The 57671-nt window shown below is 65.3% G+C and carries 49 protein-coding genes (1 of these 49 running past the window's edge); 18 read left to right on the plus strand and 31 right to left on the minus strand.

Translation table 11 applies throughout. The features are described 5' to 3' along the window. Positions 1-29: 29 nt before the first annotated feature. The 7 genes from QDT69_RS18520 to QDT69_RS18550 form a co-directional block, all read right to left on the minus strand. Positions 30-2354, minus strand: a complete 2325-nt coding sequence (locus QDT69_RS18520; protein ID WP_279707918.1) for a xanthine dehydrogenase family protein molybdopterin-binding subunit — start codon at positions 2352-2354, stop codon at positions 30-32. A 139-nt stretch (positions 2355-2493) separates the two neighbouring features. Continuing rightward, a complete protein-coding gene (locus QDT69_RS18525) occupies positions 2494-3582 on the minus strand; it encodes a trypsin-like peptidase domain-containing protein (protein ID WP_279707919.1) in 1089 nt (362 codons plus the stop codon). A 97-nt stretch (positions 3583-3679) separates the two neighbouring features. Then, positions 3680-4555, minus strand: a complete 876-nt coding sequence (locus QDT69_RS18530) for a dihydrodipicolinate synthase family protein (protein ID WP_279707920.1) — start codon at positions 4553-4555, stop codon at positions 3680-3682. After that, positions 4548-5504, minus strand: a complete 957-nt coding sequence (locus tag QDT69_RS18535; RefSeq protein ID WP_279707921.1) for an NAD(P)-dependent oxidoreductase — start codon at positions 5502-5504, stop codon at positions 4548-4550. The genes QDT69_RS18530 and QDT69_RS18535 overlap by 8 nt, the downstream gene beginning before the upstream one ends. A 23-nt stretch (positions 5505-5527) precedes the next feature. Continuing rightward, positions 5528-7168 carry a phosphoglucomutase (alpha-D-glucose-1,6-bisphosphate-dependent) gene (gene pgm / locus QDT69_RS18540; RefSeq protein ID WP_279707922.1) on the minus strand — a complete coding sequence of 547 codons (1641 nt, stop codon included), beginning with the start codon at positions 7166-7168 and terminating at the stop codon, positions 5528-5530. 137 nt (positions 7169-7305) lie between these two features. After that, positions 7306-8958: an acetolactate synthase large subunit gene (locus QDT69_RS18545; RefSeq protein ID WP_279707923.1), complete on the minus strand. Its 1653-nt coding sequence runs from the start codon at positions 8956-8958 to the stop codon at positions 7306-7308. A gap of 78 nt (positions 8959-9036) precedes the next feature. Next, positions 9037-11700: a M1 family metallopeptidase gene (locus QDT69_RS18550; RefSeq protein ID WP_279707924.1), complete on the minus strand. Its 2664-nt coding sequence runs from the start codon at positions 11698-11700 to the stop codon at positions 9037-9039. Positions 11701-11939: 239 nt separating this feature from the next. On the opposite strand from QDT69_RS18550, the gene QDT69_RS18555 reads away from it, so the two are divergent. Next, positions 11940-13394, plus strand: coding sequence for a GH1 family beta-glucosidase (locus QDT69_RS18555; protein ID WP_279707925.1), 1455 nt, complete (start codon positions 11940-11942; stop codon positions 13392-13394). Here QDT69_RS18555 and QDT69_RS18560 read toward each other — a convergent pair whose 3' ends face one another. Both QDT69_RS18560 and QDT69_RS18565 read right to left on the minus strand, forming a co-directional pair. After that, entirely contained in the window at positions 13395-14462 is a 1068-nt protein-coding gene (locus tag QDT69_RS18560; protein WP_279707926.1) for a maleylacetate reductase, read from the minus strand. It abuts the gene before it with no gap. Positions 14463-14482: 20 nt separating this feature from the next. Further along, positions 14483-15460, minus strand: coding sequence for a helix-turn-helix domain-containing protein (locus QDT69_RS18565; protein WP_279707927.1), 978 nt, complete (start codon positions 15458-15460; stop codon positions 14483-14485). A gap of 159 nt (positions 15461-15619) precedes the next feature. Between QDT69_RS18565 and QDT69_RS18570 the strand changes: the two genes are divergently transcribed. Further along, positions 15620-16345: an alpha/beta hydrolase gene (locus QDT69_RS18570; protein ID WP_279707928.1), complete on the plus strand. Its 726-nt coding sequence runs from the start codon at positions 15620-15622 to the stop codon at positions 16343-16345. Here the strand turns inward: QDT69_RS18570 and QDT69_RS18575 are convergent. Further along, the gene (locus QDT69_RS18575) at positions 16342-17835 is read right to left on the minus strand and encodes an NAD(P)/FAD-dependent oxidoreductase (RefSeq protein WP_279707929.1); all 1494 of its coding nucleotides are present in this window, start codon (positions 17833-17835) and stop codon (positions 16342-16344) included. The two genes, QDT69_RS18570 and QDT69_RS18575, sit on opposite strands and share 4 nt — an antisense overlap. A gap of 121 nt (positions 17836-17956) precedes the next feature. After that, the gene (locus QDT69_RS18580; protein WP_050424788.1) at positions 17957-18406 is read right to left on the minus strand and encodes a cupin domain-containing protein; all 450 of its coding nucleotides are present in this window, start codon (positions 18404-18406) and stop codon (positions 17957-17959) included. A 252-nt stretch (positions 18407-18658) separates the two neighbouring features. Here QDT69_RS18580 and QDT69_RS18585 point away from each other — a divergent pair, with 252 nt between their 5' ends. After that, a complete protein-coding gene (locus QDT69_RS18585; protein WP_279707930.1) occupies positions 18659-19681 on the plus strand; it encodes an AraC family transcriptional regulator in 1023 nt (340 codons plus the stop codon). 5 nt (positions 19682-19686) lie between these two features. Here QDT69_RS18585 and QDT69_RS18590 read toward each other — a convergent pair whose 3' ends face one another. From QDT69_RS18590 to QDT69_RS18610, 5 genes are all read right to left on the minus strand, one after another. Continuing rightward, positions 19687-19902 (minus strand): hypothetical protein, encoded by a 216-nt coding sequence (locus QDT69_RS18590; protein WP_279707931.1) that lies wholly within the window; start codon positions 19900-19902, stop codon positions 19687-19689. A gap of 375 nt (positions 19903-20277) precedes the next feature. Beyond that, entirely contained in the window at positions 20278-20796 is a 519-nt protein-coding gene (locus QDT69_RS18595; protein ID WP_279707932.1) for an enoyl-CoA hydratase/isomerase family protein, read from the minus strand. A 4-nt stretch (positions 20797-20800) separates the two neighbouring features. Beyond that, the gene (locus QDT69_RS18600) at positions 20801-20977 is read right to left on the minus strand and encodes a hypothetical protein (protein ID WP_279707933.1); all 177 of its coding nucleotides are present in this window, start codon (positions 20975-20977) and stop codon (positions 20801-20803) included. A gap of 29 nt (positions 20978-21006) precedes the next feature. Continuing rightward, positions 21007-21750: an outer membrane beta-barrel protein gene (locus QDT69_RS18605; protein ID WP_279707934.1), complete on the minus strand. Its 744-nt coding sequence runs from the start codon at positions 21748-21750 to the stop codon at positions 21007-21009. A gap of 64 nt (positions 21751-21814) precedes the next feature. After that, the gene (locus QDT69_RS18610; protein WP_279707935.1) at positions 21815-23449 is read right to left on the minus strand and encodes an outer membrane beta-barrel protein; all 1635 of its coding nucleotides are present in this window, start codon (positions 23447-23449) and stop codon (positions 21815-21817) included. A 428-nt stretch (positions 23450-23877) separates the two neighbouring features. Here QDT69_RS18610 and QDT69_RS18615 point away from each other — a divergent pair, with 428 nt between their 5' ends. The 7 genes from QDT69_RS18615 (at position 23878) to QDT69_RS18645 (ending at position 29283) form a co-directional block, all read left to right on the plus strand. After that, the gene (locus QDT69_RS18615; protein ID WP_279707936.1) at positions 23878-24468 is read left to right on the plus strand and encodes a hypothetical protein; all 591 of its coding nucleotides are present in this window, start codon (positions 23878-23880) and stop codon (positions 24466-24468) included. Positions 24469-24800: 332 nt separating this feature from the next. Beyond that, complete coding sequence (locus QDT69_RS18620) at positions 24801-26429, plus strand: DUF4118 domain-containing protein (RefSeq protein WP_279707937.1); 1629 nt, start codon at positions 24801-24803, stop codon at positions 26427-26429. After that, positions 26422-27135, plus strand: coding sequence for a response regulator (locus QDT69_RS18625; RefSeq protein WP_279707938.1), 714 nt, complete (start codon positions 26422-26424; stop codon positions 27133-27135). Before QDT69_RS18620 ends, QDT69_RS18625 begins: the two co-directional genes overlap by 8 nt. 89 nt (positions 27136-27224) lie before the next feature. Continuing rightward, positions 27225-27347 (plus strand): hypothetical protein, encoded by a 123-nt coding sequence (locus QDT69_RS18630; RefSeq protein WP_279707939.1) that lies wholly within the window; start codon positions 27225-27227, stop codon positions 27345-27347. Positions 27348-27444: 97 nt separating this feature from the next. Further along, positions 27445-28311 carry a S1C family serine protease gene (locus QDT69_RS18635; RefSeq protein ID WP_279707940.1) on the plus strand — a complete coding sequence of 289 codons (867 nt, stop codon included), beginning with the start codon at positions 27445-27447 and terminating at the stop codon, positions 28309-28311. After that, complete coding sequence (locus tag QDT69_RS18640; protein ID WP_279707941.1) at positions 28308-28679, plus strand: LuxR C-terminal-related transcriptional regulator; 372 nt, start codon at positions 28308-28310, stop codon at positions 28677-28679. The genes QDT69_RS18635 and QDT69_RS18640 overlap by 4 nt, the downstream gene beginning before the upstream one ends. A gap of 391 nt (positions 28680-29070) precedes the next feature. Further along, entirely contained in the window at positions 29071-29283 is a 213-nt protein-coding gene (locus QDT69_RS18645) for a hypothetical protein (protein WP_279707942.1), read from the plus strand. A gap of 38 nt (positions 29284-29321) precedes the next feature. On the opposite strand, the gene QDT69_RS18650 is transcribed toward QDT69_RS18645, so the two are convergent. Further along, positions 29322-30683, minus strand: coding sequence for a metallophosphoesterase (locus QDT69_RS18650; protein ID WP_279707943.1), 1362 nt, complete (start codon positions 30681-30683; stop codon positions 29322-29324). Positions 30684-30932: 249 nt separating this feature from the next. Here QDT69_RS18650 and QDT69_RS18655 point away from each other — a divergent pair, with 249 nt between their 5' ends. The 6 genes from QDT69_RS18655 (at position 30933) to QDT69_RS18680 (ending at position 38497) form a co-directional block, all read left to right on the plus strand. Next, a complete protein-coding gene (locus tag QDT69_RS18655; protein ID WP_279707944.1) occupies positions 30933-32351 on the plus strand; it encodes a M20 family metallopeptidase in 1419 nt (472 codons plus the stop codon). A 332-nt stretch (positions 32352-32683) separates the two neighbouring features. Further along, complete coding sequence (locus QDT69_RS18660) at positions 32684-34474, plus strand: peptide ABC transporter substrate-binding protein (RefSeq protein ID WP_279707945.1); 1791 nt, start codon at positions 32684-32686, stop codon at positions 34472-34474. 241 nt (positions 34475-34715) lie between these two features. Beyond that, positions 34716-35672, plus strand: a complete 957-nt coding sequence (locus tag QDT69_RS18665; protein WP_279707946.1) for an ABC transporter permease — start codon at positions 34716-34718, stop codon at positions 35670-35672. After that, a complete protein-coding gene (locus QDT69_RS18670; RefSeq protein ID WP_279707947.1) occupies positions 35638-36555 on the plus strand; it encodes an ABC transporter permease in 918 nt (305 codons plus the stop codon). The genes QDT69_RS18665 and QDT69_RS18670 overlap by 35 nt, the downstream gene beginning before the upstream one ends. Then, on the plus strand, positions 36552-37532 hold the full coding sequence (locus QDT69_RS18675; RefSeq protein ID WP_279708220.1) for an ABC transporter ATP-binding protein: 981 nt from the start codon (positions 36552-36554) through the stop codon (positions 37530-37532). Before QDT69_RS18670 ends, QDT69_RS18675 begins: the two co-directional genes overlap by 4 nt. Next, positions 37529-38497 (plus strand): dipeptide ABC transporter ATP-binding protein, encoded by a 969-nt coding sequence (locus tag QDT69_RS18680; RefSeq protein WP_279707948.1) that lies wholly within the window; start codon positions 37529-37531, stop codon positions 38495-38497. The genes QDT69_RS18675 and QDT69_RS18680 overlap by 4 nt, the downstream gene beginning before the upstream one ends. Positions 38498-38822: 325 nt before the next feature. On the opposite strand, the gene QDT69_RS18685 is transcribed toward QDT69_RS18680, so the two are convergent. Next, positions 38823-39791 (minus strand): LysR family transcriptional regulator, encoded by a 969-nt coding sequence (locus tag QDT69_RS18685; RefSeq protein ID WP_279707949.1) that lies wholly within the window; start codon positions 39789-39791, stop codon positions 38823-38825. Between the two features lie 100 nt (positions 39792-39891). Between QDT69_RS18685 and bla the strand changes: the two genes are divergently transcribed. Beyond that, positions 39892-40812, plus strand: a complete 921-nt coding sequence (gene bla, locus QDT69_RS18690; protein WP_279707950.1) for a class A beta-lactamase — start codon at positions 39892-39894, stop codon at positions 40810-40812. Between the two features lie 281 nt (positions 40813-41093). Then, entirely contained in the window at positions 41094-42008 is a 915-nt protein-coding gene (locus tag QDT69_RS18695) for an ankyrin repeat domain-containing protein (RefSeq protein WP_279707951.1), read from the plus strand. A gap of 166 nt (positions 42009-42174) precedes the next feature. On the opposite strand, the gene QDT69_RS18700 is transcribed toward QDT69_RS18695, so the two are convergent. From QDT69_RS18700 to QDT69_RS18760, 13 genes are all read right to left on the minus strand, one after another. After that, positions 42175-42510, minus strand: a complete 336-nt coding sequence (locus tag QDT69_RS18700) for a hypothetical protein (RefSeq protein ID WP_279707952.1) — start codon at positions 42508-42510, stop codon at positions 42175-42177. 686 nt (positions 42511-43196) lie between these two features. Next, a complete protein-coding gene (locus QDT69_RS18705) occupies positions 43197-43763 on the minus strand; it encodes a c-type cytochrome (protein WP_279707954.1) in 567 nt (188 codons plus the stop codon). Positions 43764-44004: 241 nt separating this feature from the next. Then, a complete protein-coding gene (locus QDT69_RS18710) occupies positions 44005-45714 on the minus strand; it encodes a PQQ-binding-like beta-propeller repeat protein (RefSeq protein ID WP_279707955.1) in 1710 nt (569 codons plus the stop codon). Between the two features lie 394 nt (positions 45715-46108). Continuing rightward, a complete protein-coding gene (locus QDT69_RS18715) occupies positions 46109-47599 on the minus strand; it encodes an ABC transporter substrate-binding protein (RefSeq protein WP_279707956.1) in 1491 nt (496 codons plus the stop codon). A 56-nt stretch (positions 47600-47655) separates the two neighbouring features. Continuing rightward, on the minus strand, positions 47656-48684 hold the full coding sequence (locus tag QDT69_RS18720) for an oligopeptide/dipeptide ABC transporter ATP-binding protein (protein WP_279707958.1): 1029 nt from the start codon (positions 48682-48684) through the stop codon (positions 47656-47658). Continuing rightward, entirely contained in the window at positions 48681-49679 is a 999-nt protein-coding gene (locus QDT69_RS18725; RefSeq protein ID WP_279707959.1) for an ABC transporter ATP-binding protein, read from the minus strand. Before QDT69_RS18725 ends, QDT69_RS18720 begins: the two co-directional genes overlap by 4 nt. Positions 49680-49681: 2 nt before the next feature. Then, complete coding sequence (locus tag QDT69_RS18730; protein WP_279708221.1) at positions 49682-50539, minus strand: ABC transporter permease; 858 nt, start codon at positions 50537-50539, stop codon at positions 49682-49684. Positions 50540-50574: 35 nt separating this feature from the next. Further along, complete coding sequence (locus QDT69_RS18735) at positions 50575-51525, minus strand: ABC transporter permease (RefSeq protein WP_279707960.1); 951 nt, start codon at positions 51523-51525, stop codon at positions 50575-50577. Between the two features lie 289 nt (positions 51526-51814). Then, the gene (locus tag QDT69_RS18740; protein ID WP_279707961.1) at positions 51815-53242 is read right to left on the minus strand and encodes an amidase; all 1428 of its coding nucleotides are present in this window, start codon (positions 53240-53242) and stop codon (positions 51815-51817) included. A gap of 82 nt (positions 53243-53324) precedes the next feature. Beyond that, positions 53325-54263 (minus strand): carbohydrate kinase, encoded by a 939-nt coding sequence (locus QDT69_RS18745; protein WP_279707962.1) that lies wholly within the window; start codon positions 54261-54263, stop codon positions 53325-53327. Between the two features lie 9 nt (positions 54264-54272). Next, entirely contained in the window at positions 54273-55925 is a 1653-nt protein-coding gene (locus QDT69_RS18750; RefSeq protein ID WP_279707963.1) for an FGGY-family carbohydrate kinase, read from the minus strand. A gap of 138 nt (positions 55926-56063) precedes the next feature. Beyond that, on the minus strand, positions 56064-56837 hold the full coding sequence (locus QDT69_RS18755; RefSeq protein ID WP_279707964.1) for an SDR family oxidoreductase: 774 nt from the start codon (positions 56835-56837) through the stop codon (positions 56064-56066). Positions 56838-56997: 160 nt separating this feature from the next. After that, a protein-coding gene (locus QDT69_RS18760) for an ABC transporter ATP-binding protein (protein ID WP_146987008.1) crosses the window boundary here: on the minus strand, positions 56998-57671 show its 3' portion. It continues 334 nt past the right edge of the window; only the last 674 of its 1008 coding nucleotides appear in the window; its start codon lies off the right edge, out of view; the stop codon is at positions 56998-57000.

A 57671-nucleotide genomic window follows, 5' to 3' on the forward strand; every position in this document is an offset into this window, starting at 1 on the left:
TCCAGGGGAGGGTGACGGCGTGGCAGCCCTTACGCCCCCGCCTTGGCGTCCTGGATCGCCTGCCAGATCTTCACCGGCGTCAGCGGCGTGTTGAGCTGGGTGATGCCGACCTCGCTCAAGGCATCCATCACGCCATTGGTGATGCAGGGCGGCCCGCCGATCGCCCCGGACTCGCCGCAGCCCTTGGCGCCCAGCGGATTGGTCTTGCAGGGCGCGGAGGGATCGAGCGTCACTGACATCGGCGGAATGTCCGAGGCGCGCGGGATGCAATAGTCCTGATAGCTTGCGGTCAGCAGCTGGCCTTCCTCGCTGTAGGCGACGCCTTCGTACAGGGCCTGGCCGATGCCCTGGACAACGCCGCCATGCACCTGCCCCGTCACCAGCATCGGGTTGACCGCGACGCCGACGTCGTCGACCGTGGTGTAGCGCACCACGCGCGTGACGCCGGTCTCGGGATCGATCTCGACCTCGCAGATATGCGTGCCGTTCGGCCAGCTCGGGCCGTCGACATTGCCCTCGCTCTCGACCGAGAGCTTGGCGCCGTTTTCCTTCTTCGCGATCTCGAACAGGCTGATGCGCCTGTCGGTGCCGACCACGGTGAGGAAGCCGTCGCGATACTCGATGTCCCCGACGGAGGCTTCCAGCAGGTTTGAGGCCTTGTCGCGCGCCTTGTTGATCATGTCGTTGGCGGAGACCGCAACCGCGGTGCCGCCGACGAACAGCGAGCGCGAGCCGACGCTGCCGAAGCCGGTGGCAAGATCCGTGTCGCCCTGGATGACGTCGATCTTGTCCATGGCGATGCCGAGCGTATCGGCGATCATCTGGGTGTAGGTGGTGGCAAGGCCCTGCCCCATCGCCATGGTGCCGGAATGCAGGACGATGCGGCCTTCCGCGGTCGCATGCAGCGAGACGTTTTCGGTGTGGGCGCGGCCGCCGGTCCATTCGATGTAGCTGGTCAGGCCGCGGCCGTAGAGCAGGCCCTTCTTCTTGGCCGCCTTCTTGCGCGCGGCAAAGCCGTTCCAATCGGCGAGATCGGACGCGCGCTCCAGCATGTGGGCGAACGCGCCGGAGTCATACACCTGCCCGACCGCGTTGGTGTAGGGCAGCTGCGCCGGCTTGATGTAGTTGGCCTTGCGGATGGTGCGCGGGTCCATGCCGATCTGGCGCGCGGCGGCGTCGAACAGGCGCTCGACGATGAACACCGCCTCCGGCCTGCCGGCGCCGCGATAGGCGCCGACTGGCGCGGTGTGGGTCATCACCGACTTCACCTCGAAATGCACCAGCGGAAGATCGTACACGCCGGTCTGCACGAACGGGCCGAGCACCAGCGGAATGATGTTGGCGGTGCCTGACGAATAGGCGCCGGTGCCGCCGATCGAGCGCACGCGATAGGCCAGCACGCGGCCCTTGGCGTCGAGCGCGAACTCGCCGGTCGAGGTGAGGTCGCGGCCGTGGGTGCCGCCGACGAACTCGTCGGTGCGGTCGCCGCGCCAGCGGATCTTCTCGTTCAGCTTGGTCGCGGCATAGGCGACCATGCCGTCCTCCGGATAGAGGCTGGTCTTCTGGCCGAAGCCCCCGCCGATGTCGCCGACCAGCACGCGCACACTGTCCTTCGGCCGCTTCAGGATCGATTCCGCGAGGAGATCGCGCGTCGAGCCCGGGGTCTGCGACTGCACATGGAGAATGAGCCGTCCGGTCTTCTTCTCGATCTCGGCAATGGTCGAGCGCGGCTCCATCGCCGACGGCACCAGGCGCTGGCTGACCAGGTCGAGTGACACCTTATGCGCGGCGCTGGCGAAGGCTTGCTCGACCTTGGCGGCATCGCCATAGCTCATCGCGGCGACGATGTTGTCAGGCGCATCCGGCCAGACCGCCGGCGCGCCCGGCTTGATCGCCTCGACCGGATCGACCACCGAGGGCAGCACCTCGTAGTCGACCTCGATCGCCTCCGCCGCGGTCTGCGCCAGCACGCGCGAGGTCGCGACCACGGCCGCGACACCCTCGCCGGCATAGCGCACCACCTCATGCGCCAGCAGGCGCCGCGGCGGCACCGTCATCGGCGAGCCGTCGGGCCGCTTGAAGATCGCGAGCGTCGGCAGCGTGCCGATATCGTCCTTGACGAGGTCGGCGCCGGTATAGACCGCCTTGACGCCGGGCATCTCCAGCGCCGCCTTGGCGTCGATCGACTTGATGTTGGCATGGGCATGCGGCGAGCGCAGCACGTGCAGCCAGAGCGCACCGTCCTGCGGCTTGTCGTCGATGAAATGCCCCTTCCCGGTGACCAGCCGCTGGTCTTCCAGACGCTTGACTGGCTGGCCCGCACCAAAACGCATATTGCCGGGAAGAATGTTCATCAGAGGGTCCTTCGAGCTTCCAAATATTTGGCGGGGGTTTTAGCGGATTTTGGCGGCCTGACAACCGCGCGCCGAGCGCGTCCACCCTGCGGCGCGTGCGAGCGCGCTGCCCGTGGCACGCGACCGGCCAATCGCACCATCATTGCGTTCGGCCGATATCGGCGACGGCGACCTCGACATCGCGCGCAGAGCCGTCGCGGCTCACGGTAAGGCGCACCTTCTTGCCGACCCCGATCTGCTCGAGCTGATCGGCCAGGTCGGAGAGCCGACGGACCGGCTTGCCATCGACCGCGGTGATCACATCGCCGAGCTCACCGGTCGACATATCGACGCCGCGGAGCCCGGCGCGCTCGGCGGGCGAGCCCTGGGTAGTGCGCACGATGATCAATCCCTCGGCGCCGATGCGCGTGGCGACCGCCTCGTTCGCGGTCACGATGCCGATCCCCGGCGTCGGCACACGGCCGTTGCGGATCAGCTCGGGGACGACACGATTGACGATGTCGACCGGGATCGCAAAGCCGATGCCGGCATACGAGCCCGACGGCGACAGGATCGCCGTGGTCACACCGATCAGGCGGCCGGCTGAATCCAGCAACGGGCCGCCCGAATTACCGGGATTGATCGCGGTATCGGTCTGGATCACGTTGGAGATCTCGCGGCCGCTGGAGGTCGGCAGCCTGCGCTTGAGGGCGCTGATGATGCCGCTCGACATCGATTGATCGAGCCCGAACGGATTGCCGATCGCATAGGCAAACTGCCCGACCTTGAGGTCGGCCGAGCTGCCGAGCGCCAATGGCGGCGGCAGCTTGCGTGCGTTGCGGATGCGCAGCACCGCAAGGTCGTAGTTCGGCGCCGTGCCGACGATCTCGGCGCGCACCGCCTCGCCGGACGCAAAGCGGATCGCGACCTGGCTTGCGTTCTGCACCACATGGTTGTTGGTGACGACGTGGCCGTCATTGTCCCAGACAATGCCGGTGCCGGACGCCGAGCCGCTCTCCTGGTCCTCGCTCAGCGGATTGGCGGCAGTCTGCGTCACCACCTGCACGACCGACGGCGACGCCTTCTCGAATATCTCGACATTGGACTTTTCGGCATCCGACAATGCGCTCCGTTCGGCGACCGCCCGGGCAGCCGGGCCCGTCCACGGTGCCTGACGGATGCTGCCGGCCGCGACGATCAACAAGATGGCCGCGATGACGGCCACGATAACGGCGGTGCGCCGGTTCATGAGTATGCTCCAAGCAACAAACGCCTGGGATCAACAGAGGTTTCTGGCGCGGCCAAGGTGGAATACCCGGCATTTTGCCGCGCGGGCGGACGCGCGTTCAGGCCAGATCCCGCAGGGCCGCCTCGACCACCTTGCGTTGTTCGGCGGTGAGCGGCGCCTGCGGCGGCACGGGGTCGCCGACATCGTAGCCCTGGATCGCGAGCCCGGCCTTGATGCAGGCGGCGAGGTTGAAGCGGGCGAACGCCTCGTTGATGCGCCAGAGCTTGCGCTGCACGGTCATCGCCTCGTCCCAGCGGGCGCGGCGGCAGAGATTGTAGAGTTCGACGCTCTGACGCGGGATGATGCAGGCCGGGCCCGCCATCCAGCCATGGCCGCCGATCAGCATCACCGCGGCCGGAATATGCGCGGACGCCGAGAACACTTTCAGGCTGTCGCCGCAGCGGTTCATGATCGACAGCAGCCGGCCGGTGTTGGTCGAGGCGTCCTTGATGTAGCCGATGCGGGGGTGCTGGGCGAGGCGCGCGATGACGTCGAGCGTGAGGTCAGAGCGCTGGAAATTCGGATTGGTGTAGATCACGACGGGAATATCGACCGCGTCGGCGATGGCGCGGAAATAGGCTTCCACCTGCGCGTCACTGAGCGGAAAATACGCCTCCAGGATCGCGAGAATGCCGGCAGCGCCCCGCTTCTGGTAAGCCTTGGCCTGCGCCACCGCATCAGCCGTCGAGGTCGAGGCGACGCCGGCCACGACAGGCACGCGGCCCTGCGCGGCCTCGATCGTGGTCGCCACCACCTGCATGCGCTGCGCATTGTTGAGATAGGCGAACTCGCCGGTCGAGCCGAGCGGCGTCAAGCCGTGGACGCCCGCCTTGATCAAATCGTCACACAGCCGCCCCAGCACCTCGGTGCGGACATGGCCGGCTGGATCGACCGGGGACACCAGATACGGAAAGACGCCGTGGAAGTCAGCCATTTGCGAGCCTCGTTGACGGCGAGACATAATCGGGATCGTGCGCAAAGGGAAGCGGCTCGCCGCTGCGCAGGGCGCCGAGCACCGCTGCAAAGTCGGTTGCCGCGCGGAAACCGAGCAGGCGTTCCGCCTTGCTCGCGTCATAGATCCGGCCGATCGATTCAGGCAGCCGCCAGCCGCGCTTTGCAAATAGCGCCGGCGCGTCGGGGAAATAGCCCGCGATCACGTCGGCCGCATCCGTCTTCAAATCAGCGACATCGCTGCGCGCAAACGGCGTCGGCGCGCTGATCACGAAAACCTCGAAGCCGCGGATATTCTGCAGCGCCACGACATGAGCATCGGCGGCGTCCTCCACCGTGAGGCGGCGGTACAGAAGCTCGGTCGCCTTCAGGTTCTCGCCATGGATGTCGCGGATCGTGTCGTCATCCTCGGGGAAGAAGCGGCTGGTGCGCAGCACCGCGCAGTTCAGCCCGTGCTCGCGGCTGTACAGCCGGCACAGCGCTTCGGCGGCGAGTTTTGTAATGCCGTAGATGTTGCGCGGCTCGAGCGGCCCCGAGGTCTCGTCGAGCCAGACCGCCGCATGGCCTTCCTCGTCGCGGATCGCCTGCGAGATCATCAACGACGTAGTCGAAGTAAAGACAAAGCGGTCGTGGCCGGCGGCCGCGGCGGCCTGCAGCAGGTTGAGCGTGCCTGACACGTTGACGTCGACAAAGGCCTGCGGCCCGAACCGCGCGATATCAGGCTTGTGCAGCGCGCCGCCATGGATCACGGTCTCGATGCCGTGATCGCCGAACACCCGATCGACCACCGATCGCTCGGCCACCGAGCCTATGACATCGGTCGCCTCGCCTGCGACGACGTCGAGGCCGGTCACGTGATGACCGGCCTGTCGAAGCCGCGGCGCAAGGAACCGGCCGAGCCAGCCGGAGGAGCCGGTCAATAAGACGCGCATGAATTCCGCCCCGCCTCGCGCCTTCAGAACACCTTGGCGATCGCGGCCTGCGCGTCGCTTTGGATCTGCTTCAGATGATCCGGCCCGCGGAAGCTTTCGGCGTAGATCTTGTAGACATCCTCGGTGCCGGAGGGACGCGCGGCGAACCAGCCCGCCTCGCTCTCGACCTTGATGCCGCCGAACGGCTGATCGTTGCCCGGCGCCTTGGTCCTGACCGCGCGCACGGCATCGCCGGCGAGCTCGGTCATGTTGAGCTGGTCGGGCCCGAGCGCCTTCAGCGCGTTCTTCTGCTTCGGTGTCGCCGCGACGTCGATGCGCTCGTAGTAGGGCACACCGAGCTCGGCGGTCAGCTCCTTGAACAGTTCGCTGGGATCGCGGCCGGTCTTGGCGATGATCTCCGCCGCCAAGAGGCCGAGGATGATGCCGTCCTTGTCGGTGGTCCAGGCCGAGCCGTCGCGCTTCAGGAACGACGCGCCGGCGCTTTCCTCTCCGGCAAAACCGAAGCCGCCGCTGCCGAGCCCGTCGACGAACCATTTGAAGCCGACCGGCGTCTCGACCAGCTTGCGGCCGAGCTTCTTCGCCACGCGATCGATGATCGAGCTCGACACGATGGTCTTGCCGATTGCGGCGTCCTTGCTCCATTGCGGCCGGTGCGCGAACAGATATGCGATCGCGGTGGCGAGGAAGTGGTTCGGGTTCATCAGCCCGTTCGAACGCGTCACGATGCCGTGACGATCGGCATCGGTGTCGTTGGCAAAGGCGACGTCGAACCGGTCGCGCATCCCGATCAGGCTCGCCATCGCATAGGGCGACGAGCAGTCCATCCGGATCTTGCCGTCCCAATCCGCGGTCATGAAGCGGAAGGTCGGATCGACCGCATTGTTGACGACCGTGGCGTTGATGCCATAGCGCGCGATGATCGGCTGCCAGTAATGCACCGCCGCGCCGCCGAGCGGATCGATGCCGATCTTGACGCCGGCGGATTTGATCAACGCAAGATCGACGGTGTTGCCGAGATCGGCGACATAGGGCGTGATGTAGTCGTGCAGATGCGTGGTCGCGGCCTTGCGCGCGCGATCATACGGCATCCGCGCGACGCCCTTGAGGCCGGCCTCGATGTAGCGGTTGGCGTTCTTCTCGACCACCGCGGTGACATCGGTATCGGCCGGACCGCCATGCGGCGGATTGTACTTGTAGCCGCCGTCCTCCGGCGGATTGTGTGACGGCGTGATGACGACGCCGTCGGCAAGCCCCGTGCTGCGCCCCTTGTTGTAGCTCAGGATCGCGTGCGAGATCACCGGCGTCGGGGTGTAGCCGCCCTGCGCGTCGATCATGATCTCGACGCCGTTCGCCGCGAAAACCTCGACCGCGCTGGCCAGCGCCGGCTCGGCCAGCGCATGGGTATCGATGCCGATGAACAGCGGCCCGGTGAGCCCCTTCTCGCGCCGGTAATCGCAGATCGCCTGCGTGGTCGCGAGGATGTGGTCCTCGTTGAAGGAGTTCTTCAGCGACGAGCCGCGATGGCCCGAAGTGCCGAACGCGACCCGCTGGGTGGGATCGCTGGCATCGGGCTTGCCGGCAAAATAGGCCGTGACAAGCCGCGGCACATTGGCGAGCGCTGAGGGATCGATGGGTTTGCCGGCGGCGGGATTTGGTGCAGTCACGTGACCTCTCAGATCTGGTATCGCCGGCCATCAGCACGACGAGTGATGCCGAGGTTTGATCGCTCGGCCTGCTACCATGGCGGCTTACGTTCAATCAAGCCGAGGGCATTTCGTTCCGTGCCGTCAGCGGCAATCCGCTATTCGACGTCGATCTGCTGCACTTTCTCGCGCAGCTCGTCGACCAGCACCCGCTTGTTCTCGGTATAGTTGATCGGCACCACGACGAGGTGCACGCCGCCGCCGGAGAAGGCCCGCTCTAGGGTCGGCACGATCGCCTCCGTGCTCTCGATCCGCGAGCCCTTGGCGCCATAGCTTTCGGCGTATTTGACGAAATCCGGATTGCCGAAGGTAAGGCCGAAATCCGGGAAATTATCGACCGCCTGCTTCCAGCGGATCATGCCGTAGGCGGAATCTTCCAGGATCAGGATCACCAGATTGAGCTTGAGGCGGACCGCGGTCTCGAGCTCCTGCGAATTCATCATGAAGCCGCCGTCGCCGCAGACCGCGAGCACGCGGTTCTTCGGATACAGCATCGCCGCCATCATCGCCGACGGCAGGCCGGCACCCATGGTGGCGAGCGCGTTGTCGAGCAGCAGCGAGTTCGCGAGCAGCGTGCGGTAGTTGCGCGCGAACCAGATCTTGTACATGCCGTTGTCGAGCGCGACGATGCCGTCCTCGGGAATGACCTGCCGCACATCGTGCACGATGCGCTGCGGCGTCGGCGGCCAGCGCCCCTCGGTGGCGCGATCGGTGATCTTCGCCAAAATGCCTTCGCGCAGGCTGAGCAGCGCACTGGCATGCGGCAGCTTGCCCTCGACCCGATCTGCCAGCAGTTCGAGACTGGGGCCGACATCGCCGATCACCTCGCATTGCGGGAAATAGACCTGCTCGACATTCGCCGGCATGTAGCTGACATGGATTACCTGCGGCCCCTTCGGGCCCATGATGAAGGGCGGCTTCTCGATCGTGTCGTGACCGATCGCAATGATCAGGTCGGCGCGATCGATCGCCTCATGCACATAGTCGCGCTCGCTCAGCGCGGCGGTCCCCATATACTGATTGGTACCGCCCGACACCGTGCCCTTGCCCATCTGGGTGGTGAAGAACGGAATTTTCGTGCGCCGCACGAAGTCGCCGATCCCGGCGGTCGAGCGCGGCCGCGATGCTGCCGCGCCGAGCATGATCAGCGGCCGCTGCGCCTTGAGGATCATGTCGGCGGCACGGTCGAGCGCGGCGGCATGCGCGATCGGAATCTCGATCGGATGCGGATGCACCAGCTCGACCGGTTCGGTCTCCTCGCCCGCGATATCCTCCGGCAGTTCGAGCAGCACGGGCCCCGGCCGCTCCTGGGTCGCGATCCGGAACGCGTCGCGGACCAGCGTCGGAATGGTCGCGCCAGAGACGATCTGCAGCGACAGCTTGGTCAGGGGCCGGAAGGTGTTGACGATGTCGACGATCTGGAACTTGGCCTGCCGGCTGCTCAAGATGCCCTTCTGCCCGGTGAGCATCACCATCGGCATCGCGCCAAGCAACGCATAGGCCGCGCCGGTGGTCAAATTGAGCGCGCCCGGGCCGAGTGTCGTGATGCAGACGCCGGGCTTACCGGTCAGCCGGCCATAGGTCGCCGCCATGAACGCCGCCGCCTGCTCATGGCGGGTCACGATCAGCTTGATCGAGGATTTACGCAGGCTCTCGACGACGTCGAGATTCTCCTCGCCGGGAACGCCGAACACCCGTTCCACGCCCTCATTCTCGAGGGCCGCGACCAGCAAATCGGAACCTTTGACCATCTCAGCCTCACATCGTTGATTGCATGCCGCCCGCGCAGCATAGCCGCATCGCGCGCCGCCGGAAACTCCCTCGCAATGTCACGGCTTATGCGCCCTGATCCAGGCGTCGGCGGCGGGCAGCACGCGCGCGGCGAGATCGGCCGAGATCGCGATCGCCTGTATAGACCGCGCCACCATCACCCGTCCGCCACTGGTCGATTGCGACGGAGCAAACGCGGCCAGTTCTGCCGCGTGGGCCTCATCGGTAAAATTAGTCATGAAGTTCGGCACGAATTGGTCGCGGAAGTTCGGCCCCTGCCTCGCCAGCAGCGTGTCGAAATTGGCCCGGACGAAGTCCCACGCAAGCTGCGGCTGTTCGCCTGCGGATGCAACGGTGCTGATCATCCCGGACACGATCGTGTCGGGCAGCTCGCTAGTCAGCGTCAACGCCAGCGTCGCGCGCGCCAGCTCGACATCGCGGGCGCTGGCCGCGGCGAAATAATAGCGCAGCCGCTCATTGGTCGCCGTGCTGTTGCGCGCAAGTGCCAGCAGTCTGTCATAGGTCGCACGGTCAGCCGTGATGCCGACGACATGGGTGACCGCATCGCGCAGCGTGGTCGGCAGCGAGCTGGGGTCGTCGAGGAACGCCGCAAAGCGTCGCTTCGCCTCGGCCACCACGGCGGCGTCACCGAGGTCGCCAAGCGTCGAGATCAGGCTTGCGCGCAACAGCGCGGTGTCATCGTCGCCCGAGCGGCCATCCCATCCGATTCGATCGAACACCGGGCGCAGCTTGGCCCGGGCATAGGCCTGGATCACCGGCCGCGCGCTCCGATCGTGCGACAAGCGGTTGAGCGTAGCGAATGTCGAGATCACCTGGTCCCACACCGCACGATGGTCGCCGGCATCGAGCGCGTCGAGCAGCGCGAGGTAGGACGGCGGCTCGGCGCGGCCCGCCTGCACCAGCGCCCAGCTGTCGGTGACGACGTTGAGCCGGTCAATAACCTGCATTTGCGGGAATGCGTTCAGCAGCGCCGCGCGGTTCTTCAGGCCGTATTCGACCCTGTAGTAGCCGACGTCGCCGAGATTGACCTTGATCGCATCGCCGCAGGTGCCGGCCGCGATATCGGCGCTGCCCTTCAGCAGGATCTCGTCGAACGGCTTGCCATGCGCCGGTCCCACGGCAATCGGGATTTGCCAGGAATGAGCCGGCAGCGACGGATCGTTGGCCGGTGCGATCACGAAGCGGTCCTGCCGCAACGTCAATCGTTGCATGGCGCCATCGCAGGTCGTCTCGGCCACGACCAGCGGCACGCCGTCCTGCTCGGTGAAGGAGGCGGCGATGCCGGTGATCGGCTTGCCGCCGGCACTTTCGAGCGCCTGCCAGAGATCGGCGGTGGTGGAATTGCTGTAGGCATGCGCGGCCATATATTTGCGGATGCCGTCGCGGAACGCCTGCTCGCCGAGATAGGTCTCGAGCATCCGGATCAGCGCCTGCCCCTTGTTGTAGGTGATGGCATCGAACGCCGTGACCGCTTCGCTGTGATCGGCGATCGGCTGCTGCACCGGATGCGAGGTGCGGCGCGCATCGAGCGTCATCGCAAACTGCTTCGCGCCATAGCCGTTCAGCCAGCTCTGCCATTGCGGATAGAACTGCTCCGAGGCCTTGGTCGCCATCCAGCTGGCAAAGCCCTCGTTGAGCCAGAGATTGTCCCACCACGCCATGGTGACGAGATCGCCGAACCACATATGCGCCATCTCATGCGCGATGATGGCGAAGATGCCGCGCCGCGCGGTCTCGGCGTTGGTCGCGGGGTCGAACAGCAGCCGGCTTTCGAAGAAGGTGATGCCGCCCCAATTCTCCATCGCGCCGCCGAACCCGCCGGGAACGGCGATCAAATCGAGCTTCGGCAGCGGATATTTCACGCCGAAATAATCGTTGTAATAGCCGAGCAGTTTCACCGCGCTATCCAGCGCAAACCGGCCCTGCCCGCTCTTGCCCGCCGTCGTCACCACGCCGACAGTGACGCCGCCGGCATCCGCGGTCACGCGCTCGAGTTCGCCGACCGTGAGCACGAACAGATAACTCGACATGTTCGGCGTGGGCGCGAACGCAACCTTCTTCAGATCGCCGGCGACCGGCTCTTCGCTCGCGATGGGCATGTTGCCGACCGCGAGCAGATTGCGCGGGATCACGACGGTCAACGCAAAGCTCGCCTTGAACGACGGCTCATCCCAGCACGGGAATATCCGCCGTGCATCGGCCGGCTCGAGCTTGCTGGAGATCAACCGCTTGATCCCGCTTGGGGTCGGATAATCGACCGAGAACAGTCCGGTGCCGAACTTGTTGATCTGCGCCGTGAAGGCGATGCGCAGTCTGTGCCGGCCCACCGCCAGCGGCTTGGCGAAGGTCAAGGTCGCGGTCTGCGCGGCGGCGTCGGTCGAAACCTCCGCGCGCTGCGCGCCGTCATCGATCGTAACTTCGGTGAAGGTCGTGTTGACCGCATTCAGCGTCAGTTGCGCGGTGGCCTCGCGCACCTCGATGTCGACGGTCTCAATGCCCGGCAGCGCGAGGCTGGTGAAGTCAGGAGTCAGCTCGATCGCGTAGCTCAACGGGACAACCGTCTTCGGCAGCTTTCCCGGCGTGCTGTCGAACGAGAAGGTCTGCTCGGCCTGCGCGCCTGCGACTGTGACCAGCAGCAAGCAGATTGCCGTGGCAAGACGACGCAGCAACGCAACTCGGACATCGCTGGCAGGCTTGTTCATTGTGCGCGGCTCACAGGGATTTTCGGATGTCATTGCGGAAGGACGTAGCAGGCAATCTAGTAGAGAACATGTCGCCACAAAACTGACAACTCCGCGACATTGACATCACAACGGGTCGCATTGATTGGTGCGCCGTTCGCCACCGCGCGCCGGTCCCGGCCCTTGTTGCTCAACCGCGGGGTGGAAGGCTAACCTGAGGCTGGCATTCCAGCCGCGGCGTCCGTCGACGGGAGAAAATGATGTTCGGTAAGTTCTCGCGCCGGCAGTTTGCGGGCCTTGCAGGCCTCTCGGCGCTCGGCCTGTCGGCCCCTGCACAGGCCGCGAACCACGTCCCACGGCCGGACGGCGCGAACTTCCCCGCCGGCTTCATCTGGGGCACCGCGACCTCGTCCTATCAGGTCGAGGGCGCGGTCAACGAGGACGGCCGCGGCCGTTCGATCTGGGACACCTTCACCCATACATCGGGCAAGATCGAGGACGGCTCGACCGGCGATCGCGCCAACGACCATTATCATCGCTACAAGGAGGATGTCGGCCTTATCAAGGAACTCGGCGCCAAAGCGTATCGATTTTCAATCGCCTGGCCGCGGGTGTTTCCCGATGGCAGCGGCGCACCGAACCCGAAGGGCCTCGACTTCTACAACCGCCTGGTCGACGAGCTCCTGGCCAACGGCATCGAGCCCTATGCCACGCTCTATCACTGGGACCTGCCGCAGGCGTTGCAGGACCGCGTCGGCGGGTGGCGTTCGCGCGATACTTCGAAGGCGTTCGGCGACTACGCCGGCTATGTGGCGCAGCGACTGACCGACCGGGTGAAGAACATCTTCACCCTCAACGAGGTCGGGCGTTTCCTCCCGTTCGGCTATGCACTCGGCGTCGACGCGCCGGGGCTGACGCTGCCGCCGGCCGAGGTGAACCAGGCGCGCCACCACGTCGCGCTGGCGCATGGCCTTGCGGTGCAAGCGATCCGCGCCAAGGGCCGCGCCGGCACGCGGGTTGGGCCGGCCGAGAACATCACCGCCTGCGTGCCGGCGTTCAACACGCCGGAGAACATCCGCGCCACCGAGATCGCGACGCGTGAACTGAATGCGGGCTTCCTCGGCGTCGTGCTCGAGGGCAAGTACACCGAGGGCTTCCTGCAATATGCCGGCACTGATGCGCCCAAATTCACCGCGGAGGATCTGAAGATCATCGCGCAGCCCAACGATTTCGTCGGGCTCAACATCTACGCGCCGCACTGCTATGTGCTCGCCACCGACAGCGCGCCGGGGTGGAAGCCGCTGCCGATGCCGGCCTCGTTCCCGCATATGAATTCGGATTGGCTGCGGATCGCGCCGGAGACGATCTACTGGGCGCCGCGGATTGCGGCCAAGCTGTGGAACATCAAGAGCATCTATATCAGCGAGAACGGCACCTCCGGCGAGGACAAGGTGCAGCCGGATGGGCAGATCTACGACCTCGACCGCATCATGTTCCTGCGCAACTACCTCACCCAGTTGCAGCGCGCGACCGCCGACGGCGTCCCGATCCATGGCTATTTCCTGTGGAGCCTGATGGACAATTTCGAATGGATCTTCGGCTATGCGAAGCGCTTCGGCCTGTACCGGGTGGATTTCGAGACCCAGGCGCGCGTGCCGAAGCTGAGCGCGGCGTTCTACCGCGACGTGATCGTGCGCAACGCGATCGGGGTGTAATCATCCGGCCTGCGGCCGCGCACCGGACCACGCGCGCCCGAGCAGATCGGCGATGCCACGCTCTTCGATCGGACGCGGATTCCAATAAGGATTCCTGGTGGCAAGCGCGGCCGCCTTGGCGATGCCGTCCTCTGGCATGCCGATCTCGGCGAGCGAGCGCGGCGCGCCGAGCCTTGCCGACAGTTCGAACAGTCCGTCGGCCGCGTCAGATGCGCCGAGCGCCCGTGCGGCACGGCCGATCGCATCGCGCGCCGCCGGCGTGTTGTAGGCGATGGTGTGCGGCAGCAGCACCGCATGGGTCTCCGCATGCGGCAGGTCGAACAGCGCACCGACGGTGTGGCAGAGCTTGTGATGAAGCGCCATGCCGACGGTGCCGAGACACACCGCGCACAGCCAGGCGCCATACAGCGCGTCCGAGCGCGCATCGGGATCGTGCGGCCGTGCGATCACCTCCGGCAGCGACGCTGCGAGCTTCGCGATCGCCTCTTCCGCCATCAGCGAGGTGATCGGATTGCCATCCCGCGCATACAGCGCCTCGGCCGCATGCGCGATCGCGTTGAGGCCTGATATCGCGGAAAACTTCGCCGGCATCGGGAGCGTCAGATTGACGTCGTAGATCACGGCCTCCGGCAATATCTTCGGCGAGGACTGCGTGGTCTTGACGCCGTCCACGGTCTCGCCGAGCACTGCCGTCATCTCGGAGCCGGCATAGCTGGTCGGCACGATCAGTTGCGGCAGGTCGGTGCGCAGCGCGATCGCCTTGCTGAGGCCGGTCGCGGCGCCCGCGCCGATCGCAACGACGCCGTCGGGTCTGAGCTCGCCGACCAGCGCCATCGCACGTTCGGTGACCGCAACCGGCGTGTGCACCACAGCGCCGTCGAACACGCCAGCCATGCGGCCGCCGGTCAGGGCGGCGAGATCGCCGAGCTCGGCCTGCTGCCGCCGGCTCGCCAGCACCAGCGCGCGCCTGATACCGAGCCGATCGAGTTCGTCGGCCAGCTGCGCGATCGTGCCGGTCCCGAACACGACCCGCATCGGGCTGACCTGATAGGTGAAGGACTGTGCCATGGGCATTTCCGAAACGTTGGTCAGCCGCGGCGCCAGTCGCGCGGCGTGCAGCCGAACCGATGCCGGAACCGGCGGGTGAAATGCGACAGATCGGAGAAGCCCCAGTCGAACGCAATGTCGCCGATCGCGCGCCCGGCGATCGCCGGGTCCTTCAGATCGCGCGCCGCGCCGTCGAGGCGACGGTCCATCAAATAGCTGGCGAATGTGGTGCCGGCCCGTTCGAACAGCTTGTGGACATAGCGTTCGCTGATGCCGATCGCAGCAGCGACGGCGGCGACACCGAGCCCGGGTTCGCACAGCCTATGGTCCACGGCGCGGCGCAGCGCGATCCAGGTCGCCTCCACCAGGCTCATCGGGTCCGCGCCGCGCCGGCCATCACGCGACAGGCTCAGCGCCACGAGGTCGAGCAGCACGCCGAACAGCCGCGCGCTTTCCGCTTCCGGCATGGCGGGCACCGCCGAATTGAGCGCCTGCGCGGTCTCCACGATGAGATGGCCGACCAGCGGATCGTCGGACACCCGCGCAGGCCTGAATTCGAACGATGGCGGCAGGCGATCGCGCAACAGTTGCGTCGGGACCCAGAAGGACGCGACGTGCAGCGAAGGCTCCTGACTGTGATGCAGCGCGAACGGCCGCTCGCTGTCGAAGATGCCGACCTGTCCCGGCGACAGTTCGACAGCCCGTCCGTCCTGATCGATCCGGCAGCGCCCGGCCAGCTTCAGATTGAGGTAGAAGCAGCTGCTGCTCGAGGCCGCGATGTCGCTCGCCGAACGGCGCACCAGGTGACCGGGAAACGTCACGCGATTGATGGCGCCCGCGCCGAGCCCGATCCGTTCAATCCGTGCAGGAAAACTGGACCTGTCCGTTGGCTCGGGCGTCAACTTCATGAACACCTGGCAGATCGCCTCCCGATAGTAGGCGAACTGCTCGGCAGGCCGCACATCCTCGGTATTCCAGGCGAGACCCGGCGCGCGGTCCGGGCGAGCGATTTGTTGCATCAGTTCACTCCGAGCCTAGTCCAGTGCAGTCTCAGCCAAGCACGGCCGGTCCGGCTACCGCAATATCCGACAAACCGCCGCACGAACGTCGCGCCATAACCGGAAGCGAGCGTCGATCTAACCAAACCGCATCAAGATGCACAATTGGAGAAGCACACCATGTCGACCTATGTTCTCGTCCATGGCGCCTGGCATACCGGCGCCGAGTTTGAGCCGGTTGCGGCGGCCATCCGCAAGGCCGGTCATGTCGTCCACACCCCGACCATCAAGGGCAACCGCTCCGGCGACCGGAAGGATTCCGGCCTCCCCGAGGCGATCCAGTCGATCGTGGACTATCTCGCCGAACATGACCTGAACGACATCGTGCTGGTCGGTCACAGCTATGGCGGCATGGTCATCACAGGCGTTGCCGACGCCGCACCCGATCGCATCCGCCGCCTCGTCTACTGGAATGCGTTCGTGCCGAACAATGGCGAGTGTCTCAACGACATGGTGCCGCCGCACTATCGCGGCCTGTTCGACGCCATCCATGCCGAGCGCGGCGACGGCTCGGTGGTGCTGCCGTTCCCGATCTGGCGCGAGGCGTTCATCAACGATGCCGACCTCGAGACCGCGCAGCGGGCCTATGACAAGCTCAACCCGCACCCGCTGAAGACCTTCCAGGACAAGATCGTCCTGCGGACCAATCCGGCAGAGATGCCGATCGCGAAGTCCTACGTCAACTGCACCGAGGACACCGCGCTGCCGCACGGCCTGCCCTGGCATCCGCGGCTGTCGGAGAAGCTCGGACTGTTCCGCCTGGTCCAGGTGCCGGGCAGCCACGAGCTGTGCTTCTCCAATCCCGAGCGCCTCGCGCAAGCCTTCCTGGATGCCGGGCGGGATTAGGCGACTGCCGTATACACCGGCGCGGTCGCGAGGAAGCGCGCATAGGCGTCCGCGTCCGGCGGCGTGAACTTTTCGACGAGCGGGTTGCGGCGCGACGCCTTGGTGCCGATGTCCGCGAGCAGCTCGTCGAAATGCTTGAAGTGATAGGGCGCGACGCACAGACCGCCATAGACACCTGCCGCCGGGCGCTCGACGCGCTTGAAGTTCAGCATCATCGCGATGTTGTCGTGCATCTCGGCCGCGCTCGGCTGCCGCGCAAGCTGCCCGTCGGCATAGCGCACCAGCCAGTTCGCGGCGAGATCGGCGCACAGCACGGTGCAGAAGCTCGAATTGAAGCCGACGAAGCCCATGTCCGGCAGATCGGGATTGGCGATCAGCCGGTAGAGCCGGTACTGCCCGTCGGGCTCGACCAGCTTCTTCCGGTACTCCTCGGGGAGGAACGGCACGCCGAGTTTATAACCGATCGCGAGCACCGCGACGTCTGCCGCAACGCGCTGGCCGCCGCGCATCACGATGGTCTTGCCGTCATAATGGTCGAAGGTGCCTAGCACCGCCTTGATCCGACCGTCGGCGACCATCGGATAGAAGCCGGGGGTTGCGATCGGTACCGAGCAGTTGACACCGTCCTCGATCCGCTCCTTCGGCACCATGCCGCATTGCTTCAGCTTGAGCTGCATCTTCAGCATGCTCTCCAGCCCGCGCCAGTTCGCCCAGACGAACGGCTTTGCCACGGCATGCGCGAGACGCGCCATCGAGCCGATGCCCCAACTTGCGAACATCTGCTCCTGCGCGCGGATGTAGAGGATGCGCTTGAAGTTGACGAGGCCGCCGATGAAATAGGGAATCCGCCACACCGGCTCGCGAAACACGATGGTAACTTCGCTGGCGCCGGAATTGACCGCATTCACCGCGATATCGGTCGCCGATTTGGAGCCGCCGAGCACGACCACCTTGCGCCCCTTGGCGAGATCAGGGTCGCCATATTGCGACGAGTGCAGGATCTGGCCGCCCTGCGCCTTGAAGCCGTCCTCGCCGGGAAGCGGCAGCGACTGCGGCTCGTTGAATTGCCCGGTGCAGACTGCGACAAAGTCGAAATCCTCGTGGCCGGTGGCACCATCAGTCGAGCTCAGCGCGAGCGTCCAGCCCGGCCTGCCGTCGGCCCTGCGCTTCATGCCCTCGACCCTGGTGTTGAACCGCATCGCGCCGTCGAGCCCATGGCTGCGCGCATAATCGCGCAAGTAAGCATGGACCTGCGGTCCCTTCGGCCATTCCGGATAGGACTCCGGCATCGCCCTGTCGGTGTAGCGATAGAGCTCCTTCGGGCTCTGGGTCTGCACATCGGGGTAGGTGCGCGCGGGCTCCCAGACCCCGCCGAGATCGCCGCTGCGCTCGATGATGGTCACGTTGTGACCGCGACCGGCAAAGGCCTTGCCGGCGGCGAGGCCGGAAATGCCGGCGCCGATGACGCACACATGCTTCTGCTTGACCATGAAATCGCTCCGCGTTGAATGAACAGGTCCAATTTGCTTGAGCACGCGCGCGTCCCCGTCATCGCCGGAGCCAGCTCCGGCGACTGCCGCCTCGCATGCGAATTTTTGTCGAGCCGCCGGGCTAGTCGTTGGCTTCCGGCGGCAGGAAGTCCACCTCGTGCTCGGCGGAAATACGCACCACCTCGACGGGGTCCTGCAGATTGTGCAGCTTGTCGAACAGCGCCTCGAGCTTCTGCATCGGCGATACCCAGAACAGCGCCCGCGCCGGCTTGTCCGACTTGTTGAAATAGCCATGCGGAATGCCGCGCGGCATGCGCACGAGGTCGCCGGCCTTGGCCTGCACCCAGACGCCGTCGAGCTTGAGGTCGAGCACGCCTTCCTGCACCAGGATGAACTCGTCTTGGGTCGGGTGGATGTGCACCGGCACGAACTGGCCGGGATCGCTGTTGGTCTCGAACGCGAAGGTCGAGTCGGTGACCGCCTTCGGATAATAGACCTGGCCAAGGATATTCCAGGTCTTGCCGCCGTAGCCGGTGCCGGTGCGGGTAATGCCTTTCTCGAGCGTGCCCATGTCAGCCTCTCCCAGTTTTGCTGCGTATTGCGGACACGGAGCCTGTCGCCGGCCGGTGGGGCTGTCTAGCCGATAAACGAATCCCGCTCCGGCAGGGTCATGCTGCAATGCGGGAGCAACTTTCTGCCCAAGGTCGCCGCAGCCGCCTGCGCGCCGATCGGGCAGTTTGCGCGACGAAACGGCGTTCCCCTTTGCCCGCGAATGGATTACGCTGCCCGATATTTTAGACCTCAAACAACTCGGACGGCCGGCGTGACTGCTGTTGGCAACGAGGTTTCGGCACGGGCAAGTTCGGCAAGGCTCAAGGATTTCGCGCGCGTCGCGACGGCCCGCGTCGACGACGCGGCCGAAGCGATCGGCCGCATCTTCTGTCCGCACGATCTGATGCCGGTCGATCACTCCGAGCGCGATTTCTCCGCGCATCACAATTGCGCAGACTTCGGCGGTTTCTCGGTCAACTATGTCGCCTATGGCGGATCGGTCGCGATCAATCCCGGCTGCCTCGACCGGTTCTTCCTGTTGCAGATGCCGCTGTCCGGCTCGGCCTCGATCCGGACCGCCGCGCGCGAGCTCACCACCGGGCCGCGACACTGCGCTTCGCTGCTGTCGCCGACAATCCCAACCGAGATGACCTGGCGCGATGACTGCGCCCAGCTCATCGTGCTGCTCGACCGCAAGCTGGTCGAGCATCGTGCCGCTGCGCTCGCCGGCGTGGCGGTGCGGCCGGTCGAATTCGATCCGGCGGTCGAATTGAGCGGGCCGCTCGGGCAAACGCTCTCGGCCAGGATCGAGCAGCTCGTGACGACAGCCGAGCAGCTTGGGCCGCGTAAAACCTTATCCGCGGTCGCGGCGGCCGATTGGCGCGAACAGTTTCTCAATGTCCTGCTCGACGGGCAGCGGCACAGCCTGAGCTCGGCGATCGATGCGTTCAACGGCCGCACCGAGGCCCAGCCGGCGGCGCTGAAACGCGTGCGGGCCTATCTGGAAACGCGCGCGACCGAGCCGCTGGATCTCGCCGAGCTTGCGGAGATCGCCGGCACCGGCATCCGCGCGCTGCAACTGGGCTTCCGCCGCCACTTCGGGACCACCGTCTCCGAGATGCTGCTCGACATCCGCCTTGCCCAGCTGAACGCCCGTCTCAAGACGGCGCGGCCGGGTGAACGCATCGTCGATATTGCATTCGACCTCGGCTTTACCCATCTGAGCAGGATGGCGAGCGCCTACCGCGCCAAGTTCGGCGAGAGCCCGAAGGCGACCCTGCAACGGCTGAGCTGAGCGGCCTAGCGGTGAAACGGCGCCGTCTTTGCCTGCGCCGAAAAATCGGTGATCGCCGGTTCGATCCGCCTAGTCTGCCTGACCATGCGCACGCTTGTCACCTGCTGTGAACGCTGTACGTATTTTGTCGGCGCGCTGGCGGAGGCTCCGGCATGGGCGGCCGGCGCGATCAAGGCGGCAATCGCAACGGCACTGATCAGGGTCGCAAGGGACTTCAGCATCGCACCCTCCAAGAGGCTGAGACACGTCCGAACAGCAACAGGCGTTTCCGAGCGACGCCTCTGCCCGGCGTCTTGTTGACGATGCGGAATGCTGGTCCCGATTTCTATGAATCGCAACAATAATCATCAGTTGCTGATTTTTTGGACAAGCGGCCGCATCGATCAGGAAAGCGGCACGCGGCGCTGCCCTGCCGATTGCGATGCAGCACGAGTTGCGAATGGAGCAGTCCCTGGCGTTCGCGCTACCCCGTCCGGCTCGCCGTCGCTTCCGGCGCCGCGACCTCTTCCGCCGGCAGTCGGCAGAGCTACTCGGCGATCCGGCCCGCTTCGATCGCCGCCTGTCCCGGCGGGACGATCATGTCGATCAATCCCGACTCATAGGCTCTCTCCACGCGCATGGAGCGTCCGGGAACAAGCATCGAAGGCACGCTGCTGAGCAAGCCGTCGGGGTATCAGCGAGCTCATCGCGCCGTCCGGGACCAGATCATGAGAATAGAGTGGCGAGGTAAACGTCGCGGATGCGGCGGCGATGACCTGGTCGCAATAGAACACAATGGCCGTACCGATGCCCGCCGTCGCTCCCTCGACGGCGGCGATGATCGGCTTTGCATTGTTGGCGAGCGCGTTCAGGAGGCTGATTACGTTCTGTGGCGGAAGCGCTTCCGGCACCCCGCCACCGACAGCACGATGCCCCGCGGTCTCGACGCCTGTCGCGAAGACATCGAACCCGCCGGCAACGACGATACAGCGGATGGCAGAATTGTGCTGCGCCGATTCGATGGCCCTCGTCATGGCGAGATACATCTCATCCGCGAGCGCGTTCCTCCCTTCCGCGAGCAGCACCGCGATCGTACGCACCGCACCCTGTTCGCCGACCGCGACAAGTCCTGCCACCGGGTCAATTCTCCGCGGGTGCACGCCACATCGGAGATTTCGGACCGCCATAGTAACGCATTTGCGAGGCGCCGGACGTATCCGGCGCTCCGACGTCGCTGGCACAGCCGGCGGCCGTGGCGCAGACGCCGGCGAGCACAACGATACGCAGCAGCAGCTGCCTTGATGTCGAGATCGTCACGGCATCCTCCCCATTCGTCCCGCGCGGCATCAGTATTTCGCGACCACCGGCCCGCCGAACTTGTAGTCGAGGCCCAGCGTCACGACCGAGTAGGTGTTATCGACCGTGTAGGGAATCTGGCCGTTGAGCGGCGCTGCACGCTCGTACCGGCCGAAGTCGTAGTAGCGATACTCGAACTTGCCGATCAGGTTGTTGGTAAGCGCATAGGCGATGCCGCCGCCTGCGGTCAGACCGCTTCGGTTCGCGGAGAACTGATCGACGCCGAACACCGGATCGGTGTTGGTGTGCTGGAATTCGCCATAGGCCCAGCCGCCGGTGAAGAACAGCAGCAAGCGGTCGACGGCGATGCCGCCGCGGGCACGGACGGTGAATCCGTCGCGCAGACTGGTCGCATCGACCGAACCGATCGGCAAGGTCCCGGCGTTGAACTGATCGACATCACTGCCCTTGATGCCGGACCAGAAGCCGTCGGCCTCCAGGCCGACCACAATGCTCCCGCTCTGCACGTTGTAGCCGATCTCGCCGCCGGCGATCCCGCCGGTCGACGAGTAGTTGATGGTGTAGTTGGCAAAGCCGGCCGGACCGAGCGCGTTGTTGAGATTGTGGTTGCCGAAGCCGCCGCCGCCGAACACACCGACATAGAAGCCGGACCAGTCGTATGCCGGCGCTGCGATCGCAGGCGCCTTGGTATAGAGTGGAAGGTCAGCACTCTTTGCCGGAGCGGCCAGCAGCAACGCTCCAAGCGCCGCGGCGGTGAAGAGAACGTGTTTCATGGTCAATCCTCTAATTTCTGATGGAAGCGCCGGGCGGCCCGCCCGGCGCCTTTGCCCCTTGCGATCAGAAGTGAATGATGATGTCGGCCGAGCCGATCAGAGCGTCCTTCTTGGTGGGCGCTATGCCGAGATTGGAGTTGCCGTTGAACGCCGCTGCATCGAGGGCCCTGTAGTAGGAGACCTCAGGCCTGATCTCGATCTGCGGCGAGAACCAGTGCTGCCAGCCGATACCGGTCTCGACGTAGCGGGTCTTGACGCCAGTGCGTTGTCCCTGCTGGTCATCGAAATATTCGAGACGATAGGAGATGTTGTCGAGCGGCGTCGGCTTGTAGCTGATGTAAGTCAGGAAGGTCTGCACCGAAGCCGTACAGGAGAACACGGCAGCGCTGCTGCATTGTGCAAGGAACGGCGAGTTGTAGGGCATCACCTGCGGCGAGAACGGAGTGCCTCCCGCAAGAAACGCCGCCATCGCCGCGGGGTTGTTCCCATTCAGCACATTGTTCTGGTGCTCATTGTAGGTCTCGAAGGAGATGTGCCACTGCTCGTTGAACTTGTGATAGTAGGTCAGGCCGTACCACTGCAGGTTATTGTAACCCCAGGTGCCGTTGTTGATGCCGTTGGCGACGACATAGATACCGTCATTGCCGCTATCGGTCGTATAGCGAACGCCAACACTGACGCTAGGCTGGGCGCCGGGATCCTTCAGCATCGTCGAGTCCGGGAACAGCGGGTTCGGAGCAGGATTCGGGATCTTCTCGCCGACATGCCACGGCATCGCCTCGGTGCCGACGGTGATGCCAAGCTGAACCATCCAGTTCTTGGTCACCGCGAGCGTGGTGTTGAGGCCCGTGTTCGTATAGTTGTCGAACGTATACGTCATCGAATGCGTATACATGTAGTTGTTAGGCGCGAGCTGCGCTTCGATGTCCGGGATCGAGATGTAACGGCCGAACCGGAACATCAGGCCCTCCAGCACTTGCGGAACGAATACCTCGCCGTAGGCCATCGGCAAGTCATAGCCGTTGTTCTTGTTCTGGTTCAGGAGCTGGTTGCTCCACAGGCCGTAGGCGGTCGTATAGCGATAGTTCTCGCCATAGATCGGCGCGATCCGGAAACCCCAGTCGACGTGATCCTTCTGAACCGTGTCAGGCAGGCGCTCGATGTAGACCACGGCCTGGTCGAGTTGGACCGTGTTCGGGTTGTAGTCGTAGGCGGCTGGCGAATTGCCGCCGCGGACGGTGTTGTTGCTGAGATTGCCGCCGGCATTGATCCAGCCATAGACCTGGATGTGCGCATCGTTCATCCACTGCCCGGCGGGCGTATTGCCCAGCGCAGCCATCAGCGGGCTATCGACCGAGCCTGGCCGCGTGTCGCCGATGTTCGTGGTGCCGCCATACGGCCAGTCGGCGAATGGCATCGGAGGCGTGCTTTGCGGCGTCGCCGGCCAATAGTCGCGGCGGCCGGGCGGCGCCTTCGGATCCGACGGCGCGGCGTCATGGCCCCACTCGAGCCGGTAATAGTTGACGAACCGCGAGAAGAAGTCGCTGCCGAGATAGCTGTCGAGGCAGGAGTAATTCTTGTAAGGATCGCACGTCGATGACGGCGCCTTCAACAACGGTGGATTGGCGTCGGCTGCGTGTGCCGCGTTGAACAGGCTCAGCGCCGTCAACGATACGCCCGCCAAAACAAGTCTCTTCATGATTTTGCCCCAGGATATTGCTACCGACGCTTCGAGCGCTCTCGCGATTAACGTCTGTGTAATCTTTCGTGGGGGCTTGAGAAAAAGGCGATACGGGTCTCCTCGCGCTTTCATTAAGATAAAATAGCCGAAACACCTCTCTTCGCTGTGCTTGATCAGATAAGCATCATTTGCTTCCGCGACTGCTGAAGAACGCGGCGAAAATCATGATGTTTTGTGACAGCGGCACGCTGCGGTGCGATAGATTCCCGATCGCCTGTGCCATTTCCGCCATAGCTCGATCGACTTCGTACTCAGCACCGTCGCACGCGCTATTTTATTGCTATGTCGATCGCGATGAATCTGCATCGAAGATATACACGCTCAGCAGCTAAGCTCGCTTCATCAGACGAATCCTTCGTGCTGATCGCAATGGAGCGCTGCGCATCGTGGCCAACGTGACGAACTGTGCAAGCGGCGACGAGATCGACGACATCGATTTGAATTTCCTGCCGGCCGATCTCACGGCGCAATGCCGCAACCTGATCGAGAGCTATCACGACATCCATGGCTACGCCTGCCTGCCCGACATGCTGTGGCGGGCGCGGCTCGGGCCGTTCATCGAACGGCATCACGAGTTCAGGCAGCGGCTGCGCAAGGCTTCGACCACCCGAAGCGCCAAGAAGTCCAACCAGGGCTTTGCCGAGATCGCGACGGCGATCCTGTCGCTGGAGATATTGGCGAGCAGCTTTGCGGGCTGGACCGCACTTTATCCGGAGGCGGGCGCGAGGGCGCTTGCAGTCCTGAAGCGGCAATCCGGCGGCTCGCAGACCCCGCTGATGGACTTCTATCTCTACCCGCCGAAATACTTCAGCTCGGCTGCGATCGCCAAACTGACCCCGCCGAGGGCGAGCCAGACCGGCGAATTTGGTCTCTACCGCGCCTCGAAGCCGGAGCTTGCGGGAGAGCGGCTGGCGCTCAGCTATATCGGTGAGATGTTGCAGAAATCGGATGATGCCGCCCTGCTCGAGCAGCGCTGAATGTGTTTCGCGCCGATGTCGCGTGCAGTCACTCGACGGCGCCAGCGACGGCGGCTCCCGCGTCGACTATTTCTTTTATATTTCTCCTCCGCCTCAACAACATGGATTTTCTATCCGTTCCTGGGGAATGCTCGGCTCGCTGGGTAGTTGGTGACATCGGAGCAGTAACCGACGGTCGAACGTTGAACCATTCGCGAGGGCGTGCGCCGTTCTGACGGCGCTGGACCCGCGTCTTCAGCGCTCCCATCGGATGTTGCGGGGGCGGATTTCGTTCTGGCCGGGGCGGCCGTGACGAGGATCTTCCGGTGTCTTGCTCTACGAAGGCAAAATCCTTGATCTATCCCCTGCCCCTGTTTCAACGGCTCGCGGATATCCGCGCGCGTCGCGCCGAAGCGGGGCGCGCGTTCGTGCCGGGTTTCGATGCGAGCCCAAGACGGGTCACGTGGACCGACGTCCTGCCCCTGCTTTGGTCGGTTGGATCGGTCGCCATCATCACCGCGATCCTGTTCGCGCTCGACGAGCCGATCGCCGCGAATCTGGTGCCGATCGCCTATCTGATCCCGGTGATCTTTGCAGCCACACGATGGGGCGTCTGGTCGGGCACGCTGGCATCGCTCGCGGCGATCGCCGCCGCCGATTTCTTCTTTTTCACACCGCTCTACAGCCTTCGGGTCGACAGCCCGCAGGAGGCCATCGACCTGCTTGTCTTCCTGGTCGTCGCGCTGGTGAGCAGCAATCTGGCATCGCGCCTGCAACAGGAGACCAAAAGATTGCGGCGCCGGGAGCGGGAGATCCAGCACCTCTACGAATTCTCCAAGCGTCTGGCCGCCTGCTTCACGATCTCCGATCTGATCGATGCCATCAGACACTATCTGGCGCGTACGCTCGGCCAGCGCGCGGCGCTGTTCGTCGCATCCGCTGGAGGTCATTTCGAATCCTCGCCGGGATCGGGAGCGGCCCCGCCTTCCGTCCAGGAAAGCGTGGCGGCGATGATGGTCGCCGTCGGCGCAACAGATCGCAGCGTCGTCGATGAACAGACCCAGGACGTGTGGTTGCTCCGTGCCATCGGATCGAAAACCGTGGTGCACGGCGTCATCGCCATCAATGTCGGACGCGGCACGCACGATGCGATCAAGTCGCGCGCACGCCGAATCGAGGCGGTGCTCGAGGAGGTCTCGTTGACCCTGCAGCGACTCGATATCGGAAAGGCAATGGACGACGCCAGACTGCATCTGCAAGCCGAGCTGTTGCGGGACGCGTTCCACGGCACGCTCTCGCACGAGCTGTGCTCGCCGCTCGCCGCCATCCAGGGATCGGTCAGCGTCATGCGGGAGATGCCGGCCGTTGCGGCCGATGACCGGCTGCGCTTGCTGACCGAAGCTGTCGCGGACGAGGTCGTCCGGCTCGACGGTCACATCCGCAATCTCCTGAACGCGACGCGTGTGACCGCCGGCGGGCTCACGCCTCGCCTCGAATGGTCCGACCCGCGCGACATCGTCAACGCCGCGGTCAAGGCCCGTGCGCGACGGCTGGCGGCGCACCGCCTCGAGATCGGATTTGACGACGATCTCCCGCTGCTTAATGTCGATTCCGGCCTGGTCGAGGAGGCCTGCGGCCAGCTGCTGGAAAATGCCGCCAAATACTCCCCGTCCGGATCGACGATCTCCGTGCAAACCCGGCATGAGGCCGGGCGCATCGTGATGGCGATCATCGATCAAGGGGTCGGCGTCACGCCCGACGAGCAGCGCCACCTCGGCCGCAAGTCGTTCCGCAGCCCCCGGCACCAGGCGAGCGTCCCGGGCTCCGGCCTCGGCTTCTGGATCGCATCGACCTTCATCAAGGCGCATGACGGCTCCGTGGAGGTCGTGAGCCGCGGCCAGGGTCTCGGGACATCGGCATCGATCTTGCTACCGGCATCGCAGACCATCGATTCGGAACTGGTGACCTGCGACGATGAGTAATCCGCGTAACCTTGTCCTCTTGATCGACGACGAACCGAAGATCCGGCGCTTCCTGCGCGCCGGCTTCGAAATCCACGGCTTCTCCGTCGTCGAGGCCGAGAACGCCGCCGACGGCTTGAAGATCGCGACCTTCAATGCACCGGATCTCGTCATCCTCGACCTCGGTCTGCCGGACCTGCACGGCAGCGAGACGCTGGAGCGGCTGCGCTCCTGGTCCAACGTTCCGGTGATCGTGCTCTCCGTCGAATCCAACGAGGACGAAAAGGTTCGCCTGTTGCAAGCGGGGGCTGACGACTATGTCGTGAAGCCGTTCGGCATGGCCGAGTTGCTGGCGCGGAGCGATGCCGCCTTGCGGCGCTATTTCAAGAGCGCCACCGAGAATCCGGTCGTCATGGTCGGGCCGCTCTCCGTCGATCTCGCCAGCCGGGCCGTTTCGCTGAACCAGACCAGGATCAAGCTGACACGAAAGGAATATCGCCTGCTGCACGTGCTGGCGGTGCATGTCGGCCTGGTGGTGACGCACGATCAGCTGCTGAAGGAGATCTGGACCGGCAATCAGCGCGACAACATCCAGTATCTGCGCATCCTGGTGCGCAAGCTGCGCCAGAAGATCGAGACCGACCCGAACCAGCCCCGTCTGCTGGTAACCGAGTCCGGCGTTGGCTATCGGCTGGAGAACCGGCTGGAGACCAGCGTTGCCAATTGAGCATTCGGTCGGCCGCGGGCTGGCATATATAGAAAAATAATATATTTCCGACCGAGAAAGCCTTAGCGTGCCCCGAAAAGGGGCACGCGGTGCAGTTTCTGATCCAACCGTTTCACATCTTCGGCTTCGAGGGTCAGATCTGGATGCTGATCGTGATCGCGCTGATTGCCGGCTTTGCCCTGCTTGGCTTGCGGACCCGGGACCGGGGCTGAGCGGCGGTTCCGAGCGGCGCGTCCCGGCCCTGCCCATCCGGCCAGTTTCGCCGCCGGCCGCAACATCCCAGATTGCGGGAAGCCAACGGAGTTTCCCATGACCGAACCGAACATCCTTGCCTCGTTGTCGTCAGCCCTGTCGGAGACCATTGCGCGCGCGGCGCCATCGGTCGTCTCGGTGCATTCGCATCGCGCGCGCGCCTCGGGCTTTGTCTGGAAGGCGGGCCTGATCGTCACTGCGGACGAAGCGCTGGCCGACGAGGGCGAGATCGAAATCCAGTTCGCCGACGGCAGCCGCCGCCAGGCAACCGTCGCCGGACGCGACCACACCACCGACATCGCGCTGCTGCGCGTCGATGGCGACGTCGCGCCGATCAAGCTATCGAGCGAGATCCCCGCGCTCGGATCGCTCGCGGTGCTCGTCGCGGCCGACCGCGGCGCGCCGGTCGCGCGGCTCGGCATGGTCTCGCGGTCGGGCGCCGCCTGGCGCAGCCTGCGCGGCGGCGAGATCGACGCACGGATCGAGCTTGACGTCCGGCTGCGGCACAGCCAGCAGGGTGGACTAGCGCTGAATGCCGCCGGCGTGCCGTTCGGCATGGCGGTGCTCGGCCCGCGCCGCGTGCTGACGATTCCGGCTGCGACCATCGAGCGGGTCGCAGCCCAACTCGAGAAGAGCGGCCGCATCGCGCGCGGATATCTCGGCGTCGGGCTGCAGCCGGTCCGTCTCGACGACGGCCTCGGCGCCATGGTGATGAATGTCGACAAGGCCGGCCCCTCGGCCACAGCCGGCATCCGCCAGGGCGACGTGATCATTGCCGTCAACGGGGAGAAGCTGTCCGGCGTGCGGGCGCTGTCGCGCGGCCTCGGGCCACAGAGCGTCGGCAGCGTCGTCGAGCTGACCGTGCATCGCGGCGGCGAGCCGATGATCTTCAAGGTCACAGTCGGAGAGAGGCCCGAGACGTGAGCAGTGAGCCTGCCGCCGACATCGTCATCGCGCTCGAGATCGACGACCCCGTCCTCGCCGACCGGCTGGCGACGTTGCTCGGCAGCGTCGCCGGCCTGCGGCTCGCCGTGCCGGGCGAGCAGGCGGCCGCCGCGATCGTCGCACGTAACCGCGAGGCCGCCGGCGGCGACTTTGAGCTCACGCCGCGCGAGCTCGACGTGCTGGCGCTGCTGGCCGAAGGCGCATCCAACAAGATGATCGCGCAGCGGCTCGGAATTTCCGTCCACACCGCCAAGTTTCATGTCGGCTCCCTGCTCGACAAGCTCGACGCCACCGGCCGCACCGATGCCGTCGCACATGCCGCGCGGCGCGGCGTGATCGATTTGTGAGGCGTGCGCGGAGGTCTCTCCACACGTCGTCCCTGCGAAAGCAGGACTCCGTCGCATGTTGCACGCGGGACCCACCGTTCGTCGTCCTGGCGAAAGCCAGGACCCATAACCACGGCATTGGATTGTGAAAGGAATCGTGACCCCAGCATCGCGCAACAATGAACTTTCGGGGTAATCGGTCCTGGCTTTCGCCAGGACGACGATGAGGATGGTTCTCGATTCAAGGTGTCACGCGGTGTCATCACCCGCGAAAGCGGGACAACGCCCCCAACTCAGTGATCTGCGAAAATTCCGTCGCGCGGGCGCTTAGACCAAATATGTAAGTAGTCGTCCGGATACAGACGCCTTCTCGATCTCGCTATGCAAGCTTCAGCCAACAAAAAGAAACGGCATGAAGAAGCTGATCGATCGCCACCGGGACATTCAATACACGCTCACCAACATCGAACCCGACCTCTGGAGCTGGTCATTCGAAATCAACGGAAAGATCAAGCGTGGCACCACACGTGTGCGGCTAGGCCTGCTGGCGCAGCGCCGCGTCCGTACGCTGATCGATCGCGAATTGAAAGACGCGGAACGGGGCAAGCCGAAGAAGCCTGACTAGGCCACCGCTTCGCCGCCGACTTGGCTCAAGGCAGCGCCTTATGACAACGCGATCACGGTCGCAGCGACATCGAGCCGCGGCCCGGCATATCGCCGGTCATCCGGTCCATGCTGTGCACACCCGACGCTCCAGAGCGCGGGCCACGACAACCGCTCGAGCCCCGTCGCCGATATCGCCGCGAACGACGTCCAGCTGACGTCACCGCGGCATCGCCACAGCACGCCGCCGGGTCCCATATCCGGATAGAAGGCGATGTCGAGGTCGAAATCCCGCGCGTCGCCGAAATCCGGACCGACCCAGTAGTGCGGACTGCGCCCTTGCTCACGCCCGAGGATCAGCGTGAGCGTCTGGTTCGGCCCGCGCAAACCCAACCAGAGCGGTGCGATCATGTCAGGGACGGGCGTGCAGAGCATCGTTTGCGGCGCGGCGCTTGCCGCCGCGGTGCGGCCCGACAGTCTCAGGGCGACCACCGTCGCGGGCGCGGCCATCCCGGACAGCGGTGCAGGGCTGGTCCCGTGCGGCAATGGCGACCACACGGCGTGATCGAGAGAGGGCAACGGCCATGCGAGCCGCTCGCACACGGCGCCTTCGGTGTCGAGCACCTGGTAACGCAGCCCGTCCTGATCGAGCGCCGCCTGCACGCAATGCAGATACTCGACGCCTTCGGGCATCCGGTGCGCGGTGCCTGCGCCCGCCGTACAGATCTGCAGCACGCCGCGATGAACCTGGACGTCGAATGCGAGGATGTGGCTGCAGACATAGGCCGTCACACCGGCGCGGACCAGGATATCCCAGAAGCGCGCACTGTATTCGTGACCGATCTCGCGCTGATAGCTGCCGCTGTAGCCATTGATCGGGAATACGGGATGATGACCCAGCACCAGCTTGTATCTCGCGTCCTTGTGCTGCTCGAGGATCCCGTGCAGCCAGTCGGTCTCGACGTGCCCCTCGCCGCCGAGCCCGGTCCAGAGCGTGTGCACGAACACCATCAGCAGATCGTCGCGGCGGACCCAATAGGACAGGCCCTCCTGACCCGGCGGCCCGTTGCGCGGCAGCTTCAGCACCTCGCGAAACACCGCCTCGCTCATCTCGTCATAGGTGGTGTGGTTGCCGGTCGTGTGCCACAGCGGCACCGCACGGCGGTCGAGCCAGCCCATTTCGACCTCAAACCAATGCCGCCATTGCGCGCGCAACGCATCCGCATCGGCGGTGAGGCCGATGATCTCGTCGCCGGGGAAGAGGATGAACTCAGGCCGCGGATGCAGCCGGCGGACCACGTTGTTGACCGACGCGAAGGTGCGCTCATGCAGCGCGCCGGCAACGCCCGAGCAGGCGTCGGCATAGATCACGAACTGGTGGCCCGAATTTCTCGGCAACAGAGACGGAATTGTATCATTCATGGTTGGACCACGTCCTCGCGAGCCGCATCATAGGGGAAGGCAGACCAACCGCTCAAGGCACGCGCAAGGTTACGGTCGGAGCGCTCGAGGTCGTTCAGTCCGACGACGGGACTTTGGCGAGCCGGACACATTTCCGCACACCAAGACGTGACTTTCGGAAAAGCTGGTCTGCCGGCAGGCGCTAGGCGGCGGCGCGGCAAGCTGCTAGCGTTTTGCGCTTCAGATTGCCTTACTCGAGGATCGGAGCAAATGGACAACCGTAATGATGTTTGGCGCGGCGTTGACACGATCAAGCCGCGTTTCATCGAATTGAGCGACCGGGTCTGGGCAATGCCCGAGGTCTGCTACACCGAGGCGCGCTCCTCCGCCGAACATCTGGCCGAACTGCGCCATCAAGGTTTCCGCATCACCGAGAACCTCGCCGACATCCCGACCGCGGTGATGGGCGAATGGGGTGAAGGCGGGCCCGTGATCGCCTTCCTCGGCGAATATGACGCCCTGCCCGGCCTCAGCCAGGAGGCCGGCGTCGCCGAGCATCGCCCGGTCGAGACCGGCGGCCACGGCCATGGCTGCGGCCACAATCTGCTCGGCTCCTCCGCGCTGCTCGCGGCCACCGCCGTGAAGGACTGGCTTGCCGCCAACAAGGTGCCGGGCCGGGTCCGCTATTACGGCTGCCCCGCCGAGGAAGGCGGCGCGGCCAAGGCCTTCATGGTGCGCTGTGGCGCGTTCGAGGACGCCGACATCGCCATCACCTGGCATCCGCACAGTTTCTGGGAGGTGGCGGTGACGCCGTCGCTCGCCAACACCCGGGCTGATTTCATCTTCACCGGGCGGACCTCGCATGCGGCCGCCTCGCCGCATCTCGGCCGCAGCGCGCTCGACGCGGTGGAATTGATGAATGTCGGCGTCAATTACATGCGCGAGCACATGCCGAGCGATGCCCGCGTGCATTACGCGCTGCTCGACACCGGCGGCATCGCGCCGAACGTGGTGCAGGCACATGCCAGGGTGCGCTACTCGATCCGTGCCCGCGACCTGCCCGGTATGAACGAGCTGGTCGAGCGCGTGCACAAGATCGCGCAGGGCGCAGCCCTGATGACCGAGACCAAGGTCGAGATGAAGATCATCTCCGCGGTCTCCAACATCCTGCCCAACACCCCGCTGGAAGAGACGCTGCACCGGATCATGGAAGATCTCGGCCCGCCGCATTTCGACGATGCCGACAAGGAATTTGCCGGCAAGATCCGCGCGACCTTGACCGACAAGGACATCGCCTCGGTCTACTATGCGATCGGCATGGAGCCGACCGACCGGCCACTGGCCGATTTCCTGGTGCCGATCGACGCCAAGCGCAATCCGCTGATCGGCTCGACCGATGTCGGCGACGTCAGCTGGGTGGTGCCGACGGTGCAGGTCCATGCACCGACGGTTGCAATCGGCACGCCGTTCCACACCTGGCAGGTTGTGGCGCAGGGCAAGACGCCGGCCGCGCACAAGGCGATGGTGCAGGCCGCCAAGGCGATGGCCGGCCTCGGCGTCAAGGCGCTGATGGAGCCGGAGCTGATCGCGGCCGCCAAGGCCGACCTCAAGAAGCGGACCACGCGAACGCCCTACATTAGTCCGCTGCCGGCGAATGTTGCACCGCCGTTGGACATGTCGGTCGCCTGAGCGCCGCATCCTGGGGGCCAGACCTGCGCTTCGTGCGCGGGCCGGCAGCCGCTTCGCGCGAAAACATGGTTGCGTGGCAAAAAAGCATCTCGGAACAAAGGATAACGAACAAATTTTCCGCAATGCGAGGCGCGCATCAGCGCGCTTTGGCGCCGATATGCTGAACCGATGTGCGCCTAGGAGAGGTTCTGCACAAGCGATAGCCAAAAGACCTAGACGCTGGAGGGCGGGAGGCGTTGACCTTCGCGTTCATTCGGTGTGCCATCTGCCGCCAGAACGGCGGCCGGTTCCAAGGCCCGCCGCAAACACACGTGAGCCGGACCGAGGGGACAATGTTCGACAATAATCTGCGAGGCATGATCGACGACGTGAAGGACGGACGGATGGACCGCCGCGCCTTCGTCAAGCGAATGATTGCCGTCGGCCTCACCGCGCCGATGGCCAACCAAATTCTGGCGATCGGCGGCGTCGCGATGGCGCAGAGCCCGAACCCCTACAAGCCGACCAAGCGCGGCGGCGGCGGCCCGCTGAAGCTGTTGTGGTGGCAAGGCCCGACATTGCTCAATCCGCATTTCGCCACCGGCACCAAGGACCAGGACGGCTCGCGCATCTTCTACGAACCGCTGGCCAGCTGGGACGTCGACGGCCATCTCAACCCGATCCTCGCCGCCGAGATCCCCTCGATCCAGAATGGCGGACTCTCCGCCGACGCCAAGCAGGTGATCTGGAAACTCAAACCGGGCGTCAAATGGCACGACGGCAAGCCGGTGACGGCCGACGATCTGGTGTTCAACTGGGAATATGCCAGCGATCCTGCGACCGCGGCCGTCTCGATTGAAACCTACAGCGGCCTGACCGTCGAAAAGATCGACGATCTCACGATCCGCATCACTTTCAAGAAGCCGACACCGTTCTGGGCCAATGCCTTTGTCGGGGCCTATGGCTGCGTCATCCCGAAGCATTTGTTCGCGGATTACAAGGGCGGCAAGTCCCGCGAGGCGCCCAACAATCTGAAGCCCGTCGGTACCGGTCCGTACAAGTTCGTCGAGTTCAAGCCGGGCGATCTGATTCGTGGCGAGATCAACCCCGACTACCATATGGCCAACCGTCCATCCTTCGACACGATCGAGATGAAGGGTGGCGGCGATGCCGTCTCGGCGGCACGCGCGGTGATCCAGACCGGCGAATATGATTTCGCCTGGAACATCCAGGTCGAAGACGAAGTGCTGCAGCGGCTCGAAAAGGGCGGCAAGGGCAAGGCCCTGTTCGCGGTCGGCGGCGACATCGAGTTCATTGCGATCAACTTCACCGACCCCAACACCGAGGTCGACGGCGAGCGCTCGTCGATCAAGACCAAGCATCCGATCCTGTCCGATCCGAAGGTCCGTCAGGCGCTGGCGCTGCTGGTCGACCGCGACTCCGTCAAGAAGGCGATCTACGGCCGCGCCGGCCGCACCACCGCCAACTATCTCAATGGTCCCGAGGAGTTCGTCTCCAAGAACACCAAATGGGAGTTCTCGGTCGAGAAGGCGAGCGCGCTGCTCGAGCAGGCCGGCTGGAAGCTGGGCTCCGACGGCATCCGCGAAAAGGACGGCAAGAAGCTGAAGCTTTTGTATCAGACTTCGATCAACGGACCGCGGCAGAAGACCCAGGCGATCGTCAAGCAGGCCTGCCAGAAGGCCGGCATCGACGTCGAGCTAAAATCGGTGGTGGCCTCGGTGTTCTTCTCCTCCGACGTCGCCAACCCCGACACCTACGCCCATTTCTATGCCGACATCGAGATGTTCCAGATCCCGATGACGCAGCCCGATCCCGCTTTGCACATGCGCCGCTACCACTCGCGCAACATCGCCACCAAGGAGAACAAGTGGCAGGGGCCGAACTTCCCGCGCTGGGCCAACAAGGAATTCGACGCCGCGGTCGACGCGGCCGATACCGAGACCGATCCGATCAAGCGGGCGGACCTCTACATCAAGGGCAATGACCTGATGTGGCAGGACAACGTGATGATCCCCGTGATGCATCGGCTTGCGGTGGAAGCCTCCTCCAACACGCTGCGTCCCGCGCTCTCCGGCTGGGCCAACCAAACCGACAATCTGCAAGACTGGTATCGTGAAACCTGAGCCGTGAGGGGCTCGCAATCGAACCGGCGCGCCTGTTCTCCCTCTCCTCGTTCCCACGGAGAGAGGGGCTCGATCCGGAAATGCCGTGACAGGTGAGTTCGTGGAGAGTCCCCTCACCCGGAATTCAAGCCATGCTTGAATTCCGGCCTCTCCCCGCACGCCGGGCGAGGTGAAGCTCGCCTTTCGATTGGAAGCAAGATCAACGTGCTCAAGGTGCGAGCGTTAGTTAGATGATCTCTCGATGAGTCAATATATCCTGCGCCGTCTGATGATCGCGATCCCGAGCCTGCTCGGAATCTCGCTCGTGCTGTTCGTCGTGCTGGCGCTCGCGCCGGGCGATCCGTTCAGCGAGCTCGCGACCAACCCGAACGTGCCGCCCGAGGTGCAGGCCGCACTACGCGCCAAGTTCGGCCTCGATGACCCGATCTATCTGCGTTATCTGCACTGGATCGCGGCGATGGCCCATGGCGATTGGGGCTTCTCGTTCGTCAGCAGGGTCGATGTCGATACGCTGATCCTGCAACGGCTGCCGACCACGCTTTACGTGGTCGGCTCGTCGCAGCTGCTGGCACTCCTGATCGCGATCCCGGTCGGCGTCTATGCCGCCACCCGGCCCTATTCGCTGTTCGACCAGCTCGCCAACACCTTCGCCTTCATCGGCTTCTCGCTGCCGACCTTCTTCACCGGCATCCTGTTCATCCTGGTGTTCTCCGTGAAGCTGGACTGGCTGCCCTTCGTCTACACCAGCGTGCCGGGGAGCGGCATCCCCTGGCTACTGGAGATGGTCCGGCAGGCCATCATGCCGGTGATGGTGCTCGGCCTGTTCCAGGCGGCCTCGATGACCCGCTTCGTGCGCTCGGCAATGCTCGACGTGATCCGGCTCGACTATGTCACCACCGCACGCGCCAAGGGGCTTGGGCAGGCCAAGGTGATCGTCAAGCATGTGATGCGCAATGCGATGATCCCGGTGGTCACGCTGATCGCACTGCAGATGCCCGCCGTGTTCGGCGGCGCCATCGTCACCGAGCAGATATTCCGGATTCCCGGTATCGGCTCGCTCCTGATTTCCTCCATCCTCGCCAATGATACGCCGGTCGTGATGGCCGTGACCTTCGTCTTCGCGTGTCTCGTGGTGCTGTTCAACCTGATCGCAGATGTCCTCTATGGCTGGCTTGACCCTCGCATCTCCTTCCGCTGAGCGGCGCGGTTATTCGCCCTGGCGCGAAACCTGGCGGCGCTACCGCCGGCACCGGCCGGCGGTGATCAGCGCCGTGCTGCTGCTGCTGCTGATCGCGGCCGTCGTGATCGGCCCGTTCATCTGGCGCGTCTCGATCAGCGACATCGACGTGGTGGCAGGCCTGCAGGGCCCCTCGCTGGCGCATCCGTTCGGCACCGACGATCTCGGCCAGGACCTGCTCGCCCGCATGATCTATGGCGGGCGCATCTCGCTTGCGGTCGGCCTCGCCGCGATGCTGGTCTCGGTGTTCGTCGGCACGCTGATCGGCGCGCTGGCCGGCATGTCGCGCGGCGCGCTCGGCTACGCGCTGATGTGGCTCACCGACCTGTTCCTGTCGCTGCCGCAACTGCCGCTGCTGTTGATGCTGATCTATTTGTTCCGGGACGGGCTCAAGGCCTTGTTCGGCCCGGAGGGCGGCATCTTCATCCTGATCGTGCTCGTGATCGGCGGCCTGCGCTGGATGCCGGTCGCCCGCCTGGTGCGCGCCCAGTTCCTCTCGCTGCGCGAGAAGGAATTCGTCGAGGCGGCGCGCGCGCTCGGCGCAAGCCCGGTGCGGCAGGTGGTGCGCCACATCCTGCCCAATGCGCTGGGACCCGTGATCATCGCCGGCACGATCGACGTCGCCGCGGCGATCATCGCCGAATCGACACTGTCGTTCCTCGGCCTCGGCTTTCCGCCTGACACCCCGACCTGGGGCCGCATCCTGTATGACGCCAAGGACTTTCTCGACATCGGCCCGCATTGGGCGCTGTTCCCGGGCGGCGCGATCTTCATCGCGGTCGTCGCCATCAACTTCATCGGCGACGGGCTGCGCGACGCGCTCGACGCGCGCAAGGTGATCTGATGGCGCTGCTCGACATCAAGGGCCTGAAAACCCATTTCACCACCGACGCCGGCGTGCTGCAGGCGGTCGACGGCGTCGACATCAGCATCAACCGGGGCGAGACGCTGTGCGTGGTCGGCGAATCCGGCTGCGGCAAGACCGTCACCGCGATGTCGATCCTGAAGCTGATCGCGATGCCGCCCGGCAGGATCGTCGAGGGCGAGATCATGTTCGAGGGCCGCGATCTGGTGCCGCTGTCGAGCCACCAGCTCGACGACATCAGGGCCAAGGAGATCGGCTTCATCTTCCAGGAGCCGATGACCTCGCTCAATCCGGTGCTGACGATCGGCGAGCAGATCGCCGAGAGCCTGCGCCGCCACGAGGCGGTGACCAAGAAGCAGGCGCTCGAGCGCACGATCGAGATGCTGAAGCTGGTGCAGATCCCCAATGCCGCGGGCCGCGTGCATCACTATCCGCACCAGTTCTCCGGCGGCATGCGCCAGCGCGTGATGATCGCGATGGCGCTGGCCTGCCGGCCCAAGCTCGTCATTGCCGACGAACCCACCACCGCGCTCGACGTCACCATCCAGGCGCAGATCCTCGACCTGCTTCAGGACATGAAGGAGCGCTTCGGCATGGCGGTGATGCTGATCACCCATGCCATGGGCGTGGTCGCCGAGACCGCGCAGCGCGTCGTCGTGATGTATGCCGGCAAGGTGGTGGAAGAGGCGCCGGTCGACGAATTGTTCGGCAACCCGCGCCATCCCTACACCCAGGGCCTGATCCGCTCGATCCCGCGCATCGACCTCGACGCCGAGCACAAGACGAGGCTGGAGGCGATCGGCGGCTCGGTGCCGATCCTGATCAACCCGCCGCCCGGCTGCCGTTTTGCACCCCGCTGCAAACACGCCATGAGCATCTGCACCGAACGGGAGCCGCGCCTGCGCGAGATCGCACCCGGCCATCGCATGGCCTGCCACCTCGGAGACGCGTCATGAGCGAGCCGCTGCTGCGCGTCAGCAATCTGAAAAAGCACTTTCCGGTGCTCGGCGGCCTGCTGTCGCGCGAGGTCGGCCAGGTCTATGCGGTCGATGGTGTGTCGTTCACGGTCAACCGCGGCGAGACGCTGGGACTGGTCGGCGAATCCGGCTGCGGCAAGTCGACCACCGGCCGCTGCGTGCTGCGGCTGATCGAGCCGACCTCGGGCGAAATCGTGTTCGACGGCCAGAGCGTGACGGGTTTGGGCAGCGGCGATCTGCGCGCCATGCGTCGCAACATGCAGCTGGTGTTCCAGGACCCGTTCGCCTCGCTCAATCCGCGGATGACGGTCGGTGCGATCCTCGGCGAGCCCTTCATCATCCATAACCTCGTCACGTCAGCCAGCGAGCGCGAGGACCGCGTCGCGAGCCTGTTGGTCAAGGTCGGGCTGAAGGCCGAGCACATGCGGCGCTACCCGCATGAATTCTCCGGCGGCCAGCGCCAGCGCATCGCGATCGCCCGGGCGCTGACGCTGGAGCCGAAGCTGATCGTGTGCGACGAGCCGGTCTCGGCGCTCGACGTCTCGATCCAGGCCCAGGTCATCAACCTGCTCGAGGACCTGCAGGCCGAGCTCAACCTCACCTATCTGTTCGTGGCCCACGATCTCTCCGTGGTCGAGCACATCTCGGACCGCGTCGCCGTGATGTATCTCGGCCGCATCGTCGAGCTCGCCAAAGCCAGCGATCTCTATCGCAACCCGCAGCATCCCTACACCAAGGCGCTGCTCTCGGCAGTGCCGGTCGCCGATCCCAAGGCGAAGCGCGACCGCATCCGCCTGAAGGGCGACGTGCCGAGCCCGATGAATCCCCCGCAGGGCTGTCACTTCCACACGAGATGCCCGATTGCCGAAGAGCGCTGCCGGCAGGCGTCGCCGGAATTGCGGGAAGGACGCAACGGGCACTTCGTGGCGTGCCATCTGGCCTAGGTGCTCCTGCGGCGATCAAGCTGCTGACGCTCCCTCACCGTTACCCTGAGGTGGCCGCTTCTTCAGCGGCCCTCGAAGGGTCGACGGCCACCGGCCGGGCCGTACATCCTTCGAGGCTCGCTCTGCTCGCACCTCCACCGACAAAGGCGGAGCCCTTTGCGCGGGGATGACGGGGCCAAAATATCGAAAACAACCCCATGCAAAGGAGCTGGCGGCTGCCGGCGTCCGACCGGGCGGCTTGACACGTCGGGCAAATCAGGGATACATTTCCAATATTCCGAAATTGTACAAGCACCGCTCGCCGCAGCAGGTTGCGCCACATCCGCTAGCGACGGCGCTTCTTCGACGCGGACCTTACCGGCGTACGCTTTGCCTTGGCCTTCGCCCTTGGCCGCGGAGCCGATGCGCTCTTCTCGCTCTCATTCACTTCCGCCCGCAACGTATCGAGCAGCCAGTCGCGGAAAGCGCGCATGCCCGGCGTGACCTCGCGCGACTTCAGCCAGGTCAGCCAGTACGACCCCGCCGGCACCTCGGCCGCGAACGGCCGCACCAGCCGGCCGGACGCCAGCTCGTTCGCAAACATCGCAATCGGCACCAGCCCGACGCCGACGCCGCGTGCCGCGGCCTCCGCCATACCAACCGAGCTGTCGAAGATCGGCCCCTGGATCTTCGGACACGGCGCGCCGGCCACCGCAAACCACAACGGCCATTCCTCGGCGCGGTAGGAGCGCAGCAAAAATTCCTGCGCGAGATCGGACGGCTTGCGCAGCCGGTCCGCCGCCTCCGGGCAACACACCGGCGAGAGCGGCGCGGACAACAGATGGATCGCCTCGGTGCCGTGCCACGAGCCGTCGCCGAAGCGCAGCGCGAGATCCAGCCCGTCGCCCGCGATGTCGACGCGGTTGTTGTTGGTGAGCAGGCGCAGGTCGATATAGGGATGCGCGCGCTTGAAGCAGTCGACCCGTTGCAGCAGCCACCCGGTCGCAAACGTCGTGACGCAGCCGACGGTGACGACCTCGCGCGTGCCCTTGGCCTCGATCCGATCGATCGCAGCGCCGATCCGGTCGAACGTGTCCGACAGCACCGGCAACAGCGCCAGCCCTTCGTCGGTGAGCACCAGCCCGCGCGGCAGGCGGCGGAACAGGCTCGCGCCGAGCAGCTCCTCAAGCTGCTTGACCTGATGGCTGATCGCGGTCTGCGTCACGCGCAGCTCCATCCCCGCGCGGGTGAAGCTCAAGAGCCGCGCGGAGGCCTCGAAGGCGCGCAACGCGTTCAGCGGGAGATGCCGGCGCATGGCGTCATGACCAAGTTTTTCTCATGCCTCGTTGTATAAATGATTGTTTGTGCGCCGTCACGCCGCCCGGCAGGTTCGCGCCGCCAACGGGAGATTCGACATGCTGACTAGACGGATATTTGGATTGCGCGCGCTGGGCCTTGCGGTGTCCTGCGCCACCCTGCCGCGGCAAAGCGCCGCGGCCGGACAGAGTGCGGCGGCAGGAGCAAGCGAGCCGGCGCAGCGGCTGCAGCAGGAATTTGCGCGCATCGAGCTCGCGACCAGCGGCCGGCTCGGCGTCGCCGCGCTCGACATGGAGACGGGATTGCGCGCGAGCCAACGCGGCGACGAGCGGTTCCCGATGTGCAGCACCTTCAAGGCGATGCTGTCAGCTGCCGTGCTGCACCGGGTCGATCGCGGCGAATCCAGCCTTGATCAGCGGATGCAAGTCGAGGCCAAGGATATCTTGGCCTACGCGCCCGTCGCCAAGCAACACGTCGGGTCGAGCATGACGCTGGCCGAACTCTGCGAGGCTGCGATCACGCTCAGCGACAATACCGCGGCCAACCTGCTGCTGCGTGAGATCGGCGGGCCTGCCGGCTTGACCAGCTTCTTCCGCACCATCGGCGACAATGTCAGCCGGCTCGATCGCTGGGAGGTCGCTCTGAATGAAGCCGTGCCCGGCGATCCGCGCGACACCACCAGCCCGGTGGCGATGCTGAAGAATCTGCAGCGCGTGGTGCTCGGCGATGTCCTGCAGGCCAATTCGCGCCAGAAGCTGGTGGACTGGGTGGTCGCCAACAAGACCGGCGACACAAGGCTGCGCGCCGGCGTGCCGCGCGACTGGCAGGTCGGCGACAAGACCGGCACCGGCGAGCGCGGCACCTACAACGATATCGGCGTGTTCTGGCCGCCCGGCCGCAAGCCGATCGTGGTGACGGTCTACCTGACCGGGGCAAGTGCGCCGATGGAGAAGTGCAACGAGGTGATCGCCAACGTCGCGCGCGCCGTTGCGAATGCGAGCACCGGGCAGACCGGCTAGAGCGGCGACGGGCTCTGCTTCACCTCGCCCCGCATGCGGGGAGAGGTCGGAACGCATCGCCAGATGCGTTCCGGGTGAGGGGGAGTCTCCGCGCATCCGTCTGCTTTCGCATGCGCCGAGAGAGCCCCTCACCCCAACCCTCTCCCCGTAAGAACGGGGCGAGGGAGCGCAGCGCCCTTGCCCCGCGGCTTGGGATCGCTGCGCGGCTTGGCAGCGACCGAGGATCATGCGACGCTCGACCCGGATGGCGATGCGCCCAGCAGCCATCCGGAGGACACGTCTTGTATCGCCGCATCGCCCTCGCCGCGCTGCTTGTTGCCGGCCACGTCCACGCTGGCTTTGCTGCGGCCGACCCGGCGCGGTGCCGCGAGCTGATCCGCAAATATGAAACCGACAAGGCCCAGCTCGGCGCGATCGAGATCTCGCTGACCTTGTTCGCGGCCGCCAATGCCGATTGCATCAACCTGGCCACCGAGTTGCTCGACGGCGGTGCCTCGGTCGACGCGCGAGACCGGCTTGGCGCACGGCCACTGAGCCACGCCGCCCGCTCCGGCCATCTCGACATGGTCGACCTGCTGCTGGCACGCGGCGCACCGGTCGATGCGCGCAACCTCGCGGGATCGACCGCGCTGTATTTTGCCGCCGAGCGCGGCCATGTCGCGATCGTGCAGCGCCTGATCGACCGCGGCGCCGACGTCAATCTCACCGGACGCAGCGGCGCTTCCCCGGTCGCGGCCGCTGCCTATGCCGGCCGGGACATGGTGGTGCGGACGCTGCTCGCGCACGGCGCCGACGGCCGCAAGGCCGACGACACCGGCAAGCCCCCGGTCGTGTATGCGGCGGCCGGCGGCCAGCTCGGCATCGTCAAGCAGCTGCTCGCGCGCGACATCGACATCAATGCGCGCTACGCCAACGACCTCACTCTCCTGATGTGGGCAGCCGGACCGGACGAAACCGTGCCGGAGGCGCAGGCGCTCGAGGTCGTCTCGTATCTCCTGGACGCCGGCGCCAGGGTCGACGAGCGCGACGCGCGCGGCCGCACCGCGCTGATGATCGCCGCCGAAGGCAACCATCCTGCCATTGCCAAGGCGCTGCTGGCCCACGGCGCCGACGCCGCGCTGGCCGACAAGGCGGGCAAGCACGCCGCTGATCTCACCATCCTGTCGGCGCTGCGCGCGGAGCTGACGCCGCGCTGAGACCGCTTACGAACCAGGACACGTAGTCATAAATCGTTCGCGATATCCGCTTTGCTCCGATACCGACCGCCTTTGTGCAACCGCGGCAAATGCCGAAATGGGCCACGAGCAGACATTACGCATCGAGTGGTTGGGGAAGGTTTGAGCGCTACCCTGTCTGCCGAACTTATCTGCTCGCTTGGATACGATCGGCAACAACTTGCAACGTGTCTTGGCTATCGCTTATCAGCGCAAGGTAGCTGAGGGAGTGTTCGTAATAGATGCGAAGCATCGTTCCCTCAAACCGAAGCGTGCCCTCAACGAAATCCTCAAAATCCTCGTAAGGCGGTAACTCCAGATCGGTTTGAGGGTCTTGCCCAAGAGCTTGCGCCGTATCGCTCAGCAAGGCACGAAATGGCGTCGTATAGTCAAAGCTATCTCCGACAAAAAACACGAGCTTCCAACCACCTTGTGGGTTGGGCTCTATTGGCTGCAACTCAAATGACAGACGAGACGTAACCATGCAGCACTTATTCCATCGCGAGTACGAGCAACGCTGCCGTCAAGGAACTATACCGTCTTTTCTTGCCCGTTTCTGCAACCGGTCCTTAACAACTTCGCCTAGCGGAGTATCCGGTGACTTGCGGAACGCCCACAAGTTCTGCAACCGACCTTTTTCTATCACCTGCGACTGCGCTTCATCTGCGACGCTCCCCTGCGATCCGGTGAGGACTTGCCGGACAACACGACGCTCAGCTTGATGAGAGAGCTGTTTGCCTGCGAGGAATGTTTTTCCGGCTACTCTTCTGGTTCTCACCGTAAGTGTTACGTCGATCATGCGCGTAGCTTAGCCGTTTCTTTTCTTGAGGGGGTCTTAACTTTGCTCACGGGGCGCTTCCAACGTTGACACTGGTTCTTGAGATCGATCCCAGGATCGCCGAAGTTCGTCAACCGGACTGATTGCGGACTGAGACAATTTTATACAACCCGATTTATACAACCGAACCCCATGGCGGCTATGGGTCATTCTCGACGGTTTCGGCTGAGTTTGTCGGTTGATTGATGTCGGCTTCCGTCCAAAAGCACCGAAGCTAGGACCGGGCCAGCAGCGCTGCGTTCGGCCAGAGCCCCGTGATGGCTATGGCTGCGTCCAAATGAGTTCGCTCCCTGGCTGCACTGCTCCTTGCCCGCAGGACAAGACTTCGCGCCTCAAAGCCCAGCCAGATAGTCCACCAGCGCGGCGAGGTCGTCGGGCGACGTCGCCAGCATCAGGTCCGACATGCCGGGATTGTTGCCGCGCGCGCGGGTGCGGAAATCGGCGATGGTCTTGGCGAGATAATCCCGTCCCATGCCGGCAAGCCGCGGCACCGTCCCGTCGCCCTGGAAGCGATCGAGGTGACAGGCCGGGCAGCCGACCGAAGCGCTGGCGCTGACCGCCTTCGCCGTGACGTCCTTGGGCGCGCGCGGCTGGCCGAGGTCAGGCCATGGCTTCTGCGAGAAATATTCCGCGATCGCCAGCATGTCGTCGCGCTCGAACTGCGTCGCGATCGGCTGCATGATCTCGCTCTTGCGATCGCCGCGCTTGAAGTCGCGAAGCTGGATATAGAGATAGCCGGCCTGCTGGCCCCAGATCGTCGGAATGGTCTTGTCGACGGGCTTGCCGTCGGCGCCATGGCAGCCGGCGCAGACCGCGACCTTGTCGTCGATCGTCTCCGCCCGCGCCTGCGCCGCAAGCAACAGCAGCGCGGTGGTGCCAATCATCAGTTTACCGAACATGAGTTGATTCCGAAGTACTGTGTCTGCCGTCATTGCGAGGAGCTCGCGACAAAATTGCAAGGCAATTTTGCGCTGAAGCGACGAAGCAATCCATGCCTCCGCTTGCGCGGCACGATGGATTGCTTCGCTTCGCTCGCAATGACGCGGGGCTGATCTCTCATCCGAAGAAACAGAAGCGGGACCAAACGGGCCCCGCTTCAACGTCAATGTGTACAGGCGTGATTATGCACCGCGCCCCGGCTCAGTCGAGCGTGAAGGCGATGATGTTGTTGCCGCGCTTGTAGTCGAGCTGGGTGTTGCCACCGGCGCCGACCACCACATACTGCTTGCCGCCGACCATGTAGCTCGACGGCGGCGCGTTGACGCCGGCGCCGGCCCGGAAGCTCCACAGCTCCTTGCCGTTCGACGAATTGTAGGCCGCGAACTTGCCGTTGCCTTCGCCGGTGAACACCAGCCCGCCGGCCGTGGCGAGGATGCCGCCGATCATCGGCTCGGGCGTCTGGACCTGCCACGTGATCTTGCCGGTGTTGTAGTTCACAGCGGTGATGTTGCCCGACTGCTTCTCGCTCGGGATCACCTTGAAGGCGCCGCCCAGCCACAGCTTGCCGTTCGGATAGGCCGAGCTCTCGACGTGATAGGTCATCGGCTGGTGCAGGTTGATGGCATAGGCCAGCGACTGTCCCGGGTCGGTCGCGATCGGCGACCATTCGACGCCGCCATTGGCGCCCGGCAGCATGCGCGCGCCTTCCTTGGTCGGCAGCACCCACATGTTCTCCTGCGGCACCATCGCCTCGGAGAAGCGGATCAGGCTGCAGTCCTTGCGATCGTGCACATTGATGTGCCCGGTCTTGCCGGCATGAATGACGCCGGGAATGGTCTTGCCGCCCTTGTCCTTGACGTCGACCAGCACCGTCGGGCTGACCGCGTCGAGGTCCCACACGTCATGGGCGATGTACTGGAAGTGGCAGACATACTTGCCGGTGTCGAGATCGAGCGAAACGAGCGAGTTGGTGTAGAGGTTGTCGCCGGGCCGGTTCGAACCGTCGAGGTCTGGCGACGGGTTGCCGACGACGAAGTAGATCCGGTTGGTCGCGAGATCGACCGACGGGTTCTGCCACACGCCGCCGCCGAGCTTGGCGTAGGGATCGCCGATCTTGGCGAGCATGTCCTTCTCGGCCTGGATGTTGCGATGCATGTCGCGGCCGGTGGCGTCCTTGGTCGCCCAGACGCCGACCGAGTTCTCCGGAATGGTGTTGAAATTCCAGAGCTGCTTGCCGGTCTTGGCGTCATAGGCGCGCACGAAGCCGCGGATGCCGTATTCGCCGCCATTGGTGCCGATCAAGACCTTGTCCTTGACTACGGTCGGCGCCATCGTCTCGCTGTAACCCAGCTCGGGATCGGCTATGTTGGTGGTCCACACCACCTCGCCGGTCTTGGCATTCAGCGCCATCAGCTTGGAATCCAGCGTCGCCAGATAGACCCGGTCGCCGAGCACCTGGACGCCGCGATTGTTGGGACCGCAGCAATAGACGGTGATCGGGCCCATCTTGTGGGCGTAGTGCCAGAGCTGCTGGCCGGTCTTGGCGTCCAGCGCATAGACGTGGCTGAACGACGTCGTGACATACATCACGCCGTCGACGACGATCGGCGATGTCTCGAGCGATTCCTTGACGTCGGTTTGGAATATCCAGGCGACATGCAGGTTCTTCACATTGTCGCGGCTGATCTGCTTGCCCGGATAAAACCGCGTCTGGGCGTAATTGCCGTTGGTGAGCAGGAAGTCCTTGCTGTTCTTGTCGGCGGCGTTGAGCTGCTCCTGGGTCACCGGCGGGACATTGGCGTTGCCGAGGACCGACTGCTTCTCCTGCTTGACTTCCTGTGCGATGGCGGCGCCGGACAACAGGCCAACGCCGACCGCTGCGGCAAATGCCGCAAGCCCCTTCACATGCATGATTTTCCCCCGTTATCTCTTGGCTGGAATATTAGGGATGGTGTTTGCTACTTCGCCTTCGAGGCCTGGCCGCGTGATCCGGTTGCGCTGCAACAGATAGTCAAAAAGACAACGACAGGTATCGATGGACGGGTGCCATGTTAGCGCTGTCCTTCACAAAGACAATCGATGCGCTCAATGCGAAGCCGGAACAGCGTGCATTCGCACGGGCGAAACGCGATGATGCCCGGCAAGCATCAACCCAAGCGATATCGGTCACTTGCGGCGCCCGCGTGCGACGCCCGACGCATTCGCCTTCGCAAGCGCAGCACGCAAAATGAGACTACGCGTCAAGCGACGGCATCGCGCGAGGCGCCGCGCCGGCTCAGGTCATCGCTCTCGCCGGCGCGATCGCCTACTCCCAGGACCAGGCCGAGAAATCATTCTCGAACTGCGGGACTTCCTTCCACACGCCCTTCAGCTTCTTGCTGGCGATCGTGATCCATTGCGGCTGAAACAGGAAGCCGGCCACCGCATCCGTCGCCAGCATCCGCTGCGCGTCGCCGAGCAGCTTGGCGCGGCCGGCCTCGTCCGGCGTCGCCATGATCTGCAGGTAGAGCGCATTGAACGCCTCGGACTTGTAGCCGAGATAGTAGTCCGGCTCGGTCAGCTTCACGAGATCGAACGGCTCGACATGCGAGACGATGGTGAGGTCGTAATTGTGCGGGCCGGTGAAGACCTGCGACAGCCACTGCGCCCATTCCACGTTCTCGATCTTGGCAATGATGCCGACCTTGGCGAGCTGCGCCGCGAGGATCTCGCCGCCCTGCCGCGCATAGGCCGGCGGCGGCAGCCTGAGGCTGAGCTCGAGCGGCGTCTTGACGCCGGCTTCCGCCAGCAGCTTCTTGGCCAGTTCCGGATCGTAGGGATTGATGCCGGTGGTGTCGACATAACCGAGCGAACCCGGAGTGTAGAAGCTGCCGATCGGCGTGCCAAAGCCGTCGACCGCACCGTCGATCATCGCCTTGCGGTCGATCGCGGCCAGGATGGCGCGGCGAACGCGGACATCGTCGAGCGGCTTCTTGCGCTCGTTGATGCCGACGATGGTCTTGGCCTTGGAGCCGCCGATCAGGACGCTGAAGCGCGGATCGGCCTTGAACTGCGCCAGGCTGCGCGCCGCACCGACCCGCGGAAAGGCGTCGACGTCGCCCGACAGCAGCGCTGCGACCTGCGCTGCGGGATCGCCGATGAAGCGGATCGTCACTTTGGCGAGTTTGATCGCAGCGGCGTTGCGATAGTCGGGCCATTTCACCAGCGTGATCGACGAGCCCTTGGCCCAGCTGCCGAGCGTGTAGGGACCGGTGCCGACCGGCTGCGTCACATCGGTCGGCGCGCTCTTCGGCTCGACGATCGAGCCCGACGCCTGGCCGAGCAGGAACGGCAGGTTCGGCTCGGAATATTTCAACGCGACGACGACGGTCTCAGGGTCCGGCGCCGTCACCGACGCGAAGGCCTGGTACAGGCTCTTGTCCTTGTTGGTCGAGGTCGGCGCCGCAGCGCGGTCGAACGTGAACTTCACGGCGGCGGAATAGAACGGCTCGCCATTGTGGAATTTGACGCCCTTGCGGAGCTTGAAGGTATAGGTCTTGAGATCCGCCGAGGCCTGCCAGCTCTCGGCGAGCAGCGGCGACACCGAGCCGTCCTCGTTGATCTTGGTCAGGGTCTCGTAGACGTTATAGAGCGTGACTTCGGCGATCGCCGCCGCTGCCGCGTTGGTGGGATCGAGGCCCGGCGGCTCCAGCGTCATGCCCATCACGACGCTGTCCTTCTTGCCCTGCGCGAGGCTCGGCAGCGGTGCTGCAACGAGTGCGGCAGCCGCCGCGATGACGCACAATTTCCTCAACATTGGTTTGCTCCCCGGACGTGCTCTTTGATCAGCCTAGGTCAACCTCACTTGAAGGACTAACCGGCCTCGGCGACCACAGGCGGCAGCGCCATCACGGCTTCGGCGTGATGGCAGGCCGCCAGATGGGCGTCTCCGACATTGCGTAGCGCAGGCGCGGTCTCGCGACAATGCTGGTCGGCCAGGGGACAGCGCGGCGCGTAAGGGCATCCGGCCGCGGCCGACGCCTGCGAGCCGATCGCCTGCGCGCCGCGGCGCCGCCGGACGCCCCCGGCCCGCGCCCGCGGAACCGCATCGAGCAGCGCGCGCGTATAAGGATGGGCGCCGTGCGCGAACAGATCGGCGGGCCGCCCCTGCTCGACGATCCGCCCGAGATACATCACCGCGATCTCGTCGCAGAGCAGATCGACCACCGCGAGGTCGTGGCTGATCAGGATGTAGCTCAGCCCGAACTCGTCCTGCAGGTCCTGCATCAGATTGAGCACCTGCGCCTGCACGGAAACGTCGAGCGCCGAGACCGGCTCGTCGGCGACGATCAGCTTCGGCTGGGTGATCAGTGCGCGCGCAATCGCGATGCGCTGGCGCTGGCCGCCGGAGAATTCGTGCGGAAACTTGTCCATGTCGGCATCGCGCAAGCCTACCTGCCGCAGCACCGTGGCAACGCGTTCGCGCAGGCCAGCGCGATCGATGCGTCCGAGGGCGGTCAGCGGCTCGGCGACGATGCGCGCGATGGTCTGCCGCGGATCGAGCGAGCCATAGGGATCCTGGAACACCATCTGGAAATCGCGGCGGGCGCGGCGCAGCTCATCCGGCGGCATCCGGTTGAGGTCGCGGCCGAGCAGCGAGACCTGCCCCGACGTCGGCCGCTCCAGCGCCATCACCAGCCGCGCAAAGGTCGATTTGCCCGAACCGGATTCGCCGACGACGCCGAGGCTCTTGCCCGACATGACCTGCGCGGTGACGCCGTTGAGCGCGTGCACCTGCGCCGCTGGCTTGAACAGGCTTTCACGCGGCAGCGTGTAGCGTTGCGCGAGATCCGTGACCGCGAGCAGCGGCGTTGCGGGTGAAGGCTGGTCCAACATTGTCATGCGCCAACGCCCCCGGCGGCCATCGAGACGTCGGTCCTGATGCAACGCACGCCATGCGCGGCGCCGACATCGACCACGGCCGGCAGCGCCGCGCGGCAGCGCGCCTCGGCGATCGTGCAGCGATCGGCGAAGGTGCAGCCCGCGGGCAGATCGGCCAGCTCCGGCACGGTGCCGGCGATGGTCTTGAGCCGCGTCCCCTTGCGCGCGCCGAGCCGCGGGCGGGCGCGGAACAGGCCCTGCGTGTAGGGATGGCCCATCCGCGTGAACACGGCATTGGTCTCGCCGCTTTCGACGACGGTGCCGCCATACATCACCATCATGCGCTCGACATTCTCGGCGATCACGCCGAGATCATGCGAAATCAGGATCATCGACATGCCGCGCTCCGCGACGAGGCCGGCGATCAGATCGAGGATCTGGCCCTGGATCGTGACGTCGAGCGCAGTTGTCGGCTCGTCGGCGATCAGGACATCAGGCTGGCAGGCCAGCGCCATCGCGATCGTGATGCGTTGGCGCTGGCCGCCGGAGAATTGGTGCGGATAGGCATCGACGCGCTTCGCCGCGTCCGGCAGTCCGACGCGATCGAGCAAGGCGATCGCCTCCTGCCGCGCCTGCGTAGCCGAAACACCGGTGTGGCGCAGCAAGGGCTCAGCGACCTGGTGCCCGATCGTGTGCATCGGATTGAGCGCGGTCATCGGCTCCTGGAAGATCATGCTGATGCGGTTGCCGCGCAGCTTGCAATAGGCCGCGTCAGGCAGCCCGACGAGCTCCGCGCCGTCGAGCCGGATGCTGCCGCTGACCTCAGCGCTGTCCGGCAACAGCCCCATCAGGGCCAGCGCCGTGACCGACTTGCCGCAACCGGATTCGCCGACCAGCCCGAGCGTCTCGCCGCGGCGAAGCGCAAAGCTGACGCCGCGCACGGCCTGCGCCGGGCCGCGGCTGGTGTTGAGCCGGACGCCCAGGTCCTTCACCTCGATCAGCGGCGCGTCGCCCATGCTCAACGCTCCCGCGCCAGACGGGGATCAAGCAGATCGCGCAAACCGTCGCCGAGCAGATTGAGCCCGAGCACGGCGATCGCGATCGCAGCTCCCGGATAGACCGCAAGCATCGGCGACTGGAACAGCAGGGTTTGCGCGTCGTTGAGCATGCGGCCCCAGGACGGCTGCGGCGGCTGGGTGCCCAGCCCGAGATAGGACAGCGCGGCTTCGGCGAGGATTGCGAGCGCGAACTGGATCGTCGCCTGTACGATCAGGATCGACAGGATGTTCGGCAGCACGTGCTCGATGGTGATGCGGAACGCCCCCTTGCCGGCGGCGCGCGCGGCCAGCACGAATTCGCGGGCCCAGATCGCATTGGCCGAGCCGCGGGTGACGCGGACGAAGGTCGGGATCTGGAAGATGCCGATCGCGGTGATCGACGTCACCATGCCCGGCCCTGCGACCGCCGCCAGCATGATGGCCGATAGCACCGCGGGGAACGCGAAGGTGAAATCGCTCATCCGCATGATGAGCTCCTCGGTCCAGCCCTTGCGCGCAGCCGCGATCAGGCCGAGGCCAACGCCGAAGCTGAGGCCGATACCCACCGCAATGACGCCGACCATGATGGTGGAGCGTGCGCCGACCAGCAGCAGCGAGACGATGTCGCGGCCGAGCACGTCGGTGCCGAGCCAATGCGCCGCCGACGGCGCGTGCAGTTTTGACGCGACATCGATGTCGTAGGCCGACCACGGCGTCCAGACCAGCGACAGCAGCGCCGCGCCGAGCACGAACAGGCTGAGCACCGCGCCGAGCACGAAGCTGCGATGGCGCAGCGCGCGGCGCCAGAAGCCGGTCACAGGCCGCGCGCCGGGTGTGATCGCCGCGGTGCCGACGGGTGCGGTCAGCGGCGTGCTCACAGGTTGGCGACCTTGATGCGCGGATCAATGAAGCCATAGAGCACATCGACCACGAAATTGACGATCACGACCATTGCGGCGAGCAGCATCACGCAGTTGCGCACCACGATCAGATCGCGATTGGCGATCGACTGGAAGATCAGCCGTCCCAGGCCCGGCAGATAGAACACGTTCTCGATCACGATGGTGCCTGCCAGGAGATTGGCGAATTGCAGGCCCATGACCGTCATGACCGGGATCATGGCGTTGCGCAGCACGTGGCGCCACAGCACCTCGCGCTTGCCGAGCCCCTTTGCGCGCGCGGTGCGGACGAAATCCTCGCGCAGCACCTCCAGCACCGCCGAGCGCGTGACGCGAGCGAGGATCGCGGCCTGCACCACGGCGAGCGAGATCGCGGGCAGCAGCAGCGAGCGGATGCCGGGCCAGATGCCGTCATCCCAGCCGGCGAAGCCGCCGGCGGACAGCAATTGCAGCTTCACCGAGAACAGCAGGATCAGGAGGATCGCGAACCAGAAGTTCGGCAGCGCGATGCCGACTTGCGTCAGCGACATGACGCCGACATCGCCGAGCTTGTTGTGGTTGGCCGCGGTGTAGATGCCGGCGGCGAGCGCCAGCACCACGGTGATCGACATCGACATGATCGCGAGCGGGATGGTCAGCACCAGCCGCTCCGCGATCAGGCCGGCGACCGGCGTGCCGTAGACATAGCTGTTGCCGAGATCACCAACCGCCATGCCCTTGATCCAGAGCAGATAGCGAACCGTGAGCGGCTGATCGAGCCCGAGCTTGACGGTGAGCGCGTGCACCGCATCGGGCGATGCGTCAGCGCCCATCAGCATCTGCGCGGCATTGCCGGGCAGCGCGTCGAGCACCAGGAAAATGATCAGCGAGGCCGCGACCAGCGTCGCCACCAGGGTCAGGATCCGCCGCAGGAAGAATACGCTCATGCCGGTCAGCAACTAGTGCAGGGTGTGGCTGTGCCAAGCCGGTACCGCAGCGGCGGTTCACCTCTCCCTTGGGAGAGGTCGGCGCGTAGCGCCGGGTGAGGGGTTGCGGTCTCTCGTTGGAGCGGCACCCCCTCACCCGATTTGCTGCGCAAATCGACCTCTCCCCGCTGGGGAGAGGTAGACCGAGCCCGCGGTCGAACTGATTCAATCAACCTTCATCACCCCTGATGTCACGGTCACGTTCAACAAGTTCGCAGCCGAATGCAAGCGCTTCGCGCAGGCCGGACCGTCAGGGCAAGGCCGGCCAGCGGCCGAGCAGGTCGCTCGCCGCTTCGAACAGCGCCGCGACGCGCAGCAGTTCCGCGTCGGCCCGGAAGCGGCCGACCAGGTGCAGCCCGATCGGCAGGCCATCGCGGCCGAACCCTGCGGGGATGCTGATTGCGGGATGCCCGGTCATGTTGAACAGCATGGTCCAGGGAAACCAGTGCGGCCGCACGCTGTCGAAGTTCTGGCCGTCGATCTCGATCGTGCCGAACAAATCCTGGTCGATCGGCAGCGCCGTGCGGGTCAGAGTCGGCATCGCCAAGAGGTCGCCGCGCGCAAGCAACGACTGCACGCGGCGGAACAGCGCGGTGCGGTCGAACATCGCCTGCTGGTAGTCGACGCCGCTCACCTTCGCGGCAAGCGCGAGCTGTTTCAGGAAAGTCGGACTGAGCTCGTCGGGATGATCGGCCGCGAGCTTGTCGAAACGGGTGCGCCAGACCGTGTGATTGATGGCGCGCCAGATCGGCTCGATGTCGAAACCGTCGCCGGAGAATTCCTCGAGTTCAGCACCTAAGCCGGCCAGCCGATCGAGGCTCGCCTTGAACGCAGCGGCGACGTCCGCGGTCACCGGGCGGCCCGGCGGCGACAAGCAGAACAGCACCCGCCTGCCCTTGAGATCGCCGCGCGGCGCCGCACGTTCGAGATAATCGGGCACGGGCACGCCGATCGACCAGGGATCGGACGGATCCTCGCCGGCCATCGCCTGCATCATCAGCGCCGTATCCGCCACGGTGCGCGTGGTCGGCGTGACATAGGTCTGGTTGCCGAAGGCGTCCTGCACCTGGCTGTGCGGGATCACGCCGTTGCTCTGCTTGATCCCGACCACGCCGTTGCAGGCCGCGGGAATCCGTGTCGAGCCGCCACCGTCGGTCGCAACCGCCAGCGGCGCGATGCCGCTCGCAACCGCCACCGCCGCGCCGCCGCTGGAGCCGCCGCTGGAACGCTCGGCGCTCCACGCATTGCGGGTGCGGCCGAACAGCGGCGAGTCCGTCAGGCACTTGCTGCCGAACTCCGGCGTCGTGGTCTTGCCGAGCAATATTCCGCCCTGCGCACGAAGCCGGGCCACCGCCACGGCATCATGATCGGGCACGTTGTCCTTGTACGGCACCGCGCCGAAGGTCGTCCGCACGCCCTTGGTGCTGACGATGTCCTTCACGGTGAAGGGGATGCCGTGCAGCAGGCCGAGCGGCTCGCCGGCCATCACCTGGCGCTCCGCGGCCTTCGCCCGCGCCATCGCCTCGTCGCCGCACAGCGTGATGAAGCAATTCAATTCCGGCTGCAGCCGCTCGGCGCGGGCGAGTACAGCCGCCATGATCTCGACGGGAGAGAGGTCCTTGGCAGCGATGCGCGCGCGAAGGTCAATTGCTGACAGCAGGCACAGGTCGTCGCTCATTTGCAAAGGCGCTCGCATCGGTCTTCGATGACGGCATCGTGCCGCGCCCCGTGCGGCAAGTCCATCGCCTCAGGTGCATGGCTTACCAATAATCGGCAGGCAGCTCCCGGCTCCTCGGCGGATCGGCGCCGGCGCGGGTGCAGGTGAAGGCGGCGCATTTGCAGGCAAAGGCCAGCGCGCGGGTGAGCTCGGCGGCGGAGATGTCGCGCAGCCGCTGCCGCGCGATCCGATCCAGCCGATGCAACGCGGCGAGCAGCGCCGCCTGACAAGAGTCGCCGGCGCCGATCGTATCCACGACATTCACGACCGGCGCCTTGACCTCGATTGATCCAGCCTTGCGATGCCAGGCAGATGCGCCCTCGTTGCCGCGCGTGACGACGACGAGCGACGCGTCGCCCGACAGCAGCGCCTCGGCCCTGTCAACATAGGCCTCATCGCCGAACAGATAGGCGAAGTCGACGTCGGACATTTTCACGATATCGGCCTTGCCGCAGAACGCCAGCATCCGTGCGCGGTAGGCGTCCTTGTCCTTGACCAAATTCGGCCTGCAATTCGGATCGAGCGAGATCGTCACGTTGGCCCTGATATCCTCGATGAAGGCCAGCGTCTCGGCCGCGCCCTGGTCATGGACCAGCGTGGTCGAGCCGGTGTGCAGGCAGGTGACGCCGTCAAGCGCGATCGCCTCGCGCCGATAGGTCCAGTTCCGCGCTGCGGTGTCGGCGTCATAGAAGGCGTATTGCGTCTCGGTGCCGGTGACGCGCGCAAAGGCCAGCGTAGCCTGGTCGTCGCTGCGCGTGGCGCGGCTGAGATCGACGCCGGACGCAGTTGCATGATCGGCGATCATCCGGCCGAACGTGTCGGTCGCGATGCCGCCGACAAAGCCGGTGGGCACATCGAGCCGCGCGCTGCCGATCGCGATGTTGAGACAGGAGCCGCCGACTGCCGGCGTCATCGCCTCGCGTCCATCCGCCGTCCGCGACGGCAGGAAATCGATCAGCGCATCTCCGCAACTCAGCAGCATGCAAACACCTTAAGCCAGCGGCTCGCCGGGCGCCCGCTTCATCGCCTCGCGGCTGTCGCGATCGAGCGTCCGCAGCATCTTGTGCACGCCGCGCTTCTTGCGGTGGAAATCGGCCAGCTCGGGCCGCGTCGGCTCGCTCAACCGACCGAGCGCCGACATGCCGGCCATCGCGGAGTTGATTGAATGATGCGCACCGCTGGCGACCGCGCCCAGCATCGCGGCACCGAGCAGCACCGGCTCCTGGGTCTGCGGCAACGCCACGGTGTAGCCTGTCGTGTCGGCCATGATCTGGCGCACCAAGGGGCTACGGCTAGCGCCGCCCCCGATCACGATGGTCTTGCCGCTGACGCCGTGAGCCTGCAGGGCGTCGATGACATCGGCGAGACCGTAGGCCAACCCGCACAGGCCGGCAATGAACAGCCGCTCCAGCGCCGACACGTCGGTGTCGAGATCGAGCCCCGCGATCACCGCGCGCGAGCCGGGATCGGCATAGGGCGAACGGTTGCCGAGAAATTCCGGCAGGACGTGGACGTTGCGCGCGAGCAGCGCGGCCGCGCCGGCATTGCCGCTGCGCGCCAGGATGCGCCTTTCGAGGTATTCGATCACATCGACGCCGTCGCTCTTCGCAGCAGCCAAGACCTCGGCATGCGCCGGGTGCGATTTGAGCAGATGGTCAATCGCGGCGCCGGCCGCGGATTGACCGCCCTCGTTGAGCCAGAAGCCCGGCACCATGCCTTCGAAATACGGGCCCCAGACGCCGGGCACGAAGCAGGGATCGACGGTCGTCGCCATGATGCAGGCCGACGTTCCCATGATGTAAGCGAGGCGCTGGCAGACATCGACCTCGGCGCCGGAGCCGTCGCGGCCGCCGATCGCGCCGACGCCGCCGGCATGGGCATCGATCAGCGATGCGCCGACCGCGGTTCCCGGCAGCAGGCCGAGATCGCGCGCGGCATCCTCCGACAACCCGCGGCCGAGCGGCGAGCCGGGCGGCACGATCTCGGTGCCGATCCGCTCAAAGCGATCGGCCGCGAGCGCCTCGAGCCCGACGCGCTTGAGAAAGGGTTCGCTCCAGCCGCCCTCGCCGGCGACATAGGTCCATTTGCAGGTCACCGTGCAGGTAGAGCGCGCCAGCGAGCCGGTGGCGCGGAACGAGAGATAATCGGCGAGATCGAAGAAGTGCCCGGCGGCCTCGAAAGTCGCCGGCAAATGGCGCTTCAGCCACAGGATCTTCGGAATCTCCATCTCCGGCGAGATCGCGCCGCCGACATAACGCAGCACGCGGTCGCCGGTCGCGTTGACGAACTCAGTCTCGTCCATCGCGCGGTGGTCCATCCAGACCACGACGTTGCGCGCGGGATCGCCGGACGGGCTGACGGTGAGCGGCCGCCCGGCCCGGTCGAGCACGACCAGTGAGCAGGTCGCGTCAAAGCCGATGCCCTTGACCTGCTCGGCCGCGACCGCGGCCCCGCGCATCGCATTGCGCACGGAGGCGACGCAGGCTTCCCAGATGTCGTCGGACGATTGCTCGACGATGTCGCCAGGCTCATGCCAGACCCGGATTGGATGCCGGGCCGAGCCCAGCAGCTTGCCGGCCTCGTCGAATACGCCGGCGCGGGCGCTGGTGCTCCCGACGTCCACCCCGATATAGGCTTGCCGCATTTTCGCTCCGTCAGAGCGTGACGACGTTGCATGGGAACGTCATCGCGCCCTTACTTTCTGTGTCAGCATCGTCCGGAAAACCGGTCCCACGTTGCGCTAACGCGGCCGTTCCGGTCCGGATCATGCTTCGACGCGAGCCTACCAGCAAGTGTAACCGCCATCGACCAGAACGATGCTTCCGGTCATCAGGCTCGCCGCCTCGGAAGCCAGGAACAAGACCACGGAGGCGATCTCGTCGACCTGCCCCATCCGCGCCATCGGGGTTCCACCGATCCAGGCGTCGTACATTTTGGGGCTGTTCTTCACAAAAGCGTTCAGCGGCGTCTCGATATAGGTCGGCGCCACCGCATTGACGCGGACCCCGCGCGCGCCCCATTCGGCCGCGAGCGATTTGGTGAGATGGTGCACCGCGGCCTTGGAGGCGTTGTAGAAGCACTGTTCCTGCGGCTTGTTGACGATGAAGCCGGACATCGAGCCGACATTGACGATGGTCCCGGACTTCGCCTTCAGCATGTGGTTGCCGAAGGCACGGCAGCACCAGAACGTGCCGTTCAGATTGACGTCGATGACGTTAAGCCAGTGCTCGTCGGTCACGGTCTCGGCCGGCGTCTCGCTACGGGCGATGCCGGCATTGTTGACGAGGATGTCGACCTTGCCGTACTTGCGGACCAGCTCATCGGCGACCGCCGAGACCCGGCCGGAGTCCGTCACGTCCATCACCGCGATATCGGCGTCATAACCCTTGGCCTTCAGCGCCGCCTGCGCGTCATTGGCGACCTTGGCGTCGCGGTCGCCGATGATGACCTTGGCGCCTGCTTCAGCCAGCGCCTCGGCACAGGCGAGCCCAATGCCCTGACCGGCGCCGGTGATGATGGCGGTCTTGCCGCCGAGCTTGAATTTCTCGAGATACATTTTCTTCTTCCTTTGCCTAAAGCCCGCGTTTCGCGGGCGTGCCGCCCCGGCCAGAGCGAGATCGACGGCGGTGACCGTCCGTGCTTTTTCTGAGCATGATCTGTTCGGAAAACCGCTTCAGACTTTGCGCTAATGCGGCCCTCCGGGTCCGGATCATGCTCTACGCGTGGATCGATTTGCCGCTGTCGTCGAAACGATGGATGCGCGCCGGATCCGGGATCAGCGACACCTTGTCGCCGGGATGCAGGTCGAGCTCGCCGATGTAGCGCGCGGTCAGCATTCCCTGCGGCCCGGCATCGACGTAGAGGAAGGTGTCGCTGCCGAGATGCTCGGCGACCGAGACCGTGCCGTGCCAGCCGCCCTGCCCGTCGCGCTCGACCTTCAGATGCTCCGGCCGCACGCCGATGGTGGTGGCGCCCTGCTGCTTGGCGAGTTCGCCGGTAACGAAGTTCATCTTCGGCGAGCCGATGAACCCGGCGACGAACAGGTTTGCCGGCTTCTCGTAGAGTTCGAGCGGCGAGCCGTATTGCTCGATCTTGCCGCCGTTCAGCACCACGATCTTGTCGGCCATGGTCATGGCCTCGACCTGGTCGTGGGTCACGTAGATCGCCGTGGTGCCGAGCTGCTTCTGCAGCCGCGTCACCTCGAGCCGCATCTGCACGCGCAGCGCGGCGTCGAGGTTCGACAGCGGCTCGTCGAACAGGAACGCCTTCGGCTCGCGCACGATGGCGCGCCCGATCGCGACGCGCTGGCGCTGGCCGCCGGAGAGCTCGCGCGGCTTGCGGTCGAGATAGGGGGTGAGGTTGAGCGTCGCAGCCGCGGCCTCGACCTTGC

This window comes from Bradyrhizobium sp. CER78, assembly GCF_029846235.1.
GTDB lineage: Bacteria > Pseudomonadota > Alphaproteobacteria > Rhizobiales > Xanthobacteraceae > Bradyrhizobium.

What these genes read in the sequence shown, in the direction of transcription:
- QDT69_RS18740 (WP_279707961.1), bottom strand. Translation starts at nt 53,242, where the DNA reads ATGAGCGACGACCTGTGCCTGCTGTCAGCAATTGACCTTCGCGCGCGC.
- QDT69_RS18635 (WP_279707940.1), top strand. Translation starts at nt 27,445, where the DNA reads ATGACCGAACCGAACATCCTTGCCTCGTTGTCGTCAGCCCTGTCGGAG.
- QDT69_RS18685 (WP_279707949.1), bottom strand. Translation starts at nt 39,791, where the DNA reads ATGCGCCGGCATCTCCCGCTGAACGCGTTGCGCGCCTTCGAGGCCTCC.
- QDT69_RS18560 (WP_279707926.1), bottom strand. Translation starts at nt 14,462, where the DNA reads ATGGCACAGTCCTTCACCTATCAGGTCAGCCCGATGCGGGTCGTGTTC.
- QDT69_RS18580 (WP_050424788.1), bottom strand. Translation starts at nt 18,406, where the DNA reads ATGGGCACGCTCGAGAAAGGCATTACCCGCACCGGCACCGGCTACGGC.
- QDT69_RS18745 (WP_279707962.1), bottom strand. Translation starts at nt 54,263, where the DNA reads ATGCTGCTGAGTTGCGGAGATGCGCTGATCGATTTCCTGCCGTCGCGG.
- QDT69_RS18750 (WP_279707963.1), bottom strand. Translation starts at nt 55,925, where the DNA reads ATGCGGCAAGCCTATATCGGGGTGGACGTCGGGAGCACCAGCGCCCGC.
- QDT69_RS18545 (WP_279707923.1), bottom strand. Translation starts at nt 8,958, where the DNA reads ATGGTCAAAGGTTCCGATTTGCTGGTCGCGGCCCTCGAGAATGAGGGC.
- QDT69_RS18755 (WP_279707964.1), bottom strand. Translation starts at nt 56,837, where the DNA reads ATGTATCTCGAGAAATTCAAGCTCGGCGGCAAGACCGCCATCATCACC.
- QDT69_RS18530 (WP_279707920.1), bottom strand. Translation starts at nt 4,555, where the DNA reads ATGGCTGACTTCCACGGCGTCTTTCCGTATCTGGTGTCCCCGGTCGAT.
- QDT69_RS18720 (WP_279707958.1), bottom strand. Translation starts at nt 48,684, where the DNA reads ATGACAATGTTGGACCAGCCTTCACCCGCAACGCCGCTGCTCGCGGTC.
- QDT69_RS18625 (WP_279707938.1), top strand. Translation starts at nt 26,422, where the DNA reads ATGAGTAATCCGCGTAACCTTGTCCTCTTGATCGACGACGAACCGAAG.
- QDT69_RS18520 (WP_279707918.1), bottom strand. Translation starts at nt 2,354, where the DNA reads ATGAACATTCTTCCCGGCAATATGCGTTTTGGTGCGGGCCAGCCAGTC.
- QDT69_RS18650 (WP_279707943.1), bottom strand. Translation starts at nt 30,683, where the DNA reads ATGAATGATACAATTCCGTCTCTGTTGCCGAGAAATTCGGGCCACCAG.
- QDT69_RS18705 (WP_279707954.1), bottom strand. Translation starts at nt 43,763, where the DNA reads ATGTTCGGTAAACTGATGATTGGCACCACCGCGCTGCTGTTGCTTGCG.
- QDT69_RS18660 (WP_279707945.1), top strand. Translation starts at nt 32,684, where the DNA reads ATGTTCGACAATAATCTGCGAGGCATGATCGACGACGTGAAGGACGGA.
- QDT69_RS18700 (WP_279707952.1), bottom strand. Translation starts at nt 42,510, where the DNA reads ATGGTTACGTCTCGTCTGTCATTTGAGTTGCAGCCAATAGAGCCCAAC.
- QDT69_RS18680 (WP_279707948.1), top strand. Translation starts at nt 37,529, where the DNA reads ATGAGCGAGCCGCTGCTGCGCGTCAGCAATCTGAAAAAGCACTTTCCG.
- QDT69_RS18670 (WP_279707947.1), top strand. Translation starts at nt 35,638, where the DNA reads ATGGCTGGCTTGACCCTCGCATCTCCTTCCGCTGAGCGGCGCGGTTAT.
- QDT69_RS18735 (WP_279707960.1), bottom strand. Translation starts at nt 51,525, where the DNA reads ATGAGCGTATTCTTCCTGCGGCGGATCCTGACCCTGGTGGCGACGCTG.
- QDT69_RS18590 (WP_279707931.1), bottom strand. Translation starts at nt 19,902, where the DNA reads ATGCTGAAGTCCCTTGCGACCCTGATCAGTGCCGTTGCGATTGCCGCC.
- QDT69_RS18710 (WP_279707955.1), bottom strand. Translation starts at nt 45,714, where the DNA reads ATGCATGTGAAGGGGCTTGCGGCATTTGCCGCAGCGGTCGGCGTTGGC.
- QDT69_RS18570 (WP_279707928.1), top strand. Translation starts at nt 15,620, where the DNA reads ATGTCGACCTATGTTCTCGTCCATGGCGCCTGGCATACCGGCGCCGAG.
- QDT69_RS18550 (WP_279707924.1), bottom strand. Translation starts at nt 11,700, where the DNA reads ATGAACAAGCCTGCCAGCGATGTCCGAGTTGCGTTGCTGCGTCGTCTT.
- QDT69_RS18645 (WP_279707942.1), top strand. Translation starts at nt 29,071, where the DNA reads ATGAAGAAGCTGATCGATCGCCACCGGGACATTCAATACACGCTCACC.
- QDT69_RS18655 (WP_279707944.1), top strand. Translation starts at nt 30,933, where the DNA reads ATGGACAACCGTAATGATGTTTGGCGCGGCGTTGACACGATCAAGCCG.
- QDT69_RS18565 (WP_279707927.1), bottom strand. Translation starts at nt 15,460, where the DNA reads ATGCAACAAATCGCTCGCCCGGACCGCGCGCCGGGTCTCGCCTGGAAT.
- QDT69_RS18665 (WP_279707946.1), top strand. Translation starts at nt 34,716, where the DNA reads ATGAGTCAATATATCCTGCGCCGTCTGATGATCGCGATCCCGAGCCTG.
- QDT69_RS18535 (WP_279707921.1), bottom strand. Translation starts at nt 5,504, where the DNA reads ATGCGCGTCTTATTGACCGGCTCCTCCGGCTGGCTCGGCCGGTTCCTT.
- QDT69_RS18525 (WP_279707919.1), bottom strand. Translation starts at nt 3,582, where the DNA reads ATGAACCGGCGCACCGCCGTTATCGTGGCCGTCATCGCGGCCATCTTG.
- bla (WP_279707950.1), top strand. Translation starts at nt 39,892, where the DNA reads ATGCTGACTAGACGGATATTTGGATTGCGCGCGCTGGGCCTTGCGGTG.
- QDT69_RS18610 (WP_279707935.1), bottom strand. Translation starts at nt 23,449, where the DNA reads ATGAAGAGACTTGTTTTGGCGGGCGTATCGTTGACGGCGCTGAGCCTG.
- QDT69_RS18605 (WP_279707934.1), bottom strand. Translation starts at nt 21,750, where the DNA reads ATGAAACACGTTCTCTTCACCGCCGCGGCGCTTGGAGCGTTGCTGCTG.
- QDT69_RS18555 (WP_279707925.1), top strand. Translation starts at nt 11,940, where the DNA reads ATGTTCGGTAAGTTCTCGCGCCGGCAGTTTGCGGGCCTTGCAGGCCTC.
- QDT69_RS18575 (WP_279707929.1), bottom strand. Translation starts at nt 17,835, where the DNA reads ATGGTCAAGCAGAAGCATGTGTGCGTCATCGGCGCCGGCATTTCCGGC.
- QDT69_RS18715 (WP_279707956.1), bottom strand. Translation starts at nt 47,599, where the DNA reads ATGTTGAGGAAATTGTGCGTCATCGCGGCGGCTGCCGCACTCGTTGCA.
- QDT69_RS18725 (WP_279707959.1), bottom strand. Translation starts at nt 49,679, where the DNA reads ATGGGCGACGCGCCGCTGATCGAGGTGAAGGACCTGGGCGTCCGGCTC.